This is a genomic window from Asticcacaulis sp. AC460, assembly GCF_000495795.1.
In the GTDB taxonomy this organism is placed as follows: Bacteria; Pseudomonadota; Alphaproteobacteria; order Caulobacterales; family Caulobacteraceae; genus Asticcacaulis.
In genome coordinates this window covers 1-57,671 of the sequence record NZ_AWGD01000006.1, presented here as the reverse complement: position 1 = coordinate 57,671, position 57,671 = coordinate 1, and the positions used below count along the sequence as shown (strand labels likewise).

General features: G+C 61.7%; 46 protein-coding genes (1 of these 46 running past the window's edge). 19 read left to right on the top strand and 27 right to left on the bottom strand.

Going from position 1 to position 57,671, the window contains the following annotated elements:
* Nucleotides 1-338: the start of an alpha/beta hydrolase family protein gene (locus tag ABAC460_RS28420; protein ID WP_023451992.1), read on the bottom strand. It extends 1,645 nt beyond the left edge of the window; only the first 338 of its 1,983 coding nucleotides appear in the window; its start codon is at nucleotides 336-338; its stop codon lies beyond the left edge, outside the window.
* A 217-nt stretch (nucleotides 339-555) separates the two neighbouring features.
* Between ABAC460_RS28420 and fabD the strand changes: the two genes are divergently transcribed.
* The 7 genes from fabD to gmk all read left to right on the top strand — a co-directional run bounded on the left by fabD (nucleotide 556) and on the right by gmk (nucleotide 6,839).
* Nucleotides 556-1,494, top strand: coding sequence for an ACP S-malonyltransferase (gene fabD / locus ABAC460_RS28415; protein ID WP_023451991.1), 939 nt, complete (start codon nucleotides 556-558; stop codon nucleotides 1,492-1,494).
* An 81-nt stretch (nucleotides 1,495-1,575) separates the two neighbouring features.
* The gene (gene fabG / locus ABAC460_RS28410; RefSeq protein ID WP_023451990.1) at nucleotides 1,576-2,316 is read left to right on the top strand and encodes a 3-oxoacyl-[acyl-carrier-protein] reductase; all 741 of its coding nucleotides are present in this window, start codon (nucleotides 1,576-1,578) and stop codon (nucleotides 2,314-2,316) included.
* 189 nt (nucleotides 2,317-2,505) lie between these two features.
* Nucleotides 2,506-2,745 carry an acyl carrier protein gene (locus ABAC460_RS28405; RefSeq protein WP_006274591.1) on the top strand — a complete coding sequence of 80 codons (240 nt, stop codon included), beginning with the start codon at nucleotides 2,506-2,508 and terminating at the stop codon, nucleotides 2,743-2,745.
* 148 nt (nucleotides 2,746-2,893) lie between these two features.
* On the top strand, nucleotides 2,894-4,180 hold the full coding sequence (fabF, locus tag ABAC460_RS28400) for a beta-ketoacyl-ACP synthase II (protein ID WP_023451989.1): 1,287 nt from the start codon (nucleotides 2,894-2,896) through the stop codon (nucleotides 4,178-4,180).
* Nucleotides 4,177-5,322 (top strand): endolytic transglycosylase MltG, encoded by a 1,146-nt coding sequence (gene mltG / locus ABAC460_RS28395; protein WP_023451988.1) that lies wholly within the window; start codon nucleotides 4,177-4,179, stop codon nucleotides 5,320-5,322. The genes fabF and mltG overlap by 4 nt, the downstream gene beginning before the upstream one ends.
* A complete protein-coding gene (locus ABAC460_RS28390; protein WP_023451987.1) occupies nucleotides 5,322-6,203 on the top strand; it encodes a YicC/YloC family endoribonuclease in 882 nt (293 codons plus the stop codon). Before mltG ends, ABAC460_RS28390 begins: the two co-directional genes overlap by 1 nt.
* A gap of 3 nt (nucleotides 6,204-6,206) precedes the next feature.
* Nucleotides 6,207-6,839 carry a guanylate kinase gene (gene gmk / locus ABAC460_RS28385; protein WP_031236365.1) on the top strand — a complete coding sequence of 211 codons (633 nt, stop codon included), beginning with the start codon at nucleotides 6,207-6,209 and terminating at the stop codon, nucleotides 6,837-6,839.
* 299 nt (nucleotides 6,840-7,138) lie between these two features.
* Here the strand turns inward: gmk and ABAC460_RS28380 are convergent, their stop codons facing one another.
* The 5 genes from ABAC460_RS28380 to ABAC460_RS49530 all read right to left on the bottom strand — a co-directional run bounded on the left by ABAC460_RS28380 (nucleotide 7,139) and on the right by ABAC460_RS49530 (nucleotide 16,230).
* Nucleotides 7,139-10,675 (bottom strand): S8 family serine peptidase, encoded by a 3,537-nt coding sequence (locus tag ABAC460_RS28380; RefSeq protein ID WP_023451985.1) that lies wholly within the window; start codon nucleotides 10,673-10,675, stop codon nucleotides 7,139-7,141.
* A gap of 20 nt (nucleotides 10,676-10,695) precedes the next feature.
* Nucleotides 10,696-13,986: a S8 family serine peptidase gene (locus ABAC460_RS28375; protein WP_023451984.1), complete on the bottom strand. Its 3,291-nt coding sequence runs from the start codon at nucleotides 13,984-13,986 to the stop codon at nucleotides 10,696-10,698.
* A 130-nt stretch (nucleotides 13,987-14,116) separates the two neighbouring features.
* Nucleotides 14,117-14,944: a 16S rRNA (adenine(1518)-N(6)/adenine(1519)-N(6))-dimethyltransferase RsmA gene (rsmA, locus tag ABAC460_RS28370; protein WP_023451983.1), complete on the bottom strand. Its 828-nt coding sequence runs from the start codon at nucleotides 14,942-14,944 to the stop codon at nucleotides 14,117-14,119.
* Nucleotides 14,941-15,942, bottom strand: coding sequence for a 4-hydroxythreonine-4-phosphate dehydrogenase PdxA (gene pdxA, locus ABAC460_RS28365; RefSeq protein ID WP_031236363.1), 1,002 nt, complete (start codon nucleotides 15,940-15,942; stop codon nucleotides 14,941-14,943). Before pdxA ends, rsmA begins: the two co-directional genes overlap by 4 nt.
* Nucleotides 15,943-16,080: 138 nt before the next feature.
* Nucleotides 16,081-16,230, bottom strand: coding sequence for a hypothetical protein (locus ABAC460_RS49530; protein ID WP_023451981.1), 150 nt, complete (start codon nucleotides 16,228-16,230; stop codon nucleotides 16,081-16,083).
* Between ABAC460_RS49530 and ABAC460_RS28360 the strand changes: the two genes are divergently transcribed.
* Nucleotides 16,229-17,029, top strand: a complete 801-nt coding sequence (locus ABAC460_RS28360; RefSeq protein ID WP_023451980.1) for an alpha/beta fold hydrolase — start codon at nucleotides 16,229-16,231, stop codon at nucleotides 17,027-17,029. The genes ABAC460_RS49530 and ABAC460_RS28360 overlap by 2 nt on opposite strands.
* Nucleotides 17,030-17,167: 138 nt before the next feature.
* Here ABAC460_RS28360 and ABAC460_RS28355 read toward each other — a convergent pair whose 3' ends face one another.
* The 5 genes from ABAC460_RS28355 to ABAC460_RS28335 form a co-directional block, all read right to left on the bottom strand.
* Complete coding sequence (locus ABAC460_RS28355) at nucleotides 17,168-20,239, bottom strand: hypothetical protein (RefSeq protein WP_162150291.1); 3,072 nt, start codon at nucleotides 20,237-20,239, stop codon at nucleotides 17,168-17,170.
* Between the two features lie 203 nt (nucleotides 20,240-20,442).
* Nucleotides 20,443-21,732, bottom strand: a complete 1,290-nt coding sequence (locus tag ABAC460_RS28350; protein ID WP_023451978.1) for a peptidylprolyl isomerase — start codon at nucleotides 21,730-21,732, stop codon at nucleotides 20,443-20,445.
* 85 nt (nucleotides 21,733-21,817) lie between these two features.
* Nucleotides 21,818-24,382 carry an LPS-assembly protein LptD gene (locus tag ABAC460_RS28345; RefSeq protein WP_235075755.1) on the bottom strand — a complete coding sequence of 855 codons (2,565 nt, stop codon included), beginning with the start codon at nucleotides 24,380-24,382 and terminating at the stop codon, nucleotides 21,818-21,820.
* Nucleotides 24,383-24,462: 80 nt separating this feature from the next.
* The gene (locus ABAC460_RS28340; RefSeq protein ID WP_023451976.1) at nucleotides 24,463-25,605 is read right to left on the bottom strand and encodes an LptF/LptG family permease; all 1,143 of its coding nucleotides are present in this window, start codon (nucleotides 25,603-25,605) and stop codon (nucleotides 24,463-24,465) included.
* Nucleotides 25,602-26,792 (bottom strand): LptF/LptG family permease, encoded by a 1,191-nt coding sequence (locus ABAC460_RS28335; RefSeq protein WP_023451975.1) that lies wholly within the window; start codon nucleotides 26,790-26,792, stop codon nucleotides 25,602-25,604. Before ABAC460_RS28335 ends, ABAC460_RS28340 begins: the two co-directional genes overlap by 4 nt.
* Nucleotides 26,793-26,950: 158 nt before the next feature.
* Between ABAC460_RS28335 and ABAC460_RS28330 the strand changes: the two genes are divergently transcribed.
* The 3 genes from ABAC460_RS28330 to ABAC460_RS28320 are packed head-to-tail and all read left to right on the top strand — an operon-like array spanning nucleotide 26,951 to nucleotide 31,116.
* Nucleotides 26,951-28,408, top strand: a complete 1,458-nt coding sequence (locus ABAC460_RS28330; protein ID WP_023451974.1) for a leucyl aminopeptidase — start codon at nucleotides 26,951-26,953, stop codon at nucleotides 28,406-28,408.
* Entirely contained in the window at nucleotides 28,405-28,995 is a 591-nt protein-coding gene (gene purN / locus ABAC460_RS28325; protein WP_023451973.1) for a phosphoribosylglycinamide formyltransferase, read from the top strand. Before ABAC460_RS28330 ends, purN begins: the two co-directional genes overlap by 4 nt.
* Nucleotides 28,996-29,049: 54 nt before the next feature.
* Nucleotides 29,050-31,116: a S46 family peptidase gene (locus ABAC460_RS28320; protein WP_235075754.1), complete on the top strand. Its 2,067-nt coding sequence runs from the start codon at nucleotides 29,050-29,052 to the stop codon at nucleotides 31,114-31,116.
* A gap of 122 nt (nucleotides 31,117-31,238) precedes the next feature.
* Here ABAC460_RS28320 and ndk read toward each other — a convergent pair whose 3' ends face one another.
* The gene (ndk, locus tag ABAC460_RS28315; RefSeq protein WP_023451971.1) at nucleotides 31,239-31,655 is read right to left on the bottom strand and encodes a nucleoside-diphosphate kinase; all 417 of its coding nucleotides are present in this window, start codon (nucleotides 31,653-31,655) and stop codon (nucleotides 31,239-31,241) included.
* A gap of 93 nt (nucleotides 31,656-31,748) precedes the next feature.
* Between ndk and ABAC460_RS28310 the strand changes: the two genes are divergently transcribed.
* Nucleotides 31,749-33,650: an ABC-F family ATP-binding cassette domain-containing protein gene (locus tag ABAC460_RS28310; RefSeq protein ID WP_023451970.1), complete on the top strand. Its 1,902-nt coding sequence runs from the start codon at nucleotides 31,749-31,751 to the stop codon at nucleotides 33,648-33,650.
* 148 nt (nucleotides 33,651-33,798) lie between these two features.
* Here ABAC460_RS28310 and ABAC460_RS28305 read toward each other — a convergent pair whose 3' ends face one another.
* The 6 genes from ABAC460_RS28305 to purM form a co-directional block, all read right to left on the bottom strand.
* Complete coding sequence (locus ABAC460_RS28305; RefSeq protein WP_235075753.1) at nucleotides 33,799-34,656, bottom strand: SMP-30/gluconolactonase/LRE family protein; 858 nt, start codon at nucleotides 34,654-34,656, stop codon at nucleotides 33,799-33,801.
* A 52-nt stretch (nucleotides 34,657-34,708) separates the two neighbouring features.
* The gene (locus ABAC460_RS28300; protein ID WP_031236359.1) at nucleotides 34,709-35,422 is read right to left on the bottom strand and encodes a sensor histidine kinase; all 714 of its coding nucleotides are present in this window, start codon (nucleotides 35,420-35,422) and stop codon (nucleotides 34,709-34,711) included.
* A 32-nt stretch (nucleotides 35,423-35,454) separates the two neighbouring features.
* Entirely contained in the window at nucleotides 35,455-35,913 is a 459-nt protein-coding gene (locus ABAC460_RS28295) for a response regulator (protein ID WP_023451967.1), read from the bottom strand.
* A gap of 93 nt (nucleotides 35,914-36,006) precedes the next feature.
* On the bottom strand, nucleotides 36,007-36,399 hold the full coding sequence (locus ABAC460_RS50705) for a hypothetical protein (RefSeq protein ID WP_023451966.1): 393 nt from the start codon (nucleotides 36,397-36,399) through the stop codon (nucleotides 36,007-36,009).
* The gene (locus tag ABAC460_RS28285) at nucleotides 36,396-36,845 is read right to left on the bottom strand and encodes a DNA polymerase III subunit chi (RefSeq protein WP_023451965.1); all 450 of its coding nucleotides are present in this window, start codon (nucleotides 36,843-36,845) and stop codon (nucleotides 36,396-36,398) included. The genes ABAC460_RS50705 and ABAC460_RS28285 overlap by 4 nt, the downstream gene beginning before the upstream one ends.
* 150 nt (nucleotides 36,846-36,995) lie before the next feature.
* Entirely contained in the window at nucleotides 36,996-38,030 is a 1,035-nt protein-coding gene (purM, locus tag ABAC460_RS28280; protein WP_023451964.1) for a phosphoribosylformylglycinamidine cyclo-ligase, read from the bottom strand.
* A 60-nt stretch (nucleotides 38,031-38,090) separates the two neighbouring features.
* On the opposite strand from purM, the gene rnd reads away from it, so the two are divergent.
* Nucleotides 38,091-39,239, top strand: a complete 1,149-nt coding sequence (gene rnd / locus ABAC460_RS28275; RefSeq protein ID WP_023451963.1) for a ribonuclease D — start codon at nucleotides 38,091-38,093, stop codon at nucleotides 39,237-39,239.
* On the opposite strand, the gene ABAC460_RS28270 is transcribed toward rnd, so the two are convergent.
* The 3 genes from ABAC460_RS28270 to ABAC460_RS28260 all read right to left on the bottom strand — a co-directional run bounded on the left by ABAC460_RS28270 (nucleotide 39,236) and on the right by ABAC460_RS28260 (nucleotide 43,779).
* On the bottom strand, nucleotides 39,236-40,717 hold the full coding sequence (locus ABAC460_RS28270) for a Ppx/GppA phosphatase family protein (protein WP_023451962.1): 1,482 nt from the start codon (nucleotides 40,715-40,717) through the stop codon (nucleotides 39,236-39,238). The genes rnd and ABAC460_RS28270 overlap by 4 nt on opposite strands.
* 81 nt (nucleotides 40,718-40,798) lie before the next feature.
* Nucleotides 40,799-43,039 carry an RNA degradosome polyphosphate kinase gene (locus tag ABAC460_RS28265; RefSeq protein WP_023451961.1) on the bottom strand — a complete coding sequence of 747 codons (2,241 nt, stop codon included), beginning with the start codon at nucleotides 43,037-43,039 and terminating at the stop codon, nucleotides 40,799-40,801.
* 68 nt (nucleotides 43,040-43,107) lie between these two features.
* Nucleotides 43,108-43,779: an AAA family ATPase gene (locus tag ABAC460_RS28260; protein WP_023451960.1), complete on the bottom strand. Its 672-nt coding sequence runs from the start codon at nucleotides 43,777-43,779 to the stop codon at nucleotides 43,108-43,110.
* 154 nt (nucleotides 43,780-43,933) lie between these two features.
* Between ABAC460_RS28260 and aspS the strand changes: the two genes are divergently transcribed.
* From aspS to ABAC460_RS0124135, 4 genes are all read left to right on the top strand, one after another.
* The gene (gene aspS, locus ABAC460_RS28255; RefSeq protein ID WP_162150290.1) at nucleotides 43,934-45,739 is read left to right on the top strand and encodes an aspartate--tRNA ligase; all 1,806 of its coding nucleotides are present in this window, start codon (nucleotides 43,934-43,936) and stop codon (nucleotides 45,737-45,739) included.
* A 198-nt stretch (nucleotides 45,740-45,937) separates the two neighbouring features.
* Nucleotides 45,938-47,017, top strand: a complete 1,080-nt coding sequence (locus tag ABAC460_RS28250; RefSeq protein ID WP_023451958.1) for a hypothetical protein — start codon at nucleotides 45,938-45,940, stop codon at nucleotides 47,015-47,017.
* A 76-nt stretch (nucleotides 47,018-47,093) separates the two neighbouring features.
* Entirely contained in the window at nucleotides 47,094-47,918 is an 825-nt protein-coding gene (locus ABAC460_RS28245) for a flagellin (protein WP_023451957.1), read from the top strand.
* 107 nt (nucleotides 47,919-48,025) lie between these two features.
* On the top strand, nucleotides 48,026-49,564 hold the full coding sequence (locus ABAC460_RS0124135) for a family 43 glycosylhydrolase (protein ID WP_081716427.1): 1,539 nt from the start codon (nucleotides 48,026-48,028) through the stop codon (nucleotides 49,562-49,564).
* A gap of 287 nt (nucleotides 49,565-49,851) precedes the next feature.
* On the opposite strand, the gene ABAC460_RS28240 is transcribed toward ABAC460_RS0124135, so the two are convergent.
* Together ABAC460_RS28240 and ABAC460_RS28235 are read right to left on the bottom strand one after the other, a co-directional pair.
* Nucleotides 49,852-50,343: a pentapeptide repeat-containing protein gene (locus tag ABAC460_RS28240; protein ID WP_023451955.1), complete on the bottom strand. Its 492-nt coding sequence runs from the start codon at nucleotides 50,341-50,343 to the stop codon at nucleotides 49,852-49,854.
* A 128-nt stretch (nucleotides 50,344-50,471) separates the two neighbouring features.
* On the bottom strand, nucleotides 50,472-53,204 hold the full coding sequence (locus ABAC460_RS28235; protein WP_023451954.1) for a TSCPD domain-containing protein: 2,733 nt from the start codon (nucleotides 53,202-53,204) through the stop codon (nucleotides 50,472-50,474).
* Nucleotides 53,205-53,413: 209 nt separating this feature from the next.
* On the opposite strand from ABAC460_RS28235, the gene ABAC460_RS28230 reads away from it, so the two are divergent.
* Both ABAC460_RS28230 and ABAC460_RS28225 read left to right on the top strand, forming a co-directional pair.
* Nucleotides 53,414-53,812 (top strand): NADH:ubiquinone oxidoreductase subunit NDUFA12, encoded by a 399-nt coding sequence (locus ABAC460_RS28230; protein ID WP_023451953.1) that lies wholly within the window; start codon nucleotides 53,414-53,416, stop codon nucleotides 53,810-53,812.
* Between the two features lie 8 nt (nucleotides 53,813-53,820).
* Complete coding sequence (locus ABAC460_RS28225) at nucleotides 53,821-54,579, top strand: DUF2155 domain-containing protein (RefSeq protein WP_023451952.1); 759 nt, start codon at nucleotides 53,821-53,823, stop codon at nucleotides 54,577-54,579.
* Nucleotides 54,580-54,582: 3 nt separating this feature from the next.
* Here ABAC460_RS28225 and aat read toward each other — a convergent pair whose 3' ends face one another.
* From aat to ABAC460_RS28205, 4 genes are all read right to left on the bottom strand, one after another.
* Nucleotides 54,583-55,230 carry a leucyl/phenylalanyl-tRNA--protein transferase gene (gene aat / locus ABAC460_RS28220; protein ID WP_023451951.1) on the bottom strand — a complete coding sequence of 216 codons (648 nt, stop codon included), beginning with the start codon at nucleotides 55,228-55,230 and terminating at the stop codon, nucleotides 54,583-54,585.
* Nucleotides 55,231-55,419: 189 nt separating this feature from the next.
* Nucleotides 55,420-55,848 carry a pyridoxamine 5'-phosphate oxidase family protein gene (locus ABAC460_RS28215; RefSeq protein WP_031236355.1) on the bottom strand — a complete coding sequence of 143 codons (429 nt, stop codon included), beginning with the start codon at nucleotides 55,846-55,848 and terminating at the stop codon, nucleotides 55,420-55,422.
* 154 nt (nucleotides 55,849-56,002) lie between these two features.
* Entirely contained in the window at nucleotides 56,003-57,358 is a 1,356-nt protein-coding gene (accC, locus tag ABAC460_RS28210; RefSeq protein WP_023451949.1) for an acetyl-CoA carboxylase biotin carboxylase subunit, read from the bottom strand.
* Between the two features lie 6 nt (nucleotides 57,359-57,364).
* On the bottom strand, nucleotides 57,365-57,671 hold a 307-nt coding region (locus ABAC460_RS28205; protein WP_023451948.1), incomplete at its 5' end, for an acetyl-CoA carboxylase biotin carboxyl carrier protein.

The window sequence follows — 57,671 nt, the reverse complement described above, 5'->3', positions numbered from 1 at the left end:
ATTTCGGTCGACGAGGTCGCCACCATAATCGTGTCGTTATCGGCCCACATCACCTGGCGGATCTTGTCCCCCTCGATCGCGCCCGCCGCAGTGGCGCCGGTGGCCAGGTCGTAATCGATAATGATGCGTTCACCGTTGCGCGTCATGACCATGGCCACACGCTTGCCGTTGGGCGACAGTGCGACGTTTTCGACCGCCGGCAGTTTGCCCAGTACGCTGAGCGGCGGCGGTGCGGCGGCCTGGGCGTGGGCGGCGGTGGTGACCAACGCGCCGGCGAACGGCATGGCGGCAGCGCCGGCCAGGAGGTGGCGGCGGGAAAAAGAGGTAAAATCGGTCATGGGAAGCCCCCCGGCTTGAGATTACGCGCGACTCTGGACAGGCCGCAGGTTGGACGTATCCTATGCGTGCCAAGGGGGCAGCGCAAGGAAAATAGCTTTCGCTTGCCCTGATCGGCGGTTCGGCCTATCCAGTCGCCCGCCCAAAGCCTCATGCCTAAAAGTGGTTGCCGCTTTTGCGATAAACATGGGGCGTCTGAAACGTGCCAGGAGACCTGCCATGACCACCGCTTTCGTATTCCCCGGACAAGGCTCGCAGAGTGTCGGCATGGGGGCGGAACTGTACGATGCCTTTCCGCGCGCCCGCGCCGTTTTCGACGAGGTCGACGAAGCCCTGGGCCAGAAGCTGTTCCAATTGATGCGCGAAGGCCCCGAATCGGAGCTGACCCTGACCGAGAACGCCCAGCCAGCCATCATGGCGGTATCTCTGGCCGTCGCCCGGGTGCTGGAAGGCGATTTCGGCATCGCCTGCTCGACCGCAAAGTACGTCGCCGGTCACTCCCTGGGCGAATATTCCGCCCATGCCGCCGCCGGCACCTTCAGCCTGTCGGACACGGCGCGCCTGCTGAAAATCCGCGGCCAGGCCATGCAGGCCGCCGTTCCCGTCGGTATCGGCGCCATGGCCGCTCTGATCGGCAAGGCCGACCTGGCTCTCGCCGAAGCCGCCTGCCAGGCCGGGTCGGCGGCTGGAGTCGTGGTGGTGGCCAATGACAACAATGCCGGCCAGATCGTGATTTCCGGCGAAAAGGCGGCCATCGAGATCGCCATGGAAAAGGCCAAGGAGCTGGGCGCCAAGGCCATGTTGCTGAACGTGTCGGCGCCGTTCCACTGCCCGCTGATGCAGCCGGCCGCCGACGCGATGGCGGAAGCCCTCGCAAAAGTGAATATCAACGCCCCGGTCTCGACCCTGGTGGCCAATGTCACGGCCCGTCCGGTAGGCGACAAGTCCGAGATCGCCGGTCTGCTGGTCCAGCAGGTCACCGGCCGCGTGCGCTGGCGCGAGACTATGGAATGGCTGGGCGGAGAAGGTGGCGTGACCCGTATTGCCGAACTGGGCGCCGGCAAGGTGCTGACGGGCATGATCAAGCGCAGCCTGCCGGATGTCACGGCCGTCGCCCTGAATGGCGCCGCCGACTTTGAAGCCTTCGCCAAGGCCTAGGCCGGAACCTACATACACCTTGATCCCACCGTCGCCGTGTCGTAAGCCGCGCCGGTTACAGACAGGAATCGGAGAGCCTCCATGTTCGAACTGACCGGTAAGACCGCCCTTGTGACCGGGGCCACCGGCGGCCTGGGCGCCGAAATCGCCCGCGCCCTTCACAAACAAGGCGCCAAGGTCGTCCTCTCCGGCACCCGCGAAAACGTCCTGGCCGACCTGGCCTCGGAACTGGGTGACAACGCCTTCATCGCCGCCGCCAACCTGTCGGACGCCACCTCGGTCGACGGTCTGGTCGCGAAGGCCGAGGAGGCCGCAGGCAGCGGCCTCGATATCCTGATCGCCAATGCCGGCATCACCCGCGACGGCCTGCTGATGCGCATGAAGGACGAAGACTGGGACACGGTCATCAAGGTCAATCTGGAAGCCTATTTCCGCCTGGCCCGCGCCGCCACCAAGGGCATGATGAAGCGCCGCTCCGGCCGCATCATCGGCATCACCTCGGTCGTCGGTGTCACCGGCAACCCCGGCCAGACCAACTATGCCGCCTCCAAGGCCGGTATGATCGGCTTCTCCAAGGCCCTGGCCCAGGAAGTTGGCTCGCGCGGCATCACCGTCAACTGTATCGCGCCGGGATTTATCGCTTCGCCGATGACCGACGAGTTGAATGATGCCCAGCGCACCACCATCTTGCAACGTATCCCTGCCGGAGCCCTGGGCAACGGCGCGGACATTGCTGCGGCTGCGGTCTATCTGGCCAGCAACGAAGCCGGTTACGTGACGGGACAGACCCTGCACGTCAACGGCGGTATGGCGATGATCTGATTGCCGCAATGCAACAGGCGCCGTTGCAATTGCGCTTTTGTGTTGGTTAAGAGTGTGGTACGCAACGGCTGAATCGGCTTGAAACCTTATAAGTGTCTGGTTACAAGCCGAAACCCGAAATTCTCGTTGCCCCGCGTGGCCGAAAGGTTTACGGGGGCCTGAATGTCTAAACCTCTGAAGGGACAATAAATGTCTGAAGTTCTTGAACGTGTTCGCAAGATCGTGATCGACCACCTGGACGCCGATCCGGACAAGGTGACGGAAAAGGCGAGCTTTATCGACGATCTGGAAGCCGACAGCCTCGACATCGTCGAGCTGGTCATGGCTTTCGAAGAGGAATTCGACATCGAAATCCCGGACGACTCTGCTGAGCATATCCTGACCGTCGGCGACGCCGTCAACTACATCCAGGACAAGCTGGCGGCCTAAGCTTGCGCTTGACCCCATTATAAGCGCGGCTGCAGACCTGAATTTCGGGTTTGGCCGCGCTTAATTTTTTGAGTATGCCTATAAACATCGACGTCGGGGTTTTCAGATGGGGGCATCTGGCCCGGCGGTCCAGGGAAACGATACGCCTATGGTACGTCGCGTTGTCATCACCGGCCTCGGCCTGATCTCGCCGCTGGGCGCCGGGGTCGAGATTTCGTGGAAACGCCTGCTGGACGGTCAGTCCGGCGCAGGCCCGATTACCGCCTTCGATACAACCGACTATGCCTGTACGGTCGCCTGCGAAGTGCCGACCGTCGATGGCCGCGGCGGCGGCGGCCCCGACATCGAAGGCTCCTTCGATCCGTCCAAGGTCCTGTCCAACAAGGAACGCCGCAAGGTCGACGACTTCATCCTGTACGGCATCGCCGCCGCCGATGAGGCCCTCAACGACGCCAACTGGCACCCCGAAACCGAAGAAGACAAGATTCGCACCGGCGTCATGATCGGCTCCGGCATCGGTGGCCTCGGCATCATCGCTGAAACCGCCCTGGAACTGCGCGACAAAGGGCCTAAGCGGATTTCGCCCTTCTTCATCCCGTCGTCCCTGATCAACCTGGCCTCGGGCCAGGTCTCGATTCGTCACGGTCTCAAAGGTCCTAACCACGCCGTGGTCACGGCCTGCGCCACCGGCGCCCATGCCATTGGCGACGCATCGCGCCTTATCGCTCACGGCGACGCCGACGTCATGGTCGCCGGCGGCGCGGAATCGGCCATCGTGCCGATCGGCATTGCCGGCTTCATCGCCTGCCGCGCCCTGTGCACCGCCTTCAACGACAACCCGACCCAGGCCTCTCGCCCCTACGACAAGGACCGTGACGGCTTCGTCATGGGCGAAGGCGCCGGCGTCGTTGTCCTGGAAGAATACGAACACGCCAAGGCCCGCGGCGCCAAGATCTACGCCGAGGTCCTGGGCTATGCTCTGTCGGGTGACGCCTACCATATCACCGCCCCGTCGGAAGACGGCGAAGGTGGCTACCGCGCCATGGTCGCGGCGGCCAAGGACGCCGGCATCGATCCGGCGACCATCGATTATGTCAACTCGCACGGCACCTCGACCATGGCCGACTTCATCGAGCTGCGCGCCATCGAACGCTTCCTCGGTGAACGCGCTTCGAACGCGACCGTGTCCTCGACCAAGTCGGCCATCGGCCACCTGCTGGGCGGCGCCGGCGCCGTCGAAGCCATCTTCTGCGCCCTGGCCATCCGCGACCAGGTAGCGCCGCCGACCATCAACCTGGCCAACCCGGCCGAAGAAACCCAGATCGACCTGGTCCCCAACAAGGCCAAGCCGATGAAGATCGACCGCGTCATGTCGAACAGCTTCGGCTTCGGTGGCACCAATGCCGCCCTCATCCTGGGTAAGGTCGAGGCATGATCCGCTGGCTGCGCCGTGACGGGAAGACTGACGCCGCCAAGAGCGGAAAAGGGGCGCTGCTGGCGCCTCTGGCCGGCCTCGTGGCCGGCATCGTCCTTCTCATCATGGCCGGCGGCATGTTCGCCTATGCCCAGTTCTACGGTCCCGGCCCCAAGCTGGCCGATAATGCTGCCGTGAAGGAAGTGACCTTCCAGCGCGGCACCAGCGTCACCGCCATGAGCGAGGCCCTGGAAAAGCAAGGTGTGATCCGTTCCGCCTCGCTGTTCCGTGTCGCCGCCAAGATGCGCGGTCATGCCAACAAGCTGCGCGCAGGCACCTATGCCTTCCCGGCGGGCGCCTCCCTGGCCGATGTCCTGGTCCGCATGGAAACCGGCAAGGTGGTGCGCAACTTCGTCACCGTCCCCGAAGGCAAGACCTCGGCCCAGGTGGTCCGTATCCTGATGGCCGAGGAACACCTGACCGGCGAGGTCGAAACCCCGCCGGAAGGGGCGATCCTGCCGGAAACCTACGAGTTCCAGCGCGGTGAAACGCGCGAAGCTGTCCTGGACCGCATGCTGGATGCCGGCCGCAAGACCCTGGACGAGCTGTGGGCCAAACGCGCCTCCGATCTGCCGTTCCGCAACAAGGAAGAGGCCCTGATCATGGCGTCGATCGTCGAGCGCGAAACCGGCCTCGCGGCCGAACGTCCCCGCGTCGCCGCCGTGTTCGTCAACCGCCTGAAACAGGGCGTCCGCCTGGGTTCCGACCCGACCGTCATCTATGGGGTGTCGCGTGGTGAGCCCCTGGGGCGTGGCCTGACCCGGACGGAGCTGGACACCTGGTCGCCGTGGAACACCTACCAGATCGACAAGCTGCCGGTGACCCCGATCGCCAATCCCGGTCGCGCCGCCATCGCCGCCACCCTGAATCCAGCCAAGACAACGGACCTCTATTTCGTTGCCGACGGCACCGGCGGCCACGTCTTCGCCGCCACCTACGAAGAGCACCTGGCCAATGTCGCCAAATGGCGCCAGATGGAATCCGAGGTGTCGCACTATTCGACTCCGGCGGTGGACTCGGCCTCGGCCATGGCCTCGTCGCCGACCTCCGGTGAAGGCGCCAAGACCCAGGCGGCCATCCGCCTCAAAAGCAAGTCGCACTGATGGCCATTGCTTCCATGACCGGTTTCGCCCGTATCGAGGGCGGGGCAGGGGACTGCGCCTGGACGATAGAGGTGCGCAGCGTCAACGGCCGCAGCCTGGACGTCAAATACCGTTTTCCCGCCGGTTTCGAAGCCGTCGAGCGCCTGGGCCGCGAACTGGTCAAGGGCCGGTTGACGCGCGGCCAGGTCACCCTGAATGTCTCGGTCAACTCCGCCACGGCCAAGGGCGGTGTCTCCATCAATACCGATGTGCTGACGGCCTATCTCGACGCCGGCCATGAGTTGATCAAGTCCGGCAAGGTCAAGAAACCGCGCCTGGATGGTCTGCTGTCGCTGCGTGGCGTGATCGACAATGGCGGCGACGACCGCGAGGGGCTCGATGAAGCCGGTGAAGCCGCCCTGGGCGCCGACCTGGCCCGGGCCTTCGACGGCCTGAAGGCGGCGCGTGAGGCCGAAGGTCGGGCGCTGGACACCATTCTGAAATCGCAGCTGGTTGCCATGGCGGCGGCGCTGGAACGCGCCAAGACCCTGGCGGCGCAGCAGGTCGAGGTCATCCGCGACCGCTTTACCCGTCGCATGAACGAGCTTCTGGCCGATCAGGCGGGCTTCGAGGACCGCGTGCTGCAGGAGGCCGCCGTCCTGGCCGCCAAGGCCGATGTCCGTGAGGAACTGGACCGTCTGACCGCACATATCGACCAGGCTCACGCCTTGCTCGACAACGAACCGGCGCCGGGGCGCAAGCTGGACTTCCTGTCGCAAGAATTCATGCGCGAGGCCAACACCCTGTGTTCCAAGTCGGCCTTTACAGAATTGACCCAAACCGGGCTGGAGCTTAAGTCGGTCATCGACCAGTTCCGCGAACAGACTCAGAATGTGGAGTAAATGATGGATAGGTTACGCCGCGGCCTGATGCTGATCGTGGCCGCGCCGTCGGGCGCCGGCAAGACGTCTCTGTGCCGCCGCCTGGTGTCCGATCACGCCGACCTGGATTTGTCGGTCTCGGTAACGACGCGGGGCGTGCGTCCGGGGGAAAAGGACGGCCGCGACTATCACTTCATCCAGCAGGAAGAGATGGACCGGCTGATCGCCGACAAGGCGCTGCTGGAATATGCCGCGGTCCACGACGCCATGTACGGATCACCGCGCGACCCGGTCGAAAAGGCGCTGAGCCATGGCCGCAACGTCTTGTTCGACATCGACTGGCAGGGGGCACAACGCATCTCGGCCAAGGCGCCGGGCGACGTGGTGCGCGTGTTTATCCTGCCGCCGTCGATGGCGGAGCTGAACCGGCGGCTGGTGGCGCGGGCCCAGGACGACGACGATGTGATCCAGCGCCGGATTTCGCGCGCCAAGAACGAGATTTCGCACTGGGCGGAGTACGACTACATCATCCTGAACGACGACTTCGACCGGTCCTATGCCGAGTTGGTGCACATCTACCACGCCGAAGCCTCGCGTCGGGCGCGCGGTCTGTGGATCTCGCCCTTCGTCGACGAACTGATGGCCGAGAAGATCTAAACCGCCTGGGTTCCGAGCGGCCTTTCTGTCGCAAAAGGGTTGTCCACAGATAAGCCAGATAAGCCAGATGGACGGCGCGTGCGTCCGAAAGCGGCGCCATGTCCGCATGATGAAGGACGCGCAAAGCGCGTCGAAAAATCAATTCCGCCGCACGGCGTGAGCCGGTTGCCCTGACCTTTGCGTCTTCGCGTGAAGACGCAAAGGGATGACGGCCGGATGTGGTGCGTTGAGACCATCCATCTGGCTTATCTGGCTTATCTGTGGACAACCCCTTACAGCCGAAACCGGAAGTGCAAAGGCTACAAAAAGAAGTCCAATACGCCGATCGTCGTCGACAGATTCCCTGCCAGCAACACTTCGAACTCGACCACGCCTTCGGCATCGGCGACTGTATTGCCCTGGACCCGGGTATTGACCCCGTCGAACCACACCCGCAACTGACCTGCCGCGCTAAACGCCGCATCGCCGATGAAGCTGAACGCATCGTCGAGCCCGCCCGCGACAGCGTCGATGCCGCGCAGGTCCAGCCGGTCATAGGCGTCCGAGGGATCTGCCCGAACCAGGAAGTCCATGATCATATCGGACGCACCCAGGTCCGCCGCGCCGAAAACGAAGACATCATTCCCGCCGTAGCCATAGATCCGGTCGGCCCCGCCGCCACCCGAGAGACGGTCTTCGCCATCGCCGCCCGACAGGGTATCCGCACCCACGCCACCGTCCAGGGTATCGTTGCCGTTTTCACCAACCAGGTAGTCATTGCCGTCGCGGCCATAGGTCCGGTCGTCGCCGTCGCCGCCAAAGCCGGTATCGTTACCTGCACCACAATCCAGAATATCATTGTCCTCGCGGCCGCCGATCACGTCGTTGCCGTCGCCGCCGCTGACCTGGTCGTTGCCATACCCGCCGGAAGCGGTGTCATTGCCGGCCCCGCCGTCGACCGTGTCATTGCCCCATCCGCCGGCCAGGTTGTCGTCACCATCGCGGCCATACAGCTTGTCGTCGCCTTCGCCGCCGGACAACACATCATTGCCGGCATAGCCGTCGAGAACATCCTGGCCGTAGTCGCCGATCAGGACATCGTCACCGCCGGCGCCGCCCAGCCGGTTGTCGAGATAGTCCCCGGTCACCGTGTCGTTGCCGTTGCCGCCCAGGACGTTTTCGAACCCGTCGATGACATCGCCCTGGGCCTCGCCGGCCGAAGCCGACTGCTTGAACGTGCTGAGATCGACATTGAGGTTGATCCGGACACCCGCGACCGCCCCGACATAGCTGAGCAGGTCGATGCCGTACCCGCCCGACATCCGGTCGCCGCCCGCGCCACCCATGACGGTGTCGTCGCCATCCATGGCCACGATCGTATCGTTGCCCGCGGCGCCGATCAGCAGATTGACATATTCATTGCCGGTCAGGCTGTCATGGCCCCAGCCGCCCGTCACGTGCTCGAAGCCACGCAACAGGTCGCCCTCGGCGTCGCCACCGGACGCCGTCTGGTTCTGGTAGACAATATCCCAGGCGGGGTATTGCAGGTCGACCGTCACCCCGGCCGTAGCGTCGGCATAGGACAGGGTGTCATTGCCATCACCGGCCCAGAGAACATCGCCCCCCGCGCCGCCGGTGATCAGATCGTCGCCCTGGTCGCCGGTGACCGTGTCGTTGCCATTGCCGCCATACAGCTTGTCATTGCCGGCCAGCCCGTGGATATCGTCATGGCCACCGCGGCCCGAGATGATGTTGCTGCCGCTGGTACCTGTCAGGCGGTCGCCGAAGTCCGAGCCTTCCAGGTTCTCGAAGCCGGAAATCTTGTCCAGTCCCGAGCCCAGGGTGTTCTGGGTCACAGTCAGCCGCAGGTCGACCGCGACTCCTCCGGTGGCGTCGCCATAGGACAGCTTATCGATGCCGGCGCCGCCATGCATCTCATCGCTGCCGTTGCCGCCATTGATATAGTCGTCGCCGCTATTGCCGGTGATCGTATCGTTGCCCGATCCGCCGGTGATGGTGTCGTTGCCGCGCATGCCGTTCAGGCTGTTGGCGACACCATTGCCGTAGATGGCGTCACCGCCGTCACCGCCCCAGGCGTTTTCGATCACCGTCCCTGGCGCGATGGTCACCGTCTTGCCGTTGATCGAACTGGGTGCGGCCCCGCGCAGGTCCAGCACCGAGGCCGCCGTCACCGCCGCCGCGTTCAGCGTGTCGATGCCGGACATATCGCTGATGGTGTAGCCGTAGTTCATCCCGGCCAGGACGCCGAATTCGTTGGTATAGATGTAGTCGCTGTCGGGCGAAGTCTGGTCGCCATAGACGGTCAGGGTCGCCGAATGGAAGGTCGACTCCATTTGAAGCCCGCCGGTATCCAGGATGGTCATCCGCCACGTGCCGGTGGCATCCTCGCCGACGAAATTGTTGCTGGTAAAGGTCCACGGCGTCCATTCGGTGCCCCCGGTGCCGTAAATGCTCAACGGCGAACCCTGGCGGTCGATGATCAGGCTCTCGGTCCCCGACGGAGAGATCAGCTTGATCTGGATTTCCCGCGACAGCCGGGCGGTCAGGTCGACATACAGCCGGATCGTCTGGGCGGTCATTCCGGCGGCGATCTCAAAGCTGAATTCCAGCGTCGTAGCGTCCTGCGGGATCGCCACCTCCTGGGTTATCGTGGCCGCGCGCGACACCTCGTCGGAAGAGGTCCGGCTCTTCGTCCAGCTTTCGGCCAGCCGTACGGCCGCCAACGCATCGACCAGGCCGAAACCGTAGTTCTGGTTGAAGTGCAGCCCCGTGCCGTTGACCGTGTCCGAGGCATTGACCTTCCAGGCATAGCGCTCGAAATAGGTCGCGACCTCGCCGACCTGGCTGCCGGTCTGGCGGGCGGTGAAGGTCAGGATATCGCGAACATCGCGCCAGCCCAGGTCCGGATTGGCCTCCAGCATCAGGGCGACAATGGCGCTGATCATGGGTGTCGAGGCCGAGGTCCCGCCGAACCGCGTGGTGTAGTCCAGCGATACCGGATCCCAACTGGTATTGTAGCCGTCGTTATAGCCGTAGATGCCGACCTTGTCGGTGGTGGTGACCCAGTGGCCATAGTAGGAACTCTTCGACGGCGCTACCACCAGCACATTGGCGCCTTCGGAGGTATATTCCGCCGCGAACCCGTCCTGGCCGACCGCGCCGACGGTGATGTTGTAGCGCTGGTTCTGGAAGTTGCTGAGATTGGCGTCCAGCCAATAGTAGTCGCGGTTATTGCCAGCGCCATTGACCAAAACGGTGCCCAGCCCGCCGCGGCCATTGTCCGCGGCGTCCTTGTAGAGGGCACTGTAGGCCGTAAACCAGCTGCGTGTTTCGTAGGTGTCGAACGGCGATGTCCCGCCCAGGCTCATATTGACGACGTCGAAGTCGCGCGCATGCGTCAGCGCGATGCCGAAAGCCTCCTGGATGACCGAGTTGGAGAAGATGACCGGCGCCGAGGTGATGGTGGCGCCATAGGCGATGCCGGTGACGCCGATGCCGTTCTTGCCGGCGGCGATGATGCCGGCCACAGCTGTGCCGTGACCGCTGACGGTATAGGTGTAGTTCAACCCCTCAAGCTGCTTCGAGGCGTCGTAATTGGCGGCCAGGTCGGGGTGATCGCTTTCGACCAGGCTGTCGAAGATGCCGATATGGACACCGGCGCCGGTATAGGCCTGGCCGCCGCCGCCGTCCCACACCGGGCGGACATTGAGGTCGACCGCGACATTGGGCAGACCGGACTTGTCAATATACCATTGCCGGTACAGCAGCGGATCATCGCCCGGTTGGGCCGCGTTAGGTTTGGCGCCCACCGCCTGTCCTTCTGTCGGTTTCAGCATGACCGCCTCCCTCTAAAAAATTACAGCAGAAAATCCGTCGCGCCCAGGAGCGCCGTCAGGTTTCCGGCCAGGATAATCTCGAACTCGACATGGCCGTCGCCGTCTTCGATGGTATTGCCTTCGACCCGGGTGTTGATCCCGTCGAACCACACCCGAAGCTGCCCCGCCGCCGTGAAGGCGGCATCGCCGATCAGGGCGAAGGCGTCGTCCGTGCCACCGTCTATGGCGTCGATGGCGCGCAGATCGATGCGGTCATACTGCTGGAAATGATGGGCGCGCGGATAGAAATCCATCAGCATGTCGGCGACGGCGTGGGCATCGCCTGTGGTGACCACATCAGCCTGACGGTGGATGAAGACATCATTGCCATTGCCGCCGCGCAGCTGGTCGGCGCCCAGGCCGCCGGAAAGCCGGTCATCGCCGTCGCCACCGTTCAGCGTGTCGTTGCCGGCGCCGCCGTCCAGCGTATCCCTGCCCAGTTCGCCCGAGAGATTGTCGTTGCCGTCGCGGCCATACAGGCCGTCATCGCCATCGCCGCCGAAGCCGGTATCGTTGCCCAGCCCGCCGTCGACATAGTCGTTGCCGGTCCGGCCGCCCAGCATGTCGTTGCCGTCACCGCCCGACACCCGGTCATCGCCATCCCCGCCCGACAGCACATCATGACCCGCGCCGCCTTCCAGCGTGTCGTTTCCGGCTTCACCGATCAGCGCGTCACCACCATTGCCACCGATCAGCCGGTTGCCACCGCCATCACCCACCAGGGTGTCGTTACCGGCGCCACCGGCGACGTCTTCGAACCCGTCGATGACGTCGCCCTGGGCATTGCCGCCACTTGCCTGATTGGCCGCGAGCAGAACCTGCACCGCCGCCGCGCTGTCGCCATAACTCAGGCGATCGATCCCGGCGCCGCCGGATAGCCGGTCGCCGCCCGCGCCGCCGCTGAGCGTATCGTTACCGGCGCCGCCATCGACCGTATCATGGCCGCCGGCGGCCGAAATCACATCGTCTCCGCCCGAACCGATAAGCCGATCCGCCCACGCCGAGCCCTGCAGGGTCTCGAATCCGGACAGCCTATCCAGCCCGGCGCCGGTATCCTGGACCCCGCTCAGCGACAGGTCGACCGTGACCCCCGCCGTGGCACCCTCATAGGACAGCCGGTCCTGGCCGTCGCCGCCGGACAGCTCGTCATTGCCGGCCCCGCCATGGACATAGTCGTCGCCGGCTCCGCCATCGATCGTATCGTCGCCCAAACCACCGTTGATCGTGTCGTTGCCGCGCATACCGTTCAGCCGGTTGGCCGCGCCATTGCCGTGCAGAACGTCGCTACCGTCGCCGCCCCAGGCGTTCTCGATCACCGTACCGGCCGCGATCGTCACCGCCTTGCCGTTGATCACAGCCGGCGCCACCCCGCGCAGGTCCAGCACCGAAGCCGCGGTCACCGCCGCCGCGTTCAGCGTGTCGATCCCGGCCGTGTCGGTGATCGTGTAGCCATAGTCCATACCGGCGAGTGCGCCAAACTCGTTGGTGTAGATATAGTCGCTGTCATCCGTCGTCGGATCGCCATAGACCGTCAGGGTGGCGGTCTTGAACACGCCATTGACCGGCCAGAAGCCGCGATCGTCGAGGATTTCCAGCCGCCATGTTCCCGCGGGATCTTCACCGACGAAGTTGTTGCTGGTAAAGGTCCATGGTGCCCAGGCCGTCCCGCCGGTGCCGTAAATGCTTGGGCCGAAGCCCTTGTGATCGAAGATCAGGCTTTCCGTCCCCGACGGCGAGATGAGCTTGACCTGAAGTTCGTTCGACATCTTGTGGATCATGTTCATGTACAGCGTCACGATCTGGGCCGTGACCCCGGCCGCGATCTCGAACTCGACCACCAGAGGCGTCGTATTGTACTGCGCTTCGGGAATGACCAGGTCCTGGGTGACGCTGTCGGACCGGCTGACTTCGTTGGCCGAGGTCCGCTGCCGCGTCCAGCTCTCGGCCAGCCGCACCGCTGCCAGGGCATCGACCAGGCCAAAGCCGTAATTCTGGTTGTAGTGCAGGCCTGTGCCGTTGACGTTGCTGGAATGGTTGACCTTCCACGTATAGCCCTCATGCCAGGCCGGCGTCCCGCCGAACGCCACCCCGGCATGGCGGGCGGAAAACGCCAGAATGTCGCGGACATCGCGCCAGCCCAGCTCCGGATTGGCTTCCAGGACCAGCGCGACGATTCCGCTGATCACCGGCGTGGCCGCCGAGGTGCCGCCGAAGCGCGTGGTATAGTCGCCCGACACCGGATCCCAGTCGGGGCTGTCACCCTTGTTGTAGCCGGCGTCCCCCATCTGGTCGGTGGTGGCGATATGCGGGCCGTAATAGGCGCCGCTGGAGGCAGCGGTGACCAGGACATTGGCGCCTTCGGACGAATAGTCGGCCACCAGGCCATTGGAGTCCGTGGCCGATACCGTGATGCTGTAGCGCTGGTTCTGGAAGTTGCTGAGATTGGCGTCCAGCGGATTGATGCCGCGGTTGTTGCCGGCGCCCTGGATCAGCAGGGTGCCCAGCCCGTCGCGGCCCAGCTCGGCGGCGTCCTTGTAGTAATGCCCGTGCAGTTGGAACCACAGCCGCGTGTCGCCGGTGTCGAACGGGCTCAACCCGCCCAGGCTGAAATTGGTGACGTCGAAATCCTTGGCGTGCGCCATGGCGATCTCGAAATCGTGCATCGACACCGACGTGGTATAGATCACCGGCAGGGAAGTCACCTTGGCGCCGTAGGCGATCCCCGTCATGCCGATGCCGTTCTTGACGGCAGCGATGATCCCGGCCACTGCCGTGCCGTGGGCGCTGTCGGTGTGCTCATAGAAGAGGTCGTCGACGTCGAGGCCTGCGTTGTAATTGGCTTCCAGGTCGGGATGGTTGCGCTCGATCAGGCTGTCGAAGACCCCGACCGTCACCCCGGCGCCGGTATAGCCTGGGCCACCACCGCCGTCCCAGACGGGCCGGACATTCATGTCGATGCCGATATTGTCGAGCCCGGTGCGGTCGATATACCATTGCCGGTACAGCAGCGGATCGTCGCCCAGCCGCGGCCCGGTGCCGGCCGTCGGCGTCGCGCTGCTGATCGTTCCGAAGATCGCGGTGGTCGCTACCGACTCCGCCTGGGCTTCGTGACCTGTGCTCCACATCTGGACGGGCAGGGGCGCCGGCCCATAGGGGCGCTGCATGACCGGACTGGGATCGTCGGCGGGGGCAGGGGGCAGTGTGTAGGTGGTGGCGGTCAGCGCAACGCTGGACCGTTCGTCCAGCCAAATTTTACCGCTCTTGCTCAGCATCTCAGCCTCCCGCGACGAAAGTCTTGAATTATCTCGCTAAAACGCTACGCCTACCCTGTATAATGTTGTTATTTTGACGTAATTTCTACCGGCTGGAAGTAAATGTCTACCCCAAAAACGGGGTCCGGTGTTATGTCAGTGCGGTAGCCAGACGCAGGAAACCGTCCGGGTGCACCTGTTCGGCGCGCAGGGTGGCATCGATTTCAGCCTTATCCAGCAAGGCCTCGCCGCCCAAAGATTTGAGAGACGATCGCAACATTTTTCGCCTCTGGCCGAACGCGGCAGCGGTCACTTTTTCGAGATTTTTAATTACCGCGGCCGCCGGGCGCTCGGCCCTGGGCACCAGCCGCACCACGGCGCTGTCGACCTTGGGCGGCGGCGTAAAGGCGCGCGCCGGCAGGTCCATCACCTTGACGCCGTCACACAGCACCTGGGAAATGACGCTCAACCGGCCGTAATCGTCGTCGCCCACGGGCGCCACGACGCGCAAGGCGACTTCCAACTGGAACATGAGGGTCAGCGACTTCGGTTGCCACGGCCCTGTCAGCCACTTAATCAGCAGCGGCGTGCCGACATTGTAGGGCAGGTTGGAGACGATGTGCGCGCCGACGGGTAGCTTGCGATCCGCCAGCAACTGCGCTTCGTCGACCTTCAGCGCATCGCCATCGATGACCTCGAACCGGTCGCCATAGGCGCTGTTCAACTCACTCAACAGTTCCAGAAAGCGGGAATCTTTTTCGACGGCAATGACGTGCGACGCTTCGGACTCGAGCAGGGCCCGCGTCAGCCCGCCGGGGCCCGGTCCGACCTCGATGACGGGATCACCATCGAACGGCCCGCCCAACCGCACGATCTTGCGCGTGATGTTGAGATCCAGCAGGAAGTGCTGACCGAAGGCCTTCTTGGCCATCAGCCCGTGCTGTTCCAGGCTTTCGCGTAAGGTCGGCAAGTCACTCATAAGGCACGGTTCCGGCTAATGGTATCGGCGGTGCGGATGGCGGCGATCAGGCTGTCGGCGCGCGCCACCCCGCTGCCGGCGATGGCAAACCCGGTGCCGTGGTCGGGCGAGGTCCGCACGATCGGCAGGCCCAGGGTGATATTGACCCCGCTCCAGAAGTCGAGCGTCTTCAGCGGCACCAGACCCTGGTCGTGATACATGCACAACGCCGCGTCATAGCCGGCGCGGGCGTCATCGTGAAACATGCTGTCGGCGGGCAGGGGGCCGCGGATGTCGATCCCCTCGGCCCGCAACAGCTCCGCCGCCGGGATCAGCATCTCGATCTCTTCACGGCCGATCGTGCCGTCCTCGCCGGCGTGGGGATTGAGCCCGGCCATGGCGATACGCGGCTCCGCGACGGCAAAATCCCGCTTCAGCGCCGCCTGGGTGATGCGCGCGATCTCGGCGACACCTGCCACCGACAAGGCCGGCGGCACATCCTTTAACGGCAGATGGATGGTGGCCAGAACGACCCGCAGGTCCCTGGCCGTCAGCATCATCACCGGCGTCGGCGCCGGGCCGTCGCCCTCGCGGCACAGCTCGGCCAGGTACTCAGTGTGGCCCGGAAACTTGAAGCCGGCTCCGTATAAAACCGACTTGGCGATGGGGGCGGTGACCAGGCCACGCGCCTGGCCCGACCGGCACAGCTCGACCCCGGTCCGGATCCATCCGATGATGTGACGGGCATGGACGGCGTCGGGGTGTCCGGCCACGGCGTGCACATCCAGAGGTCGATCCAGAACCGGTATCGCCTCTTCGAACACATCGGCGGTCTGGTCGACATCGTCCACCACGACGACAGGCGCTTCGAGATCGCGCAGGGTGCGGGCATCGCCGATGACGCAAAAGGCCAGCCCGGTGTCATCCTTCAAGGCCCGCCACGCCTTGACGGTCAGTTCCGGGCCGATGCCGCACGGATCGCCGAGCGAAAGCACAAGGGGAGACGAAGCAGGTGTCATGGCTGTCAGATACGCGCTTCCGCGGCGCAATGCAGCAAGAAAAGTAGCCTTAAAATCACCTCTCCCCGCGTTTGCGCGGACTTCGAACCCGCGCTTACCCCCTTCTTACGAAACGTACCGTCTCATCGCCTCGAAACGTTAGCCCTCAACATCTAATTGCAATTGCCTGAGGGCTTGTGAGGCGCGCAGGAGTATCCAAATGCCGGCAGCCACGTTGAACAAACGCCAGCTCATCGCCATGACTGTGGCGACGGCAGTTCTTTCCACATCATCCCAGGCGGTCGTCATGACATCCAATACCGTAACCTCGAAAGACGGCACCCGGATCGCCTTTGACCGGGCGGGCGAAGGAACAGCCCTCATCCTGGTCGGTGGTGCCTTAAGCGACCGGTCGGGGAGCGCACCCCTGGCCAAGGTGCTGTCACCACACTTCACCGTCTTAAGCTATGACCGCCGGGGCAGGGGCGGCAGCGGTGACACAGCCCGCTATGCCGTCGAACGCGAGATCGAGGACATCGAAGCCCTCATCGACGCAGCCGGTGGAACGGCCTTCGTCCATGGTCAGTCGTCCGGTGCCGTCCTGGCCCTGGAGGCCACGGCGAAACGCCCTGGCAAGGTGCAAAAGCTCTCCCTGTATGAGCCCCCGTTTATCGTCGACGCCAGTCGCCCGCTCCCACCCAAAAACTACGTCACCCGCATCAACGACCTGATTGCCGCCGGCCGTCGTGATGACGCCGTAGCCTTCTTCCTGACCGACGTGGTAGGCACGCCTGCCGAGGCCGTTACCAAGATGCGCGGCATACCGGCTTGGCCGGCGCTGGTGGGCTTGGCCCATACCCTGCCTTACGACATCGCTGTCTTGGGTGACGGTATGTCGGGCGCGCCGCTGCCGGCGAATAAATGGGCCTCCGTTACCGTTCCAGCCCTGATAATGGACGGCGGCGCGAGCCCGACATGGATACGAACGTCAGCGCAGGCGCTGGCCGAAGTACTGCCCCATGCTAAACGCCATACCCTGGAAGGTCAGGCGCACAACGTCGCGCCGGAGGTCCTCGGTCCCGAACTGGAGCGCTTTTTCCTAGATTGAAGGAGCGTCGTCGAATGAGGCCTTCGGAGGGGCCAACGAAAAAAGCGCGCCTATGGGGACACGCTTTTCTAACTCCGAAACAGGCCAATCACTCGCTGATTTTGCGTCCTCCCGTGTTTCGGTGGCCTTGGATATCTGTCAATTCTCGACTTGGCGACGGAGTATACCCGAGATTGTCAAGATTGTGAGCGAGGTGATAATCCATCCCAATATCGAATATATCGCCTTCGCCCATCGCCAAGCGGCGGCCTTGGGCTCAGAAGAAATTTCGCATTGGCTTTCCTGGCGTAAGTCAATTGCCGGAATGAAGACGTCGATCGCATAAAGAGACGGTTGGATGGATGTTCCGCAGTCTAGTTGCTGAGGGAGTTTGGCATTTTCTCGCGACGCCACCATTCCCGCAGCAAATTTTTCACTGGTTTCATTGCGCGTTGACACGATGGCCGTATTCACGGTCGACGTGGCAATGACCATGACAGGTTTTCGCTTCGTCCCTTTGAGAACATTGTAGACGGGAACAAGGTTGGCAGATTTCGGCCTTTCAATTTCAGCAATATATCCACGGTCAGCGATAAGGAAGCCGAGCCAACCGATAAACAGGAAGACCAGAAATGTCCAGATAGCCCTTTGAGGGCTAAGTCCATAATCGAATCCCCACCGGTATAGTAACAATACCGGCCTCAGAAGCACAAATGTCTTCAAGCGGTGTTCCAATTTTAGTTTGGAAATTAGAATTTTCCGTGATTCCGTATCATATCCGCGGGCGCGCAAATATTTTGCTAATTGTTCGTAAGGAAATGGACGAATTTCATCTTTAGTAGGCTGAGACTTGATTACATATTGCTTGTCGAGCCAGTTCTTCCTCATCGCGTGAATAGATCGCTTTAGGGAGGTATTCAGAAAAATTGCCAGAAGGACAAGCGGGACCAGAATGCCGAGTGCAATTGGTAGGTGCGGGAATGCGCCGTGCAGGAGATCGTGCGATTTTCTGAATTCCCAAGGCAGAAGGCGTCTGACAGGTTCGAAGAAAAGAAGGAAAGCGAAACCACCCAGGAGTAGTCCGTCCACCAGGACATCCAGCCGCGTGGCACGCAGCTTTTGCTGCGCGGACGCGAGTGCGTTCCTCAACTTGTGAGCCGCGAGTTGCCGTAGAAGGACGCGGCTGGGCACCTTAAAGGTGCCGTCAGTCGGGGACGTAGCGTGGATACTGCCGTCAAAACTAGGGTCTCGAATGAAATCATATTTGAATTCGTCGAGGAAAAGCCGTCCGTTTCCATAGCCTTCGCCACTCTCGTCAGCGAGTTCACGAACCTGGGTTCCGTTGATGAGCCAATTCCATTCATCTCGATTGGCCGAAGCTTCCAGTGATGTCCAGTCGGGCAGGTGGTTCCACTGATCGAATTTCAGATGAGTTCGAATCATCCAGATGTAAAAATCGATAAAGACCTTCCCATAAGCCTCACCGAACGTTTCGGAAAATCGCTTTCGCGTGTATTTCAGAGACCTTCCGGGCTGCAAGAAGTCAGATGCGGCTTGGAATGTCGACTTATCAATTTGCTCGGTATTCTGAAGGCAGTATCTTGCAAATCGAACGGCTTCGAAATGGCTGATATTCTCAACGCACGTCTTGGAAAAGACAGGCAAAAATTCTGGGTTATCAATCAGAGAGTCGTCGTAGTCGTTGGAATCATGGTTGAATGTCAAAGAACATATTTTATAACCAAATTCATTACGCGAAATTCCGATTGTGTCTGCGTTCAATTTTTCCGCAACGCTTTTTGATATGTCATTGAAAATACCATATACTTCTTTTCCGAAGTCGTAATAATATTGACCGCTGTAGGCGTATTTTTTTAATGGATTGACGAATATATTTTCATTAAAAAAGTATATTGATTTTAAGTCTAGAGATAATTCATAGTTTCCTGATGTCGGACTTAGAATTGAACTGCGACGGAGAGGGCGGTTTTTCTCTACTTCAAAAGTGCCGAAGACGACAGCGCCGCCAAAATCAAATTGCTTGAATACGGAATTGGCAATTATCAAATTACCATTGACGTTTATGGATTGAAAATTACCGTACAATATAGACGTAATTGATGTATAAATTTGCCCAATTCGTAAATCTCCAGTAATGTTGGATAGGTAAAAATTCGCAGATATATTTATACAAGTTTGAGTTATTTTTAAATTGCCGCCGATCTGAGAGTTCGGGGCGAACACATATCCATAAATTGTTGTAGAGACTAATGATAAATTTCCACCGATCTCTATTCCCGAAGCTCGGATGCTGCATCTCAATGTGGTGTTGTCAATTGAGAAGAACCCGCCGATTTTTGCATTATTGAAGCAAATTCGGAGCGGTATGTCGGCTGAGGGGTCTCCTGTCGCGCCGAAGTCAGCGTCCAAAATAGAGTGATCGAGACCTATGTTGCCGCTGACAACGGCGTTATCAGCGAGTATCAGGCTTACGGGGTGGCTGGTCCACTCTCCACAATGCAGGAAGTGGCATCCGTCCAGTTGAAGGTCACCGTCTATTTTGGCATCCGGTATGACAAGGGCTCGGTGCGCCGGGCGCTGTTTCTCATCCCCTGAGCCGTAAACTTCGAAGGAAGAATTCGAAAAGCTGGCGTGCCCGCTAACTCTCAGATTCCTAGCGTAAAAGGCGTCTGTATCGTGGCCGGAAAAATAACTGTCTTCTGCATAGAGGGCGCCGTTTATGCGTCCACCATCCAAACTAACCTGCGTCCCTTCTCGAGAATTTTGATCGCCACGGACATGTGAGAGCTGCAGTGGCCCATCGACAAACACATCCCTCGCGAGAAGAGCCGGAAATGCCGATTGCTCCAAGCTCAGATATCGAAAATGCGCTCGCGAAACGTCGATGACCCCGTCGAAGCGGCATTCCTTCAACACCAAGGGGACGGCGGGGCCTCCGTCCGAGGCGCGAACGCCGACAAGGTCCAGTGAACCGGTTATGGTGGCATCGACGATCGTCACGCCGGATGAGGTCAGACCGACACTCCGGGCCGTCGAGGCCTTGTCTAGCAGAACGGGAAGCCCCAGGAAAATAGCCCGCAGAGCTGCCGCGGAAAGCGCAACATCCTTGCCTGGCGTGTAGGGCGCAGCCTTTTCAATTGCCAGCACCAATTCGGTTTCGTGGTAACTCAACGAAATTGCCGCGGTTTTTCCGCCGTCGCGATCGAACATCATCCGTCTCCCCAATTGCGCAGAGAATGCGAACAACATCCGAAATCCGCAACAGAGCTCTTGGGAAAGCGCGGACTTTTCTCGAGGTTGTATCGGGAATGCCACTCTATCTCTGGAATGGCGCAGTAGTTTTCATGGCGCGCGCAAGCCAAAAGCGCGCCCTTTCAGACGCGCTTTTTCAAAAATTCAACTCGCCTGAGACCTCAGTGGTTCTCGATCGTCGCCGAGCCGCGCAATTCGCGCAGGTAGCGCTTGCCCAGCATCGAAAGACGCGTATTGACCAGCTGGCTTTCGACCTGTTCGCGTGTCATGGCGTTTTCACCCGCCAGTCGCCGGTCGCAGACATAGACCACGTTCATAAACTGGCTGTTGCGCAGCGGCTGTGACACCGAGTTGCCCTTCAGCGGCTTCAAAGCCGCGGCATAGTCCGGCAGCAGGGTCGACAGCTGGGCTTCGCCCAGGTCGACGACCCGGATATTACCCGGCGCCTTGGCTTCATCCAGAGCATCGCAGCTCGACACCTTCGAGCGGAAGCTGACCAGAGCGCTCTGGGCGCTGGCGACCTCCGATGCCGATGCATTGGGCGCCAGCGGAATTGCGGCCTGCTTCAGGTGCATGACCATGTCGCCATCGCCCGACGTCTTCTGGCGCACCAGATAGATATAGACCCCGTCCTTGGTGGTGATCGGCGGCGTCATCTCGCCCGGCTGGGCGGCCGCAAGCGCGGCTTCGATCGCCGGATCGACACTGTCGGCGACCAGCCAGCCGGCGTCACCGCCCTGGGCGGCCGACGGCGCGTTGGAGAACTGCCGCGCCACCGCCTGGAAGGGTGCCGCGCGGGCCTGGAGCTGATTATAGAGCTGCTGAGCGCCCTTCTGGGCGTTTTCCATCCCGCCCGCCTGGGCTGGGTCGAGGAAGATTTCGGCGACCAGGTACTGCTGCTTCTGACCATCGGCCACGATGCGGTCCATCGTGGCGTCGACCTGGGCCGTACCGACCTTGGCGTTGGACTGGTAGCGCCCGCCGACCAGCCGGCTCCAGCCGGCTTCGGCGCGGATCTGGGCCTTCAGCGTGGCCGGCTCGATGCCGACCTTCTTCAGTTCGGCCAGGAGCTGCTCGCCCGTCAGGCCCGACTGGGACGCCATGCGCTCCAGCTCTTCATTGATGTCGTCGTCACCGACCTTGACCTTCCAGTGCTCCAGCTCCTGCATCTGCAGGCGTTCGTCGACCAGGCCGTTGATCGCCTGCTGCTGGAAGGCGCCGTAGTTTTCCTGGGTGACCTGGACACCCGAGGTAACGATCAGCAGCAGCATGCGCTGCTTCAGGTCGTACGAGGTGATCATGTCGTCATTGACCGAGATCAGCATGCCTTCGGACAACTGCGGCAGTTTCGGCGCAGGCGCGTTCTGGTCATAGCCGGGAGCCGAGGCTGCGGCGGCCGAACCGGTGTCCGGGGTGGCTTCCTGAGCCAGGGCGGGAGCGGTCAGGGCCAAGGCGGCGGCCGTCGTGAGAAGGGCGGAGCGAAGGAGGTGCCGAGATACGTGCATGTACATTCTTTTTGGGTGTTCGCAGGTGGAGTTAGCGGACATCGTTAAATTCCGCACCAGATGATCCCAATGTGGATAAATTAAGGCGGAACAATATCGCCGATGACGGCTTGCCGCGCAACCGGTAGGCTTCGGAATCATTTCTCTGGTAGATCAGCTCGTACCAGATGCAATCGTTGCGATAGATCACGCTGACCGTCGACCGGCGCCAGGTGTTCTCGACCATGTCGCGGTCCAGCCGCGCCGACACACCCCAGTTGGGCGTGATGAAGTGGCGGGCATACAGTTGCATGTTGCGGTAATTGTCGCCGAACCGCTGCAATTTCCCGTTCTGCACAACGCTTGGATTGGTCAGGAGGTCATTGAAGACATAGCGCAACGTCGCCCGGGTATTGGGCCGCACCACGCTCAAACCAACTTCGCCCTGGCTCAGCTTCGTCTCCTGGCTGTCGACGCGCAGACGGCTGTAGCCATACAACCCGTTGGAGGTATCGAAGCTGGCATTGACGATCCAGTCGGAGTTCTTGTTGCCCAGGCCGTACAGGTCGTAGGTGTAATCAACACCCTGGACTCGGCGCGTTTTGAGGAATTGTGTCTCCGGATTATCACGCAGGGTCCGCCCGATCAGACCCTCGACCTTCAGGCCGGAGTCGAAGACCAGCCGCGTCTTGAAGCCCAGGTTCAGGCGTGCGCCGGACTCATAGACATCGAAGCCCGGCGAGCGGTTGGCGATGAACAGGTTGGTGGCGTCGAATTCGAACGACTGGCTGTCCTCGGTCGGCAGCAGCGCGTCGTCCTCGAATTCCGGCGATATGGCCAGTTGTGCCACCGGCTCGATAATGGCGGTCACCTTGTCGTAGCGCTTGATCAGCGGATAGCTGACATTGACGCCGGCCGTGGTCAGGCCGCGCGACAGGTCGCCTTCCAGACCGCTGGAATCGAGGTTGCTCAGCTTGTAGCTGTCGTGACGCGCTTCCAGGAAGGGGGCCCACTTGATGCCGCTCTTCGTGGTCATGTCGCCGTAATATTTGGCCCCGACGCTGACCCGCGCCGTATCGAAGCCTGACGACCCGTCGGCTGCCGCCGGGGCGACGTCGTCACCGGGATATTCCTTGTGCTTCAGTCCGATGGCGTTCAGCGACAGGGTCAGTTGCCCGCCCAGGACGCGATGATGCGGCGACCACGACGCCTCGATCATCGGGGCGATGGTCGGGTAGATCTGCGAATCCACGGCGATCGGCTGGTCGGCCGGCGACAGGCCCGAGAACTGCATGTTCTGGAAGCTGAGGACATTGAAGGCCAGGTAGGCGTTCGAGGTCTGGCGCGTGACATTAACCTGGTTGATCAACTGGCGCGAATCCACCGTCAGCTCGCCGTAACGCTCATTACGGTTGAAGGCGTCCTCGATGTCGTAACGCTCGAAGAAGTTGGCGAAGGACCGGCCCTTGCCGATCGGATGGCCGGCGCGATCGAGGATCGTCTCCTCGGCATCGTCCTTGACGTGCTCGGCGGTGAAGCTCCAGCGCCAGTCCTCGTTGATTTTGAAGCGGCCGTCGGCCAGGATGTATTCGCGCACATCCTCGGAACCGATCTTGGTGCCTTCGTTGTCGAAGAAGGATTCATTGGTGAAGCCGAAGCGGGCATGCAGCACGCCCGAATAGAAGTGGCGCTGATAGTCGAGGTTCAGCAGCGGCGCCACGCCGGCGTTCAGTTGCGGGCTGATGATCAGGTGCTGGTACGGTGAGATCGACCAAAGATAGGGCAGTTCCACCGAGAAGCCGCGCTTGCGCGAGAAGGCGATCTTGGGCGGCAGCAGGCCCGAGGCGCGCTCGAGTTCCGGGTCGGGCGTCCACATATAGGGCGCATAGAAGACCGGCACGCCCGACAGCTTGAACATGGCGTTCTTGTAGTAGACCATCTTCTTGTCGCGGCGCTGGGTAATCTCGCTGGCCTGGATCGACCACGACGGTTCCTGGGTCTCGCCTTTTTCGACGCAGAGCTGGCACGGCGTATAGACCACATCGCTCAGCCGGCGGGTATCGGGATTGACCGCCTCGACCTTGCGGGCGAACACCTTCTGCTCGTCGGCGCCCAGCGAAGCGAAGTTCTCCGACACGCCCGACTGCATCTCGTCGTCGTACGAAATGTAGTCGGCGAACTGGACGCTGCCGTCGGCATTGATGGTCTGGGTGTGACCGCTGGCGATGGTGACGCCGGTATTGGGATTGTAGCTGACCGTGTCGGCGCGGATGATCTTGCCCTTGTGGCGCATCTCGACGCGGCCATAGGCAATGATCAGTTCGTCCTCGGTCTGGGCGATCTGATCGGCTTCGATATAGGCCGCGCCCTCGACCAGGCCGTCCGGGCCGACCTCGCCGTTGCCCAGGGTGGTGCTGGGGCGCACAGCCGGTTGGGTATCGGGGAGTTCCTTGACCTGGGCGGCCTGGGCCATCGCCATTTCAAACGACAGCTGGGTCAGGGTCGAGGTGCCGGCAGCCGCCGTCGACTCGGACGCGGCGCGCGCCTGGGACGCACCGCCGCCGATGGCCATGAGGGACATCAGTCCCACACCCAGCTTGAGAGAATTACGCTTCATCATGGCCCGCAATAGAATCCCGACTCTTGTGTAACACAAAACGGCGGTTGGAAACGACAAACTCAGTCCGGTCTGACACGTCAGCCGTCCTCGGTATAAACCAGCAGCGTCATGGCCCCCAGCATGGCCAGCACGGCCGGCGACCATCCCGCCAGAGCAGCGGGGATGACGTCAGCCTTGCCCATCGAAGCAAACAACTGATTAACGAAGAAAATGACAAAACCAAGGCTGACCCCCGATGTGACCAGCACGGTCAGTCCGCCCAGGCGCATCAGACGCAACGAGAACACAGCCCCCAGCGCCGTCATGGCGGCAAACATCAGCGGCGTCGACAACAGTTGATGCAGCTTCAGCTCGTAGCTGGTGGTCGAGAAGCCCGACACCTGGTTCTGACGGATCAGGCCCGGCAGGCGCCAGAACGGCACCGACTGAGTCGAGGCGTAACGCTTGAACGCCTTCTGCGGGTCCAGGTTCGAGGACAGGGTCAGGACATTGTAGAACTGCGCCGGCTTGTCCAGCGTGTATTCGTAGGCGTCCTTGAGCTGCCAGGCGCCGGGGCGCAGCGTGGCCTCGCGGGCGTCGACCCGTTCGATAAAAGACGGCGCGCCGCGGCGGTCGGTGGTGTAGATCCAGAAGGTAACGCCGCGCAGGTGGCCGAGTTGCGGCGAGGCCTGGCCATCGGCACGGATGACGACCTGCTGGTTACCGTCGCCCTGGCGCAGATAGATGGATTGGGTCGGATCGGTCGGCGTGAAGGCTTCGGCGGTCTGGACCTTGCGTTCGTAGACGTCCTGAAGGTGCGAGGCGACCGGGTTCAGCACGCCGATGGTCAGGATGCCGAAAGCGAAGGCCGACAGGGTCGCCGGCAACACGAAACGCCAGGCCGAGACTCCGGCGGCGCGCATGGCGATCAGTTCGCTGCGGCGGTTGAGGTTGACGAAGGCGAACAGCGCGCCGAACAGGAAGGCGAAGGGCAGCAGGATCAGGATGGCGCTGGGCGAACGCTGGAACAGCATGAGCAGCACTTCCAGCCCGCCCAGATCGGCGCGCGCCGCCACCGAGCGCGAGATTTCGACATAGTTGATCAGCAGGATCAGCGCCGACACCACCAGCAGGGCCGACGAGAACATGGCGATGCAGGTTTGCAGGATATAGGTTTCCAGCCGGCTGCCGCGCCAGGGATTGAAATAGCTCAGCCAGGACAGGATGGCGGCGCGGTTCATATCCGGGTCCTCCGCGGGGCGCCGAAATCGGCGCTGGAGGTGCGCAGACCCGCATGGGGCGCCGTCGTGCCGCCGATTATGGTGACCCCGGTATGGTCACGCTTGTGGATGACGCGCAGGCACAGGATGATCGGAATGATCGGCACCAGGTACTGCAGGAAATTCAGGATGCCCGCCTCGGCGCCGATGGTCTGCATCACCACCCCCAGCAAACGGGCAGTCACTGCCACGCCGGCGGCCACGGCGATGCGCCGGGTGTAACCGCCACGGTTGAAGCCCCCGCCCAGGACGGCGGCAATGGCCAGCAACACGAAGGTCAGATTGTAGAGCGGGGACGCGATGCGGGAATGGCCTTCGGCCACCAGCTTGCCGACATTCTTGCGCTCGTAATTGCCGCCGCCGCCCGGCAGCTTCAGATTGGGGAAGAACAGTTCGTGCAGGTAGCGCTCCGATTCCTTGAAGGTCAGGGAATCGTCGCTGGCGAAATAGGGGGAAATGTCGATGCTGTATTCGTCGAAGGTGATGTGATCCAGTTCGCCGTTGGAAATCCACTGGGTCGAACCGTGGCGCAGGATCAGCAGGGACGCGCCGTCGACCTCGGTGATCTTGCCTTCGCGAGCGACATAGGTGCGGTCGCTGCCACCTTCGGGAGCGGGGGTACGGATGTAGATCTGGCGCAGCAGGCTGTTCTGGTCGATGCGCTGGACATAGATGGTCAGGCCCGACGGCGAGGTCGAAAACTCCCCCTCCCTGACCATGGTCGAGACCAGGTCGTTCTTGGCCCGGAAAAGTTCCTCGCGCATCAGGCGCGCCGACCACGGTTGCATGAACAGGTTGGAAGCCAGGCTGAACAGCAGGAAATAGACGCCGATACGGATAATCGGTGACGACGCCTCGCGCAACGACATGCCACTGGCGAAGGCTGCGGTAAATTCATGCTCGCCCTGCAGTCGGGTCAGGGCGACCAGGGTGCCGACGAACAGCGCGATCGGAAGGATCAGGCCCGACAGCAGCGGCATGGACAGCAGGGTGACCTTGATGAAAGTCCAGGCGTCCTGGCCGTATTCGACCACCAGGTCGAACTGCGTAAGCGACTGGCTGATCAGCGCGATGGCCGTCAGCGCGGCGACCGCGCCGGCAACCGGCACGATCATCTGACGGAATATATAGCGATCCAGCGTCCGCATACGGTCTGAAGTCTTCTCTCTCAGTCGGGTGTTCCTTTTGACCGTTTGAGAGGTTAATTACAAGTCTCCGTTGGCGGCGCACAAAATTTTCGCAAAAAGACTTATCTCTTTACATCGAAAGGGATATGAGGCGGGAAACGCAAAATTCGGAGTCCGATATGACCATGCAGTTCGGCAACGCGCCCGCCTCAGGCTCAGCCAAGGCCTATATTCTGGGCGAAGACGGCGCCGCCAGCCCGGCCTTTGCCGCCATCGACGGCGAAGCGATTCGCTCTGCCCTGGCCGCTGTCGGCTTCAAGGCCGCCAAGGGCAAGACGCAAGTCCTGGCAACGGTTGACGGCCCCGTCGCGGTGGTCGGCGCCGGCGACCTGTCAAAGTTCGACGCCGCTGCCATGGAGCACGCCGCCGCCAGCCTGTACCACGGCACCAAGGCTGCCGGCTTCGAAGCTTTGAGTCTCGACGTCCGCGGCTACGATGCCGAAACCTCGGCGCGGGCCCTGTTCGCCCTGAACCTGGCGGCCTACCGCTTCGACAAGTATTTTGGCCCGGCCAAGCTCGAAAAAGCCCCGACCCTGAAATCGGTCACTGTTGTCGTCGACGATGTTGCCGCCGCCGAAGCCGCCTTCGCACCGCTGGCCGCCATCCGCGACGGCGTCCTGTTTGCCCGCGACCTGGTCTCCGAACCGGCCAATGTCCTCTATCCGCAATCCTACGCCGACCGCGTCAAGGCGCTCGAAGGCACGGGCCTAAAGATCGAGGTTCTCGGAATCGCGGAAATGGAGAAGTTGGGCATGCATTCCCTGCTCGGCGTCGGCCAGGGCTCGGAGCGCGAATCGAAGCTGGTGGTCATGCAATGGGCCGGCGCCGCGGACAAAAATGCCACCCCCGTCGCCTTCGTCGGCAAGGGCGTGACCTTCGATACCGGCGGCATCTCGATCAAGCCGGCCGACGGCATGGAGGACATGAAGTGGGACATGGGCGGCTCGGCGACCGTCGTCGGCACCATGATTTCCCTGGCTTCGCGTAAGGCCAAGGTCAATGCGGTCGGTATCATAGGCCTGGTCGAGAACATGCCGGACGGCAATGCCCAGCGGCCGGGCGACGTGGTCAAGGCCATGTCCGGCACCACCATCGAAGTCATCAATACCGACGCCGAAGGCCGGCTCGTCCTGGCCGACGCCCTGTGGTACTGCCAGGACCGCTTCAAGCCGCAGTTCATGATTGATCTGGCCACCCTGACCGGCGCCATGATCATTGCGCTGGGCACCGATTATGCCGGTGTTTTCAGTAACAACGATGAACTGGCTCAGCGTCTGGATGAAGCCTCCAAGACGGTCTCCGAGAACTTCTGGCGCATGCCCTTGCCGGCGCAGTACGAGAAGCAGATCGACTCCAAGATCGCCGATATCCGCAATATCGGCGGCCGTCCGGCCGGCTCGATCACCGCGGCCCTGTTCCTGCAGCGCTTCGTCAACAACGTGCCGTGGATCCACCTCGACATCGCCCCGACCGCCTGGACCAACGAGCAGCGCATCCCGACCGTGCCGGAAGGCGCCACTGGTTTCGGCGTCCGCACCCTGGATGCTCTGGTCGCCAAGTTCTATGAGGACGCATGACCGGTAAGACGCGTTGCGCCGCCTTCATTTCGGGGCGCGGTTCGAATATGATGGCCCTGGTCGAGGCGGCGAAAGTGCCTGATTTTCCAGCGCAATTCGTCTTGGTCGTGTCCAACGACCCGGCGGCCGGCGGGCTGGAATGGGCGGCGGGGCAGGGGATTGCCGCCGTCGCCATAGACCATAAGCTCTACGGCAAGGATCGCGAGGCGCATGAGCGCGCCATCGACGCCGTGCTGGAACAACATGGCGTCGAGTTCATCTGTCTGGCCGGTTACATGCGCGTCCTGACGCCTTGGCTTGTCGAAAAATGGCAGGGCCGGATGATCAACATCCATCCCGCTTTGTTGCCGGAATTCAAAGGCTTGCATACCCATCAACGTTGCCTGGACGCTGGTCACGACCGTCATGGCGCGACCGTACACTGGGTTTCGCCGGGAGTGGACGAGGGCGACATCATCGCCCAGGCCGAGGTTCCGGTCCTGCCGGGCGACACGGCGGACATGCTGGCGGCGCGCGTCCTGGTCGAGGAGCACAAGCTTTATCCGGCTGCCCTGAAGGCCGTCACGTCCAACCTTACGAAAATATAACTCTCGTTCGGTTACAGTTCATGCGAAACTAAGCCCGTGATCATGAGTTTTCGTTTGAACCGTCCTGTCCTGTCGTGCGCCGTTGCGGTGGCGGCCTTGGCATGCGCATCTGTCGGGCGGGCCGAGGAGGGCATGTGGACCTTCGATAATTTCCCCCTCGACAAGGTCAATGCCGAGTACGGCCTGGAACTGGACCAGACCTGGCTGGGCCACATCCAGGCGTCGTCGGCGCGGCTAAGCTCCGGCTGTTCCGCCGGTGTCGTCTCGGCGGACGGTCTGATGCTGACCAACCACCATTGCGTCATCGAATGCGCCCAGGAACTGTCGTCTGCTGAAAAAGACTATGTAGCGCAAGGCTTTCTGACGGCGCGGCGCGAAGAGGAAGCGGTCTGTCCCGGCATGGCGGCGGCCATCTTGACCGGCATTTCCGACGTAACGGCGCAGGTCCAGGAAGCCACCCAGGGCTTGGCCGGCGACGACTTCGTCCAGGCTCAGAACGCCGAGGCTACCGGCATCGAACAGGCCGCGTGCGGCGATGACCCCAAGCGCCACTGCCAGGTCGTCACCCTTTACCAGGGCGGCCAATACAAGCTGTACCAATATCGCAAATATTCCGACGTGCGCCTTGTTTTTGCTCCGGAATTTTCCATGGCTTTCTTCGGCGGCGATCCGGACAATTTCAACTTTCCGCGCTACGCCCTCGATATCGGCTTCCTGCGTCTGTATGACGACGGCAAGCCGGCGGCAACCCCGGATTATCTGCAATGGACCACCCGCGCTCCGGTCGAGGGCGAACCGATCTTCGCCGCCGGCAGCCCGGGCAAGACCGACCGTCTATTGACGATCTCGCAACTGGAAACCCAGCGCGACGTTTACCTGCCGCTTCAGATGGCCATGAAGGCGGAACTGCGCGGCCGGTTGCTGAGTTTCTCCGACCGCGGGCCGGAATACAAGCGCATCGCCACCGACTGGTTGTTCGGCGTCGAGAACGGCTTCAAGGCCGGCTACGGTCAGGAATTGGCCCTGCGCCGACCCGAATTGTTCGCCGCCAAATGGGCTGAGGAAAAGCAGCTGCGCAAGAGCGTGAAAGGGTCGTTCAAGCGTGAGATCGGTGATCCCTGGGCTGAAATCGACGCGGCGCAGGGGGAATACCGTCGGCTGTTCCTGCCGTGGTACTTCCTGGAGCAGGCGCCGCACCATTCCAGCCTGTTCTTCTATGCCCGCTACCTGGTACGGGCCGCTGAGGAGCGTGAAAAACCATCGGCCGAGCGGTTGCCGGAATTTGCCGATTCCCGCCTGCCGTGGCTGCGCGACAAGATACTGGCACCGTACAAGGTCGAAAAGCCGCTCGACGAACTGCTGCTGGGCTTCACCCTGTCCAAGTCGCGTGAATATCTCGGCGTCGACGCGCCGGAGACCAAATTGTTGCTGGGCAAGGCGTCGCCGGAGATACTGGCCCATTATTTAGTCGACAACAGCGAACTGGGCGATGTCGCCGTGCGCCAGCGTCTGTGGGACGGCGGCTTGGCCGCGATCGAGGCGTCGGACGATCCGATGATCCAGTACGCCCTGCATCTGGATGCCGAGGCGCGCGCCCGTCGCGCCGAATGGGAAGACAAGGTGGTGGCCCCCACCCGCATTGCCCACGAAAAGATTGCCCGCGTTCGCTTCCGTGTTTTGGGGGACAGTGTCGCGCCGGATGCCACCTTCACGCCGCGTCTGTCCTACGGCCGGGTCGAAGGCTGGAGCTACAACGGCCAGGATATTCGGTCCTTTACGGTGATGAAAGGCTTATATGAGCGCGCCACCGGTCAGGCGCCGTTCCAACTGTCGCCGCGGTTCGTTGCAGCCCAGGCCAAGGTCGATGGCGGCTTGATTTATAACTTCACGACCACCAACGACATCGCCGGCGGCAGTTCCGGCTCACCGGCCATCGATGCGGACGGCAAGTTGATCGGCACGGTGTTCGACAGCAATATCCATGGTTTGGGCGGTGCCTACAGCTATGATGCCGAACTAAACCGGACCGTGGTGGTGTCGACCGCCGCGATTACGGAGGTGCTGGGGAAGGTTTATGGAATGACGGCTCTGACCGAGGAATTGATCGCGCCGGCGAACTAACGGGGTTTGGGGCCTGCGGCCCCAAGTCTTTCCCTTCAAGAAAAAAGCCTCGCCCCCAAAAGGGCGAGGCTTTTTTCTTGAAATGAAGGCTTCGCGGGGGCGCGGCCCCCACACCCCGTTCGTTAGCCGACGATTTCTTCTTCGGTAAAGAACTGCGTGATCTCAATCGCCGCGTTCTCGTCCGAGTCCGAACCGTGCACCGAGTTCTCACCGACGTTCAGCGCGAACAGCTTGCGGATGGTGCCTTCGGCGGCGTTTTCCGGGTTGGTGGCGCCCATGACTTCACGATACTTCGGCACGGCGTTGTCGGCTTCCAGAACCTGAACAACGACCGGTTCCGAAGTCATCTGAGAAACCAACTCACCAAAGAACGAACGCTCCTTGTGGACGCCGTAGAACTGCTCGGCCTGAGCCTGGGTCAGCTTCACGCGACGCTGGGCGACGATACGCAGGCCAGCGGCTTCGATGACGGCGTTGATGGCGCCCGTCAGGTTGCGGCGAGTGGCGTCGGGCTTGATGATCGAGAAGGTACGGGACATTTAAAGTTCCATTTTGTTTTGCATTTGCGTTGGGCGGGCTTATAGCGATGCCCAATCCGTTCGCCAACCCTTAATTCTCAAGTTCTTTAAGTTATGTTGCAGATCACCAATCTGACCTATGACGCCTACGGGCGCCGTTTTTTTGACGACGCCAATCTGACCCTTACCCCGGGTACCAAGGCGGGTCTGGTCGGTCTCAACGGCGTCGGTAAGTCGACCCTGTTCAAACTGATCCTGGGCCACGCCCAACCGGGCGGCGGTGAAATCACCACGCCCAAGGCCTGGCGCGTCGCTTCGGTCGACCAGGAAATCGCCGCGTCGCCCCAGCATCTGATCGACGCCGTCCTGGCCATCGACACCCGCCGCGCCCGCCTGCTGGCCGAACTGGAGACCGCCGATCCGCTGCATCAGGCCGAGATCCACCACGACCTCTATGCCATCGGCGCCGATCGGGCGCCGTCGCGCGCGGCGGAAATCCTGAGTGGTCTTGGCTTTTCGACGGCGGACCTGACCCGGCCGATCTCGGCCTTTTCCGGTGGCTGGCGGATGCGTGCGGCCCTGGCCGGCGCGTTGCTGGCCGAGCCGGACCTGCTGCTGCTCGACGAACCGACCAACTATCTCGACCTAGAAGGCGCCCTGTGGCTGGAAGGTCGCCTGAAGCGTTACCCCAATGCCGCCCTGATGATTTCGCACGACCGCGACCTGTTGAACGAGTCGGTCGACGCCATCGTGCATGTCGCCGGCCAGAAGCTGGACCTGTATACCGGCGGCTACGACGACTTCGAGCGCATGAGGGCGGAGAAGGCGCGGTTGAATGCCGCTAACAAGGTCAAGCAGGAGGCCGAACGCGCCCACCTGCAAGCCTTCGTTGACCGTTTCCGCGCCAAGGCCTCCAAGGCCGCCCAGGCGCAGTCGCGTATGAAAAAGCTGGAAAAGCTGCCGCCCATTGCCGCGACCCTCGAGGACCGGGTGGCGCGGTTTATCCTGCCGTCACCGGAAAAGCAGCTGGCACCGCCGATCCTGCGACTGGATGACGCCAGTGTCGGTTATGGCGATACGGTCATCCTGCGTCACATCAACATTCGTCTGGATCCCGAAGATCGTATTGGGGTTTTGGGCGTGAACGGGGCGGGTAAGTCGACCTTCGCCAAGCTGCTGGCCGGGGCCTTGACGGAGCGGCATGGTGAGCAGTGGCGTGACCGGCGGATGCAGGTGGCGTGGTTCCATCAGCATCAGATCGAGGCCATGGATCCGGAGGACACGCCTCTGGAGATGATGCGGCGGGCGCGGCCGGACGATACCGAGTCGAAGCGCCGGTCGCGTCTGGGCTCATTTGGTATGACCGTGGAAAAGGTCGAGACCAAGGTCAAGGACCTGTCGGGTGGCGAGCGGGCACGGTTGCTGCTGAATATGGTGGCCATGGACGGGCCGCACCTGCTTATCCTGGACGAACCGACCAACCACCTGGATATCGACTCGCGGCGGGCTTTGCTGGATGCGCTGAACGACTACGAAGGGGCGGTGCTGATCATCACCCACGACCGGTCACTGATCGAGCTGGTGGCGGACAAGCTGTGGCTGGTCAATGATGGAACGGTTAAGCCGTATTCCGGTTCGTTGGAAGACTATGCCAAGCTGGTGATCGAACGTGCCAAGACGGCGACCCGTGAGGAAGCGGCGGCTACGGCGAAAGAGAAGGGCGTTACCGTCAATTCCAAGGACGCACGCAAGGCGGCCGCGGCGGCACGCCAGGCGCTGGCGCCTCTGAAGAAGAAAGCCGATGACCTGGAACGCAAGATCGAGAGCGTTGGCAACCAGATCAAGTTGCTGGACCTGAAACTGGGCGACGCCGAGCTTTATGTGAAAAATCCGGGATTGGCGGTAAGCTACGGGAAAGACAAGGCAAAGCTGGAGGAATCGCTGATGGCGATGGAAGCCGAGTGGATGGACGCGGCGGAAGTGTATGAGGCGGCGAAACTGGAAGCTGGCGTTTAACGCTGTCGAGTCATGGGGTTTGGGGCCTGCGGCCCCAAGTCTTCCTACTTCCTTCCCTTGACCTCGCCCTCAAGGGGGCGAAGGTCAAGGGAAGGAAAAAGAAAGATTTTGTGGGGCCGCAGGCCCCAAACCCCATCACTTGCCGGCGCTAAAACGTCCGCGCTCCGTTTACCGCCAACATCACCGCATACACACTTGTCGTCGCGGTAATGAACAACCGGTTCCGCTTGGCGCCGCCGAAGCAGACATTCGACACCGGCTCTCCAATGAAAATCTCACCCAGCAACGTCCCGTCCGGCTCGTAGCAATGCACGGCTTCGGTCGCGCTCGTCCATACCCGGCCGTCACTATCTATCCGCAGGCCATCGTAGTTCCCGTTGTCGGCAAACACATCCCCGCCCGACAACGACCAGTCTTCAGCGACATCGAAGACCCGGATATGCCGCGGCCCATCCGGAACATGCGTCCGCCCGCTGTCGACCACATACAACCGCTTTTCATCCGGCGAGAACGCCAGCCCGTTCGGCTTGATAAAATCCGTCAGAACCCGCGTCACATGCCCCAGCGGGTCAACCCGGTACACATGGCTGCCATCCTGCTCCGACACGGCCTTATGACCCTCATAGTCCGTGTCTATCCCATAGGTCGGATCGGTAAACCACACCGAGCCATCCGAGCTCACGACAACATCATTAGGACTGTTCAATCGGCCGCCATCAAACCGGTCCACGATCACCGTAACCGACCCGTCATGCTCGGTTCGCGTTACCCGCCGTCCGCCATGCTCGCACGTCACCAGCCGGCCTTGCCGATCCACCGTATTGCCATTGCTATAACCCGTCGGTGACCGGAACACACCGACCCCGCCGGTGGTCTCATCCCACCGCAGCATCCGGTCATTGGGGATGTCGCTCCACACCAGCGATCGCATCATCGGGAACCACACCGGCCCCTCGGCCCAGCGGCATCCCGCGTACAGCACATCCAGATGCGCAGAACTCCGCACACAGTCGCGGAACCGCGGCAGATGAACCCTGTAGTCCGCCCCCATGCCGCGCCTATCGCGCCACGCTGAAACAGACCGCCGTTCCGCCCAGGGGCGACGGCTCGATCCAGATATTGCCGCCGTGCTGCAACACGATCTTGCGCGCCAGCGTCAATCCCATTCCGACACCGGGATAGGCGTCATCCGTATGCAGTTTGCGCAAAGGCCGGAAAACATCATCGTAGAACATCGGATCGATGCCGATACCGTTGTCCTCAACCGAGAAATCCCACCGGTTGGGGCATTCCGTCACCGACACCCGCACATCCGGGGCAATGCCATGCTTGCGGAAGCGGATAGCATTGTCGATCAACGCGTGAAACAGCGTGAACATCCGTGACGGATCGGCGCTTACCGTCGGCATGGGCGGATAGATCAACTGACCGCCGGTCGCATCCAGCTTGGCCTGAAGTTCCATATGACAACGCGCCAGGATGATCTCCAGGTCGACCGGTTCGGGCGTCCGCACCACGGTGTTCAACCGTGAGAACGCAAGCAGCCCCTGGATCATATCATTGAGTTTCTGACCACTCTCGATGATCAGCTCCAGATGCAGCCGGTCTTCTTCGGTCGGCCCGATCTTGACCTTTTCCATCAACAATTGCGAGAACCCGACCATCGATCGGACCGGACCCGCCAGATCGTGCGAGACGATATAGGCGAAATCCTTGAATTCCTCGGCGGCATCCATCTGGACCGGGGCCGATACTTCGCGGCATGCCTGCATGGGCTTTTCTCCGTCTTCCATAGCGCGCCCCGTCAGCTTTCGGCTTCGGCCAGGGTGGCCAACACAAAAAAGAACTGTTCCATCAAGGCGATCGCCTCTCTGTACTTGGTAATATCCAGCGGCTTCACCACGTAAGCATTGGCGTGTAGCCGGTAGCTGGTAATCACATTACGCCCGGCGCCGGAGTTCGACATCACAATCACCGGAATGTGTTTCGTACGTTCACCGGCCTTGATGGCCGTCAGCACGTCGAGTCCGCTCATCTGGGGCAGTTGCAGATCCAGGAGGATCAGGTCCGGCAACCGCTTGCCGGAATGATCGCCATCGCCGCGTAAAATTGCCATAGCGATCTCACCCGTTTGGGCGACCGTCAGATTTGTGGCGAAACTGGCTTCCCGCAAGGCATGCTGCGCCAGAAGCGCATCACCCCGATTGTCATCGACAAGAAGGATCTCGGCGGGCCGGTTATCCTCTATAAGCCGTTTACTCATTCCCTGTACCTCATCCCGGCCCAAACTTCGCCTTATAACGAATCGCTGCGACCTGGCGTTGTAGAGACTAATCCTCGAAGCGCATCAGGTAAACTAGCCGCATTTCACCGACTGGATCAAACCGGTGTCGGTATCGAACACAATGGTCTGACGATCAGCGGAATAGTCCATGGTCACGGCACAGGTCGAACAGACCACCCGGCGCTTGCCGGGATGCAGAGGCACCGGAATCTCGGTGCGGGGCTTGCCGATCAGGTATTGCAAATCGCCGGCGCCGCACTGGTCGTTGGCCACCGGCTTGAACTGGGGCGCCGACGGGGCACTCGGGGCTGGGGTGGACGGCTCAACCCGGGTGGGCGGCGTATAGCCGGGATTGGATGCCGGCGCCGTCTTCGGCGGCGGAATTTCCGAGCCGGAACCACAGGCAGCCAGGATAATGGCGCTCAGGCTTAAGGTCAGGAGGGGAATTGTAAGTCTTGGATTCATTGCACCTTCTCCCATCGTCCCCGGTCGTTCTGCTTCCAGTAGGCCAGGTCGCTCCCGGCCGCCTTCAGCGTTTTCCACTGTCCCCGCGCCCAGTTCAAATGCTCGGAGTCATTGCCATCGAACACAATCAGACAGCGCTCCAAACCGCTAACATCCGGTAAATCCACCGGTGCAACCGACAGATAGACCTGGGGTTTGTTGGCCATCCGCCCCGAGGTGCCGAGCAGGACGGGCTGGTGTCCTTCCAGGTCGTCGCCTTCGCGGCCATGGGCCAGGAACGAGTCCGGCCGGTAGGTCCACAGACGGTCATTCAGCGCCGTAATCTTGTCATCCTCATGGCCATGGACGTAGGCGCGCCAACCCTTCTGGGCGACCTTCTCCAGCAGGTCCGGCAGGGCCTGGTCCAAAGGTGTCGTTTCGAGGTGGTAGAACCAGATATCGGGCATGTGAGTCAGGTCGAAGTCTAACCACGAACGGCACGAACTGGCACGAACTTTGTTTGAATTTTCAACCGATTGTGAAGTGGAAATGACAGTAAGGGTTTAACCACGGAAGGCTGCCGCACAGCGGCATTTCAGTGCCATCCGTGGTAAATCCTACTTGCCTTCAACCGCCGCCAACTGGCCGCAGATGAACGCGTCCTCGCCGGCGTCCAGCAAGGCCGACAGCACCGCATCGGCGTTCTTCGGGCTGACATACAGCACGAACCCGACGCCGCAGTTGAAGGTCCGCAGCATCTCGTGCTTGTCGATTCCGCCTGCCTGCATCAGCCATTCGAACACCGGCGGAAAATTCCAGCCGTCGAAATCGAACTGCGCCGTCAGGAAGTCGCGCACGGCCCGGTCGGGGTTTTCGATCAAACCGCCGCCGGTGATATGGGCGCCGCCCTTGATCAAACCGGCCTTCATCAAAGGCAAGACCGACTTGATATAGATCCGCGTCGGCTCCAGCAGGGCCTGGGCCAGGGACAGGTCCTTGGCGAACGGCGCCGGCGACGACCAGGTCAAACCGGCGACCTCGACGACCTTGCGGATCAACGAATAGCCGTTGGAGTGGGGGCCCGACGAAGCCAGGCCGATGATCAGGTCGCCCTCGCGCTGGTCATCCAGTTTCGGCAACACGCCGTCACGATTGACCGCGCCGACCGAGAAACCGGCCAGGTCGTAATCGCTGTCGCCGTACATGCCGGGCATTTCGGCAGTCTCACCGCCGACCAGGGCGCAGCCGGCGCGCTTGCAACCTTCGGCGATTCCGGCGACGACCCGGCGGGCGACATCGACCTCAAGCTTCGAGGTGGCGTAGTAGTCGAGGAACATCAGCGGTTCCGCGCCCTGGGCCAGCAGGTCGTTGACACACATGGCGACCAGGTCGATGCCGACCGTGTCGTGGCGATGGGTTTCGATGGCGATCTTGAGCTTGGTACCGACGCCGTCGGTGGTGGTGACGATCAGCGGATCGTCATAACCGGCAGCCTTCAGGTCGAACAGAGCGCCGAACCCGCCCAGGCTGGCCTCGGCGCCGGGACGGCGCGTCGACTTGGCCAAAGGCTTGATGGCATCGACCAGCGCCTCGCCGGCATCGATATCGACGCCCGACGCGGCATAGGTCAGGCCGTTTTTCAGTTCGGACATTCGTGAAAAATCCTGTAAAATGGGGTTTGGGAGGCGTTTGCGCTCTGCTATAGCGACAAAATGACTCCAATTACAAATACCAATGACCTGATCGCTTTTTGTGATGCGATAAAATCCGCACCCTTCATCACGGTCGACACCGAATTCATGCGCGAGACGACCTACTGGCCCAAGCTGTGCCTGATTCAGGCCGCCAGTGAAGATCACGCCGCGATCATCGATCCGCTGGCCAAGTCGCTGGATTTAAAGCCATTTCTGGACATCCTGGCGGATGAAAAGATCCTGAAGGTCTTTCATGCCTGCCGTCAGGACATGGAAATCTTCTTCAACCTGGGCACCATGCCCAAGCCGATCTTCGACACCCAGGTGGCCGCCATGGCCGCCGGTTACGGCGATCAGGTGGCCTATGATTCGCTGGTTCGCCAGAAATTGAAGATCGATATCGACAAGGGTTCGCGATTCACCGACTGGTCGCGCCGCCCGCTGTCCGAGCAGCAACTTCAATACGCCCTGGGTGATGTGACCCATCTGGCCAAGGTCTATCCGAAGCTGCGCGACCGCCTGGCCCGCGAAGGCCGTTTGGAATGGGTCTCGGCCGAAATGATCGACCTGTGCGACCCGGCCCTGTATTCGACCAACCCGGATGATGCCTGGCGCCGCCTGCGGCCGCGCAAAAACTCGGTCAAATATATGGCTGTTTTTGCTCAGGTTGCGGCCTGGCGCGAACGCATGGCGCAGGAACGCGACATGCCGCGCGGTCGTATCCTGAAGGACGAGGGCGTCGACGAGATCGCCACCCAACTGCCGACTGATCCGGCGGCCTTCGACCACCTGCGTTCAACCTCGAAGGGCTTTGGCGCCTCCAAGTTTGGCGTCGACTTGACCGAAATCATCCGCAATGTCCTGAAGAACCCTGAGCAATATGCTCCGAAGGTCGAAAAGTCGGCTCCCCCGGTTCAGGTGCCGGCTTCAGTGGTCGAATTGCTGAAGGTGCTGCTGCGGATTCGCTGCGAAGAGGAGGGCGTCGCGCCCAAGCTTCTGGCGACGGTGGCCGATCTGGAAAAGATCGCGCTCGACGACAAGGCCGACGTGCCGGCGCTGACCGGCTGGCGCCGTAAGGTGTTCGGCGAGGACGCCCTGCGCTTGAAGCGCGGCGAACTGGCCCTGGTGCTTAACGGCAGCAAGGTCGAGGTCGTCGAACTCGACTAGTAGCTGCCCATCTTCAGGTTCAGCCGCAACGCATTGGCCAGCGCCTTGGCGCGTTTGCGCGTTTGTTCGCCAAGCAGCAGGTCTTCCCAGCCGGCCTTGGCTTCCAGCACCAGGTTACGGTCCTGCTGCAGCAGGTGGGCGTTATTCAGCAAACTCGCCGACTTGGCCGACAGGTCGCAGCCCAGGCGAAGGGTCAGGCCCAGTTGCGTCGCCCGGGCCAGACCGTCTTGCCCCAGGATGCGGTCGATCAGCACCGGTTCTTTCAGATAGGCTTCGCCGGCATAACGGGTGAACAGGGTGCAGGCCAGGAAAACGCGCTCGGCATGGTTTTGGCCTGGGATGGGCGCGCGCAGCACTTGATCACAGACCAGGTCGGCACGGTGATCCGGATGCAGGGTCGCGCCGATATCGGCCAGCTTGGCGGCGGCGCGGATTAGCCGCGGATCCGGACGTTCGATCAGGACGTCGTCGGTCGACTGATAGAAGTCCTTAGTCCATTGCGACAGGGCAGGGCCGATGTCGTTGGAAATCCCGAGTCGCGCCCCAAGCGCCGCACAACCTTCGAGCAGGGGGTCGCGGGCCTTCAGTTCGGGCGCCAGATTATCGAACAGCAGGCCTTCGCGCAGGCCGTTGGCCGAGAAACAGACGGTCTGGAACTCGAAGGTCTCGATCAGGCACTGTAACACCAGAGCAGCATAGGACAGGTTTTCCATCCGGCGCTTGGTGACGCCCTTGATCTTTTCCAATGATCCCGGCGACTGCGAAGCGATCAGCCGGGCGATATTCAGAGCCTCACGCGCCGGAAGTTCAAATTGTTGAACGATTTGCAGCGGGTAGTTCGCCTTCTGCATCCAGATCACGGCGAGGTTGCGCCAGGCGCCGCCGACAGCGTGGAAGGTCTTCTGGTGGAAGCGCTCGCGATGCGGCGCCAGCACCTCGACAATGCGCTTGCGGGTATGCTCGATCAGGATCGGCGCGGGTGCGCCCAGGGCGAACGGGCCCAGTGGCAGGGTGATGCCCTTGAACGCATCTTCGCCGTTGAGGTCGATCAGTTCCAGCGAAGATCCGCCCAGGTCGCCGACCACACCTAGGGCTTCGGCCTGGCCGCACAGAACGCCCAGGGCGGAGTAGTGGGCCTCTTCGGCGCCAGTAAGGACGCGGACTTCGAAGCCACTTTCGCTGCGGATCGCGTCGGCAAAGGCGGCGCCATCGCTGGCTTCGCGGATGGCGGCTGTGGCGACGGTGTGAACCTGTTCGAGATGGTAGGAATCGATGATGGCGCGGAAACGGCGCAGGGCGATCAGGGTTTCGCGGCAACCATCGGGATTCAACGCACCCGTAGTGCCCAGGTTGCGACCCAGGCCGGCCAGGACTTTTTCGTTATAGACCGGCCAGATGGAGCGGCCTTCGATGCGATAGGTGACGAGGCGGACGGAGTTGGACCCGATGTCGATGACGGCCGTATTGTAGTTCGCCAAGACGCGGTCTCCCGTGCTGTACTCACCGGCCGCGTATGGCCGTTTTGGACGAAAGGCGCAATAGGGAAATAGGGTGTACGCCTATTTACGAACACCCACGTGGTCAAAGGCCTGGGGCAGGTCCTTCACGCTTCGGCCGCGGCCCGACAGCGATGGATGGGTCATGAAATAGTCATGCATGGAAAATGGCTTGTCGAGGTGGCTGGTATCGACGCGGCTGTAGACGCCATCGACACCCAGCGTCCAGCTCTGGGCTTCGTCATTCAGGTTGGCGACCATGATCTGGTCTAGAACTTGGCGATGGACGGTCGGGTTTTCGACCGGGATCAGGGTCTCGACCCGGCGGTCGAGGTTGCGACTCATCCAGTCGGCAGACGAGATAAAGACCCGTGCCTGGTCCGATGGCATCGGTTTGCCATTGGCGAAGCAGACGATACGCGAATGCTCAAGGAAGCGGCCGACGATCGACTTGACGCGGATGTTGTCCGACAGGCCCGGTACGCCCGGACGCAGGCAGCAGATGCCGCGTATGACGAGGTCGATCTGCACGCCGGCCTGGCTGGCGATATACAGCTTCTTGATGATGACCGGATCGACGATGGCGTTGAGCTTGGCCCATATCTGCGCAGGCTTGCCTGCCTTGGCATTGGCAATTTCCTGATCGATCAGGTGGATCAGGCCGGGTTTTAAGGTAACAGGTGAGAAGTAGAGCTTCTCCATGACATCCGGGCGGGCATAGCCGGTGATGAAGTTGAACACCCGCATGGCGTCGCGGCCCAGGTCGGCATTGTCGGTGAACAGGGAAAGATCGGTATACACCTTGGCCGTGATCGGGTGGTAGTTGCCGGTGCCGAAGTGGACATAGGTCCGCAAGGCATCGCCTTCACGGCGGACCACGACGGACAGCTTGGCGTGGGTCTTGTACTCGACGAAGCCGTAGACGACGTGGACGCCGGCGCGTTCCATGGCGCGAGCCCAGCGCAGATTCGCTTCCTCGTCGAAGCGCGCCTTGATCTCGACCAGGGCGGTAACATTCTTGCCCTGCTCGGCAGCCTCGATCAGCGCGGCGACGATCGGGCTGTCCTTGGAGGTGCGGTACAGGGTTTGCTTGATGGCAATGACGTTCGGGTCGTGTGCGGCCTGGCGCAGGAACTGGACCACGGCGTCGAAGCTTTCGAACGGGTGGTGGACCAGGAAGTCCTTTTCGCGGATGGTGGTGAACATGTCACCGCCGTTATCGCGAATACGCTCGGGGAAGCGTGGCTCGAAAGGCGTGAACTTCAGGTCGTTGCGGTCGCGCGGGATCAGTTGCGACAACTGGGCTTGCCCCAGAATGCCCTCGATCAGCACGACGTCCTCGGGCTTGGCGCGGAGCTGGCCGATGATGAAGGCGCGCAGGTCTTCGGGCATGGTCGCATCGATTTCGACGCGCACCACGGAACCCAGGCGACGCTGCTTAATCAGGGCCTCGAACTCACGGACCAGATCTTCGGCCTCTTCTTCCAGTTCGATATCGGAGTCGCGCAGGATGCGGAACAGGCCGCGTGACACGATGTCGAAGCCAGGGAAAATCTGCGGCAGGCTGACCGAAACGAAGTCTTCCAGGCTGATGAACTTGCGCTTACCGTTGCGGTTCGCCGTTTCGATTTCCCAAAACCGCTTTACGCCGGTGGGGATCGGCACCAGGGCGTACATGGTGCGGTTATCCTTGCGCCGGGTCAGCTTGAGGACGATCGAGAAGCCCAGGTTCGGAATGAACGGGAAGGGGTGCGCGGGGTCGATGGCCAGAGGAGTCAGGATAGGAAAGAGCTGGCTTTCGAACTCCTTCTCCAGCCAGGCGGTATCGGTCTTGCTGAGGTCTTTCGGCGACATCAGATGCAGACCGGCGGCGGTCAATTCGGTGCGCAGCTTGAGCCACACAGCCTGCTGTTTGATCATCAACTGGGCGGCGACGCGGTTGACGGCTTCCAGCTGTTCCGCCGGCGTATGGCCGTCGGGGCTGACGACGCGCACAGCTTCGCGGACCTGGCCCTGCAGACCGGCGACGCGCACCATGTAGAATTCGTCGAGGTTGTTGGCCGAGATCGACAGGAAGCGCAGCCGCTCCAGCAGTGGATGGCGGGCGTTTTCGGCTTCTTCGATAACCCGTTGGTTGAAGGCCAGCCACGACAGTTCGCGGTTGATATAGTAGGCGCCGCCCAAAGGCGCATCGCTATCGAGGTCGATGACCGGTTTCGCGGCGACCGGCACCGTGACGGGCAGCGCATCGGCGATGGCGGTCGGGCTGTCGGTTAGGTCATGGGAAGGCGAATCGTCGGACATGTCTGAACTTTGGCGTTTCTGGGCTGTTTCCGCCATCTTACGGCGAAAAACTAAATAACGGATGTTTTTTAAAGGTCGTCGTCGTCAAACAAGGTTTCGCTCTGTTCCAGGAAATCGCGGATCAGAGTCTTGTTGAACGCCCGGCCGTTGGCATGGTGCTCCAGCTCTGTGACAATTTTTTGTGCCGAGGGTACGGAGCGTTCGATGCGCGCCGACAGGTAGGCCAGGGTGTCGTCGCTGGGCTGGATGAAACGCTGGGCGAACAGTCTCTTCAAAACGGCGGCCAGGAGTTCCTCGTCGGGTTCGGGCAAAACGATCAGCCGCATGGCGCGCAGGCGCGACGTCAGGTCGGGCAGGGCGGTCTGCCAAACGATCGGCTGTTTTTTCGTTGTCAGTACAAGTTGCTGTCCCGTTTTTTGAACGTGATTGCTGAGGTGAAAGAGGGCTTCTTCGGAGGCGATTTCGGCGTCGTCGACGACATAGCTGCCGCCCAGGGTGGCGAGGTCGAGTTGGCGGGTGTCATCAGGCGCTAAAAGGCGCGCGCCGGTTTCGGCGGCGAAGACATGGGCCAGGTGGGTCTTGCCCGTGCCGGCCGGGCCGTGCAGGATCAGGTGCGGGCTGATCCAGTCCTGCGGATTGAGCAGGACATCAAGCACGTCTTGCAGGGCCGCATTCGTCGCGAAGCTGTCGCGGGAGAATCGGTCGGGGCGTTCAAGGTCGAGCGGGAGTTGCCGGATCATGGCGCGAATCTAAGGGTTACAATCGGCAATGACAATGTGCAGGGTTATGCGACTTGTGGATGACCGGTCAGGTGTTTGTTTATAGTCTTTCGACTTGACATTATGGGCGCATCATGTGCCCTACGCGGCCTGATTTACAAGCTTATTCCGGGCTTTGCGACCTATGCACATCTATCGTTCCCATACTTGTGGCGCCCTGCGCCTGACCGATGCCGGTTCCCAGGCGCGCCTGTCCGGCTGGGTCCACCGCAAGCGCGACTTCGGCGGCCTGCTGTTCATCGACCTGCGCGACCATTACGGCATCACGCAACTGGTGTTCAATCCGTCGTCGCCGGGCTTTGCCAAGGTCGAACGCCTGCGCGCCGAGAGCGTGATCCGTGTCGACGGCAATGTCGTGGCACGTGATCCCGAGACCTTCAATGCCAATCTGGATACGGGCGAGGTCGAGGTCCGCGTGGTCGAGGTCGAGATCCTGTCGGAAGCCGCTGAGCTGCCGCTGCCGGTGTTCGGTGAGCCGGACTATCCGGAAGAGGTCCGTTTGAAGAACCGCTTCCTGGACCTGCGCCGCGAGACCCTGCACAGGAACATCGTGCTGCGGTCCAAGGTGATCCAGTCGATCCGCAACCGCATGGTCGACCAGGGCTTCCTGGAATACCAGACACCGATCCTGACGGCATCGTCGCCGGAAGGCGCGCGCGACTTCCTGGTGCCGTCGCGGATGCATCCAGGCAAGTTCTATGCGCTGCCCCAGGCGCCGCAGCAGTTCAAGCAGTTGCTGATGGTGTCGGGCTTCGATCGCTATTTCCAGATCGCGCCGTGTTTCCGCGACGAGGACCTGCGCGCCGACCGTTCGCTGGAGTTCTACCAGCTCGACGTCGAGATGAGCTTCGTGACGCAAGAGGATGTTTTTGCTGCGATTGAGCCGGTCATGCATGGCCTGTTCACCGAGTTCGGCGATGGCAAGCGCGTGTCGTCCTACCCGTTCCAGCGTATTCCGTACAAGGAAGCGATTTCTAAGTACGGTTCGGATAAACCGGATTTGCGCAACCCGATTGAGATGCAGGACGTGTCGGTGCATTTCGCCGGCTCGGGCTTCAAGGTGTTCGCCTCAATCCTGGAGCAGGACGGTACGGCTGTGTGGGCTATTCCGGCCAAGACCGGTGGTTCGCGCGCCTTCTGCGACAAGATGAATTCGTGGGCGCAGGGCGAGGGTCAAAAGGGCCTGGGCTATATCTTCTGGCGGACGCCGGAAGGCGCTTCGGAAGGTCTGGAAGCCGCCGGTCCGATCGCCAAGAACATCGGCGAGGAACGTACCGAGGCGTTGCGTCAGCAACTGGGCCTGGGCAATGGCGATGCCGCTTTCTTCGTGGCCGGCAAGGTCGAGGAGTTCGTCAAGTTCGCCGGGCTGGCGCGCACCAAGGTTGGTACGGACTTGGGCCTGGTGGATGAGGATCAATTCCGCTTCTGCTGGATTGTCGACTTCCCGATGTTCGAATGGAACGACGAAGAGAGGAAGATCGACTTCTCGCACAACCCGTTCTCGATGCCGCAGGGCGAGATGGATGCGCTGCTCAACAAGGATCCGCGCGAGATCCTGGCCTATCAGTACGACATCGTCTGCAATGGCTATGAGCTGTGTTCGGGCGCAATCCGGAACCACAAGCAGGAGATCATGCTGAAGGCGTTCGAGATCGCCGGCTATGGTCATGACGTGGTCGAGTCGCAGTTCGGCGGCATGCTGAACGCGTTCAAGTACGGCGCCCCGCCGCACGGTGGTCTGGCGCCGGGTATCGACCGGATCGTGATGCTGCTGGCCGGTCAGACGGCCATTCGCGAAGTCATCGCCTTCCCGCTGAACCAGCAGGGCCAGGACGTGATGATGAGCGCGCCGTCGGATGCGCTGGATAAGCAGTTGAAGGAACTGCATATCCGGACGGCGCTGCCGATCAAGGTTGGCTAACTTATGGGGTTTGGGGCCTGCGGCCCCAAGTCTTCCCCTTTCTTCCTTAGACCTCGCCCCCTTTGAGGGCGAAGGTCTAAGGAAGGAAAATAAAGATTTTGTGGGGTCGCGGACCCCACACCCCATTTGTTAACCAAGCTTCCCTCCGTTCGCAAAATGGACTAACGTCGCCCCATAATGGCCACCGGGGAGGGGCAGATGAATTACGTCCGTACTGTGCTTGCATCGATACTGGCCCTGGGCCTCACCACTACCGCCTATGCCCAGGACAAGGCGCCGGTTAAATCGGCCGCAAAGGCTAAGGCGACCCAAAGCGCCGCCGAGCGCAACGACACCCGGCCGTCCAACGCTCCGCAAGGTGCGCCCGAGCCCGGTCAGACGCCCAATCTCCAGCCGCGGATTTACGACAATGTCGAGCTGAAGCCGAAGATCGAGGACGACAAGGATCGCGCCCGAGGCACCACTGATCCGTCCGCCGGCGCGGAACCTGAGGACGACGGAAGCACCGACCTCTATGCCGGTTCCGGTGCAACCCCGCCGCCGCGCGATGGTTTTGTCCAGTCGCCCCCTGTTGGCTTCGGCCAAGCCGGGGAGGGCAAGAAGGGCACACCGGAACGCGATAAACAGCCCTATGTCGGTTTCGGCACCGGGCCTGGCGATCAGGGCACCCAAGGTCCCGCCCTCGACCAGGACGGCGCGGTCAAGAAGACCACGCCTGAGCGCGACAAACAGCCCTATGTTGGTTTTGGCACGGGGCCGGCCACCCAGACGAACACCGCGCCACCTGCCGGCGACAAACCCGAAGACGATGGCAAGCCCGCCAAGGGCAAGGGCGCGGTCGGCGGCGGTGACAACACCGACGATTCCGGCGGTACAGATGATAGCGATGATACCGACGACTCCGGTGGCACTCCGGACGACGGCGGCAGCGGGGACTCGTCGCGCGATTCCGAAGCCACGGGCGGCGGCCGCGGTGGCAATGACGGCGGGCCGAAAATACCAGGCCAGAGCACCGGCGCCCAAGCCCCCAGCCTCGGTAACACCCAAGGCATCAATACCGGCGGAACGACCGGCAAGACCCCGCCACGTGGCGGCGGCCGGCCCACGGACAGGACCGACACCACGCCGTCAGATACCGGGACCGAAGGCAACACGGCCACGGCGCCGACCAATCTGCCGGAGATCGAAGCGGCCAAGATGAAGCTGCAGACCCTGTTCGACAAGGTCAGCCGGCCAGCCACCAACCGCGAAATCGATCAGTCTGCGGTAAAACCGTAATTCTTTAAAATGCGTTAGCGTTTCCCTGCCATACTATCGGTACCCGCGACAGAAGGTCGGGGGATGGTTCGGGAAGATGAACTCCATCAACACCAATTTGGGCGCCATGGTGGCCCTTCAGAACCTGAATAAGATCACGGCCGATCTGCGCGTGACGCAGACCCGTATCTCAACGGGGTTGAAGGTGGGCAGTGCCAAGGACGACGGCGCCATCTACGCGATCGCCCAGTCGCAGCGCGCCGAAATCAAGGCGCTCGATTCCGTCAAAATGTCTCTGTCGCGAACCTCGTCCACGGTCGATGTCGCCATGATGGCCGGCGAGTCGATCCAGGACATGCTGAGCGATTTGAAAGAGAAGGCGCTGGCGGCGTCGGACACCTCGCTCGACACCACGTCCCGCGATGCCCTGAAGGCCGATTTCACTGCCATCCGCAACCAGATTACCAAAACGATCGCCAACGCCACCTTCAACGGCATCAACCTGCTAAATGGTTCGCGCGCCAATGTCGGCGCCATAGCCAATGCCCAGGGCACCAGCCATCTGACAGTCGACGCCGAAGACATGTCCCTGGGCGGCGGCATCATCACCCTAGGCGCCAGCACAGATTTTTCCACGGCGACTTCGGCCCAGGCGCTGCTCAGTACGCTGGACGACTCGATCGGCAACATGTCGTCAGCTCTCGCCAGGCTGGGGACGTCGTCGAAGTCGCTGGACCGTCATGCCACCTTTATCGGTAAGCTCCAGGACACCATGGACGGCGCTGTCGGCAAGCTGGTCGATGCCGACATGGCCAAGGAAGCGACCAAACTGCAGGCTCTGCAGATCAAGCAGCAACTGGCCATTCAGGCCCTGTCGATTGCAAACCAGTCACAGTCCTACATGCTGTCGCTATTCAGATAGTATTTGTCCGACAAAAATCTTGACGCTCCCCTGACGTCGAGATAGGTTCGACTTAATTGTCGGACATTATAAGGGCGTAAACGCCCCGCAGGAGCCAGGGAATCGCTATGTCAAATTTAAAAACGCCCGTTGCGGCGGCGCTTTGTCTCGTCCTGATGACAGGGGCGATCACAGCCTGCGGCGGCGGAGGTGGTGGCTCCGGCGGCGGGGGCGGTGGAAGCTCATCGTCGAGCGCCACGGGCGTCGATATGGGCACCCTGTCGGTGGTAGACGACACCGTCTCGATGAAGATCCGCAACGTCTCGTCGGGCCAGTACCTGGCCATTGCCGGCGCCAGCCAGACCGCCGGCGCCAAGCTGGGCCAGGCCGCGGACAGCGGTAACAAGGAATTACTGTGGCACGCCATCACCATGGACAGCACTCAGTACAATATCGAGAACATGCTGACCCACCAGGTGGCGGGGATCGAGAACGCCTCGACCACGGCCGGGGCTGAAGCTTTGCAGTGGGCCGACAATGGCATCAATGACCATTTGTGGACCTTCCTCAAGCTGGGTAACGGCAACTACCTGATCCGCAATGTCCGTAGCGGCCTGTATCTTCAGACCAATGCCGGCGGGCCGGTGACCCAGGAGACGCGGCCTTCGACCGGTACGGCCTGTACCTGCCAGGAGTGGACATTAAGTCTGACAAGTACGCGGGTTTATGCGTTGCCAAAGACGGTGTCGGGCGCCGGCGTGGACGTGCATGATCCGAACCTGATCGTTGATACGGCGGGGACCTATTGGCTTTACGGGACGCACAATACCCTGGCCAGTTCGACCGATCTGACGACCTTTACGAAGGTGGCGACCGGATCGTTTGCGACCGATTATTCGTGGTGGGCCAGCAAGAATACGACGGGCGGCGGCGGCCGGACGGACCTGTGGGCGCCCAGCGTGATGTACGCCAACGGCAAGTATTATCACTACTATTCGATCCCGGTGTATGGCACGCCGAGTGTGGCCGGCACCAATATGGGTGCTGAGGCGGTGATTGCCCTGGCGACCGGGCCGACGCCGACGGGGCCATGGACGGATGCCGGCGAGATTATCGCCAGTTGCGGGACGCGGCCGGGCTGCACGACCAAATACAACGCCATCGATCCAGCGCCTTATAAGGATGACGCCGGCAACTGGTACATGGTGTTTGGCTCGTGGGAAGACGGCATGCACGTAATTGAGCTGGATCCGGTGACGGGCCTGCGCAAGGGCTCGGTGATGTATGACATCGCCAAGCGTCCAGGCGGGGTCGAGGGGCCATTCATCTTCCCGTGGGTGGTGAACGGGACCAAGTACTACTACTATTTTGGCTCGGCCAATCCCTGCTGTAACGCCGACAGCCGGTACCGGATTCTGGTGGGTCGTTCGACCTCACCGACGGGGCCGTTCTTCGACCGTGGCGGGCTGAACTTGGTCGATGGCGGCGGAACGATCCTGCTGAGTGCCCACGGCAATATCAAGGGACCGGGCGGAAACAGCGTGGTCAATGCCGGCGGCGTGCCGACCCTGGTGTATCACTACTATGACGGAGCGTCCGGCGGCGCGCCGAAGCTGGGGTTGAATGCGCTGGGGTTTGATGCGGAGGGGTGGCCATTCGTGCAATAACTAATGGGGCGCGGGGGTGAGAAGCGAAGGTTTGCCGCATGGCAAACCTTATGAAATCGACCCAGTGGGTCGATTTCCGCGCCGAACGCCCAGAGCCATGCGGCGGGCGACCCCGCATCTTTCGTCTTTCTTCCTTGACCTCGCCCCCTTCGGGCGGAGGTCAAAGGATGGAAGAGGAAGACTTGGGGCCGCAGGCCCCAAACCCCGTTACTCAGGTACGGAAAACCCCGGCGTCTCCACCGGGGTTCCAACTGTCTCAGAATGTGTGCTCGGGTCTTTGACAGGGACTACTGATTACACACCGGGACGCGGATGCCCGCCGGCGCCTGGGTCGCTTCATCACCGCAGGCACGGTCGAACTGGGCTTGCGTCAGACCCGTAGCCGTCGACATTTCGGCGCCGGAGAAGTTCGCGCCGGTCAGGTTGGCGCCGCGGAAGTTGGCGTGCTCCAAATAAGCACCGACGAAGTTCGAATTGGTCATGTCCGCACCGGCGAAGCTGGCCCGGCCGAACAAGGCTGCCGAACCGTTGACGTCACGCAGGTCGGCACCGGAGAAGTTCGTTCCGTTGAAGATACCGATGCCCATGTCTGCCTGACGCAGACGCGCACCGGCGAAATTCTTGTTCTTCAGCTCCAGGCCGACGAAGTCCGCCTGGAACAGGTTGCACTTGGGGCAGCTGGCGCCATTCCGGGCGGCGTCGATCTGGGACGCGTTCTGAGCCAGGGCGGGGCTGGACAGCAGGCCAAGGGCCAGGATTGCCAGGGTGATGCGTTTCATAAGGGAACACCTTCGCTGATTGTGGCGGACACTCAGCAAGCGCGATGCCAACATTTTTTAGCTCAAATGCCGCATGGCTCGCTCGCGCGGCGGGCAGTCGCCCTTGCCAACGGCTATAAGCCGTTGGATCACTCGTCGTCGTTCACGGCTTCACGCTTGCGGGCGAACGGCACGACTACCAGATTATCCGTTGCCGTACCGCGTGCAAAGCCCTTCGAGATGAACTGCGATGCCGGCAAGGCCTCCTCCGTCTCGCGCACCGCGTCTCCTTGCCCCAGACCATCGGCATTCAAGGCCTCCGGATCGGCATTGCTGAGGTCGTTGCGGTCGAGATAGGAAATCGCCAGCTCGCGGAAAATATAGTCCAGAATTGAGGTCGCCGATCGCACCCGGTCATTGCCCGTCACTGGTCCGGCCGGCTCGAAACGCGTGAACACGAAGGCGTCCACGAACTCGTCCAAAGGGACGCCGTACTGCAGCCCGATCGAAATCGCGATGGCGAAATTGTTCATCAGCGACCGGAAGGCGGCGCCCTCCTTGTGCATATCGATGAAAATCTCGCCCAGCGAGCCATCCTCATACTCGCCGGTATGGATATAGACCTTGTGCCCGCCAACCCCGGCCTTCTGGATATAACCCTTGCGCCGGTCCGGCAGCTTGGTCCGCGACCGCTCGCGCTCAATGATCTTCTCGATGACCCGCGACGACGACACCGGGGCAGGGGCCGCCGCAGCGGCCGGTTCGCGCCTGGGCGCGTCCTCATAGACCGGAATCTCCAGTCGGAAATCCGCCGGCGGTTCGGCGCGGCAGACTGTGACAGCGCGCAGTTCCAGACCGGCCGCCAGGGCATACAGCTTCATCACCTCGGTTGGGGTCTGGTCCCAGGCGACCACCATGGCCGCCGTCGACGGCGAATCGACAAAGGCCTCGCACGCCTGGCGCAGGGCCAGTTGCGCCTTCAAACCCGGCGGCGCGATCAAACGCCATGCCGTTTCGTTCAGCGCCTTCAAGGAATCCAGTTCGCGATGACCAAAGATATAACCTTCCGCAGCATCTTGCTCGATGGCGGAAAAACCCATCACATCCAACAGGTTTAAAGCCGGATCTGCCAGATCGCTTTCGCTCAGGCCCCAGATGTCGCGTATGAAGTTGATATCGAGGTGGCGCGTCGAAAACACCTCGCCCAAGGTCGAGGCGGTCGCCAGGGCGTCCTGCAGTTGGGTGATCTCGAACTCGCTCAGCCCCTTGGACTTCAGGGCGGCGGCATTGATGTGCGGGGCATCGTACAGACTGCGGTGGCCCAGCAGATGGCCGCGGATCTCATCCCAATCGGCGGAAAGCGCCTGCAACCCTTTGATCACAGGCGCTTTCAGCACGGAAACGAAAGTGCCGTCATCACCTTCGATGACACCACGAACCTCGCGGATGGCCTGGTCGCCCAACATAACGCCCAGACGCAAAGACAGCTCGTCGTCGCCGAACAGGGCGGTCGACTGGATATTGCGCAGCCCGGTCAGCTTGGCCAGCTTCAAGGCAGACTGGATCAGTTCCAGGCTGCGGCCTTTCAGGTCGCCATGCCCCTTCAGGGCCGTGATCTGATACAGCTTGCCGCTCAGCCGGTCTATGGCGGCCGGCTTGTCGGCCTTGAAGCCGTCATGCGGCGACAGACGCTGCGCCAGGATCGCCGAGGTATGGACCGACGCCGCCTCCAGCAGGGCGAACAGATGTGAGGCATAGTCGCCGGCCGCGCTGTCGCTGAGCGAAAGGCCCAATCCCATCAAGGCGTCGGTCAAACCGGCGAGGGTAAGAGCGACCGGACGTTCCGCAGGAAGCTTAAGAGAGTCGGCATAGGTCGCGGAAAAGGCAACGGAAACTTCGATATCCAGTGCCCAGGTCCAAAGCGTAACGGCATCGACGAAGGCCTCGGCCTGGAAGCCGCCGTCGTCGAAGAAGCGCTCAACATTGATGGCGGCTTTCGGCGCCAGGTTCTGAGTCTCCAATGCTTCGGCGTCGCGTGGATCGAACACCAGGTGCAGGCCTGGCGTCTCCAAGGCGGTTTCGGCCAGCAGCACAGCCGATGGATCACCGGCGCCGACTGTGTCGCGTGCCCCGACCACGGCACGGTGGCGAACCGCGACCACATCCGGCCCGGCCGGCGACCAGCCGGCGGCCGAGGTCTGGCTCAACTGGATCTGGCGTGCGATCAGGGCGTCACTGGCCCCAAGGCTGCGGGCACGGCCGGCGGCGCGGGCCAGGGCCGGATTATGTCGCAACGATGCCGCATGTTCGCCTTCACTGCGGGCAATGGCGCTGGAAATGTCTTCCAAGGCCGCGGCTAGCCGGCTTTGGGCGGCATCGCGCAGCTTGGCGGCGCGGGCGTCGACCAGAGTCCGCATCAGGGCCTGGCGGCCGGAATGATCATCTAGATAGAGCGGGGCCGCCTCAGCGACCTGGGGCAGGATATCACCGGCGGTCGGATGAACGCGATGGCCTGACGCCAGGCTGACAGCCGGTGCGGCGAGCCCGGCGAGCAGGGTCGCTTCCAGCGCTTCGGCGAATTCGCCGGCTTCGGCGGGTGAGGACAGGTGACCCAGGCGCAAGCCCCACTGCGACAGGCGGTGGGCATAGTCGCCGAAAGCACCGCCAAAGGCATCGCTGTCGGCGTCGCCCGATCGCGTCCAGGTGCCGGACGGCAGGTCGGCGGCCAGCGAATCGGCCCAGTCGAGCCAGGCTTCGGCCTGGGCCGACGGCATGTCACGCGGGCAAATAACCTCGGTAAAAGTGCCCGCACGCTCGATAACGCGCGATTCCAGGTCGCCGGGAGTGATCAGGCGGCGCAGCGCCGGGGACAAAAAGGCCATGTCAGGGTCCGCAGAAAACGCAGGTCATTGGTTAACTGTATCGCGCAACAGGCGAGGTATCAATAAATGTGGTGGTGAATTCGGCAATCGTCCACAATATGTTGATGTAGGCGTCCTGCCGTTGAGGCGAGAATTTTTCCCGCCGTGCCTTTACCTGTCCGAGCCAGATCACTATAGTTCGACCTGATTTGTGACTGAGGACAAGTACCTTGCTGGACAAGATTTTCCTGTGGTGGAGCGGCGCGACGCTGGGCACCCTGTTTACGGTAGGCCGGCGCGGGCGTCAGGTCGGCACCGATGAGTTCGGCAACCGCTATTTCGAAGACCGTACGGCGTCCAACGCCTATGATGTCGGCCGCAAGCGTCGTTATGTGCTCTATAAGGGCTATGCCGATGCGTCGAAGATTCCGCCCGACTGGCACGGTTGGATGCACTATCTCTACGACACGCCGCCGTCGAAGGAACCGCTGCCGCGCAAGGCGTGGGAAAAGCCGCACCTGCCGAATATGAGCGGCACGCCGTTGGCGCAGTTCCCAAAGGGCTCGATGAACAATGAGACGCCGGAGCGGCAGAAGTCGGCCGGCGACTATGAGGCGTGGAAACCGTAGGAGTTCACATGGTCCGGCGCTCGCATATCAAGGTTTCCTGGGCTGTACTCGGCGCCGTTGCCCTGTGTGCGGTGGTGTCGGCCTCGGCCCAGACCGCACCGCCGACGCGCGGTGACGGCGGGCGTCAGGTGCCGCGCTATGTCGACGACGCGGACTATGATCCGCAGCCCTATTATGTCGATGGCGTCGAATACAAGCCCTACGCCCCCGACAAGAAGAAGGCCAAGCCCGCCGCGACGACGGCTGCGCCTGCCCCGCAGCCGGCAACGCCATCGGCGCCAACTCCGGAACTGAAGCCCTATGTGCCGCCGTCGGCGGTCCAGGCCCAGGCCGAACCGGAAGAAAAACCCAAAACCGTCGCGGCTGCGTCATCGTCTTCATCGTCGTCAACCAGCGTCTCGAGTTATGTGCCGAAGAAGCGTCCGCGCTATGGCACGGCCATCATCGAAGCCCTGGACAAGGTCAATGCTGAGAGTGTGCGCTTCGAGGCGCCGATCGGCCAGCCTGTGCGCTATAAGGGGCTGATCTACCTGGTCAAGGCGTGTGAAACCACGGCGGATGACGAGGCCCATGGCGACGTCATGGCCTATATGACGGTGCGCACCAATCCGGTGGCGGCGACCAACACCATGGCGTCCATCAAGTCCAAGCAGATTTTCCAGGGCTGGAGTTTCTCATCCAGCCCCAGCCTGAATCCGATGCAGCACCCCACCTACGATGCCTGGGTGATTGGCTGCCGCAAGCCGCTGGGCGGCGCGACGAGTTAAGATCTACAAGGTTTTCAACAGTCGCATGACATCCTTGCCTGTCGCCGTGGAAGGCAGGTCGTAAAAGTCGGCCTTTAGATCGACAGCATTGGCCAGCAACTTCAGATAATCCGCCTTTTCGATCTCGACCACGCCGAACTGGTTGAGGTGTTCGGTCTGGAACTGACAGTCCAGGAGCTTGAATCCGCCGGCCTTCAGCCGCGCCACCAGATGCACCAGGGCAATCTTGGAGGCGTCTGTCGCCCGCGAGACCATGCTTTCACCGAAGAAGGCGCCGCCGATCGCCACGCCGTAAAGTCCGCCGATCAGGTCGCCGTCGCGCCAGACCTCGACACTGTGGGCCAGGCCGCGGGCAAAAAGCGCCTGATATAGTGCCTGGATCGAATGGGATATCCACGTCGAGGTGCGGTTGAGGGCTTCTTCGGCACACAGTTCGATGACCTGCTGATAGGCGGTATCGATCCGGACGGCATAGTCGTCCTTGCGCACAGTCCGCGCCAATCGCGACGGGATATGAAAAGCGTCCAGTGGCAACACTCCGCGCATCGGCGGGTCGACCAGGAACAGGTAGTCGTCGTCGCGCGCGTCGGACATCGGGAAGACGCCGGTGCGGTAGCAGTCGATCAGGTCATCGAGGGTAAAGTCAGGCATGGGCCCGGCTGTTTAGCCCGATTTGGTGCAAGTTTTCCAAGGGGAAATGCAAAGCCGGCACCATAACCAGGAGGTTATGGTGCCGGCTCTAATTTTTCCAAAAATTGCGAAATGCAATTGAGGTGAATTGTGACTCGCAATGGACTGATTGGCTTGCGTTGTGAAAGCTTGTAGCTTTTGATTGACAAGTTACAAGCGCAGTTCACCTTCCTCCATGCCGTCCCAGTATTTCAGGCGATCGGCCTTGACGTGGATCATGACGAGGCCCGGGGTGTCGAGGCCGTCCTTGAACCAGAGCTCGATATCCTTGTTCCAGTGCTTTTCCATTTCGGCGCGATCATTGACCAGTTCGGCATGGCCGGTGACGGACAGGAAGAAGGGCTTGGTCAGAAGGCCGGGCTCGCGCGAATAGGCGAGATTGACTTCGGGGTTGGCGGCGATTTCCTGGGCGGCTGAGGAACCACCATCGGCGAAGAACCAGGTATCGCCGTCCCAGTCGACCTTACGGTTATTGCTCATGGGGCGGGCTTCGAGTTCGCCGGTGACGGTCTTGGACGTCAGCATGCACAGATCGATATCGCGCATCGTCTTGGAAATGTCGTGCAGGGAAAGGGTCATGATTACCTCCATAGGGTAGGAGGCATTCTTCTGGCGCGACGATAAAGTTTCGAGATGGTTGGTCCTGATCCATCATCATGCGAGGATAGGTACCGCGCTGTTCAGCGCTGTCGCGATTCCGGCCCAGGGTGCTTCGCACCCTGGCCGGAGGCTCTTACTGCGGGCTTTGCGCCTTGATCCAGTTTTCCAGCCAGTGGATATTGTAATCCCCGGTCTGGATGTCTTTCTCGTTCAGCAGATCGAGAAACAGCGGGATCGTCGTATCAATACCCGACACGACCGTCTCCTGCAGGGCGCGCTTGAGACGCGACAAGGCTTCCGGACGGTCGCGGCCGTGAACGATCAGTTTGCCGACCAGAGAGTCATAGTAGGGCGGAATGGCATAGCCATTATAGATCGCCGAATCCATGCGCACGCCCAGGCCGCCCGGAGCGTGGAAATCGGTCACCGTGCCGGGCGAGGGCACGAAGGTACGGGCGTTTTCGGCATTGATGCGGACTTCGATGGCGTGGGTGGTCAGGTCGATATCGTCCTGGGTGAACGACAACGGATAGCCCTCGGCGATACGAATCTGCTCGCGCACCAGGTCCAGGTCGGTGACGTATTCGGTCACCGGATGTTCGACCTGCAGGCGGGTGTTCATCTCGATGAAGAAGAACTCGCCATCTTCGTACAGGAACTCGATGGTGCCGACGCCGAGATAGCCGATCTTCTTGATGGCATCGACGCAGACCATGCCGATCTTGTCGCGGGCGGCCTTGTCGATGACGGGCGAGGGGGCTTCTTCCAGCACCTTCTGGTGGCGGCGCTGCAGTGAGCAGTCGCGTTCGCCCAGATGGCAGACATTGCCATGGCTGTCGGCGATGATCTGGATTTCGATGTGGCGCGGCTTCTGGAGATAGCGCTCCATATAGACCGTACCGTCACCAAACGCGGCAGCCGCTTCGGACTGAGCCGACATGACGGCCTCGGCCAGCGAGTCGCGGTCCTTGGCGACCTTCATGCCGCGGCCACCGCCACCGGAGGCGGCCTTGATCAGGACGGGGAAACCGATGTCTTCGGCGGCCGCCATGGCCTCTTCGACGGTCGCAACGCCGCCGTCGGAACCCGGAACGACGGGAATGCCCGAATCCCTGGCGGCCTGCTTGGCGGTGATCTTGTCGCCCATCATGCGGATATGCTCCGCCTTCGGGCCGATGAAGGTCAGGCCGTGGGCGCTGACGATGTCGGCGAACTTGGCGTTCTCCGACAGGAAGCCGTAGCCCGGGTGGATCGCCTGGGCGCCGGTGATTTCGGCGGCGGCAATGATCGACGGGATGTTGAGATAGGACTTGGACGCCGGCGCCGGCCCGATGCAGACGGATTCGTCGGCCAGGTGGACGTGCATGGCGTTGCGGTCGGCTTCGGAATGGACGGCTACGGTGGCGATGCCCATTTCCTTGGCGGCGCGGATGACGCGCAGCGCGATCTCGCCGCGGTTGGCGATCAGGATCTTGTCGAAGGTTTTCATGGCCGCTTACTCGAAGACGACGAGCGGCGCGCCGTACTCGACCGGCTGGGCGTCGTTGACCAGAATCTGGGCGACCACGCCTTCGCGCGGCGACGGGATCGGGTTCATGGTCTTCATGGCTTCGATGATCAGCAGGGTCTGGCCTTGTTTGACCTTGTCGCCGACCTTGATGAAGGCCGCGGCGCCCGGCTGGGCCGATAAATAGACAGTGCCGACCATGGGAGAGGTGATGGCGTCCTTGGGCGGGCTGGCCGCAGCCGGGGCAGCGGCGGGCGCTTCCGCGGCCGGGGCGGCAACCGGGGCTGCCGGAGCC

What these genes read in the sequence shown, in the direction of transcription:
- ABAC460_RS28310 (WP_023451970.1), top strand. Translation starts at nt 31,749, where the DNA reads ATGTTGCAGATCACCAATCTGACCTATGACGCCTACGGGCGCCGTTTT.
- fabG (WP_023451990.1), top strand. Translation starts at nt 1,576, where the DNA reads ATGTTCGAACTGACCGGTAAGACCGCCCTTGTGACCGGGGCCACCGGC.
- ndk (WP_023451971.1), bottom strand. Translation starts at nt 31,655, where the DNA reads ATGTCCCGTACCTTCTCGATCATCAAGCCCGACGCCACTCGCCGCAAC.
- pdxA (WP_031236363.1), bottom strand. Translation starts at nt 15,942, where the DNA reads ATGACACCTGCTTCGTCTCCCCTTGTGCTTTCGCTCGGCGATCCGTGC.
- ABAC460_RS28380 (WP_023451985.1), bottom strand. Translation starts at nt 10,675, where the DNA reads ATGCTGAAACCGACAGAAGGACAGGCGGTGGGCGCCAAACCTAACGCG.
- ABAC460_RS49530 (WP_023451981.1), bottom strand. Translation starts at nt 16,230, where the DNA reads ATGACGACCGCCTGGGATGATGTGGAAAGAACTGCCGTCGCCACAGTC.
- ABAC460_RS28260 (WP_023451960.1), bottom strand. Translation starts at nt 43,779, where the DNA reads ATGATCCGGCAACTCCCGCTCGACCTTGAACGCCCCGACCGATTCTCC.
- ABAC460_RS28390 (WP_023451987.1), top strand. Translation starts at nt 5,322, where the DNA reads ATGGCCATTGCTTCCATGACCGGTTTCGCCCGTATCGAGGGCGGGGCA.
- ABAC460_RS28285 (WP_023451965.1), bottom strand. Translation starts at nt 36,845, where the DNA reads ATGCCCGATATCTGGTTCTACCACCTCGAAACGACACCTTTGGACCAG.
- ABAC460_RS28335 (WP_023451975.1), bottom strand. Translation starts at nt 26,792, where the DNA reads ATGCGGACGCTGGATCGCTATATATTCCGTCAGATGATCGTGCCGGTT.
- mltG (WP_023451988.1), top strand. Translation starts at nt 4,177, where the DNA reads ATGATCCGCTGGCTGCGCCGTGACGGGAAGACTGACGCCGCCAAGAGC.
- ABAC460_RS28215 (WP_031236355.1), bottom strand. Translation starts at nt 55,848, where the DNA reads ATGACCCTTTCCCTGCACGACATTTCCAAGACGATGCGCGATATCGAT.
- rnd (WP_023451963.1), top strand. Translation starts at nt 38,091, where the DNA reads ATGACTCCAATTACAAATACCAATGACCTGATCGCTTTTTGTGATGCG.
- accC (WP_023451949.1), bottom strand. Translation starts at nt 57,358, where the DNA reads ATGAAAACCTTCGACAAGATCCTGATCGCCAACCGCGGCGAGATCGCG.
- ABAC460_RS28330 (WP_023451974.1), top strand. Translation starts at nt 26,951, where the DNA reads ATGACCATGCAGTTCGGCAACGCGCCCGCCTCAGGCTCAGCCAAGGCC.
- ABAC460_RS28265 (WP_023451961.1), bottom strand. Translation starts at nt 43,039, where the DNA reads ATGTCCGACGATTCGCCTTCCCATGACCTAACCGACAGCCCGACCGCC.
- ABAC460_RS28360 (WP_023451980.1), top strand. Translation starts at nt 16,229, where the DNA reads ATGACATCCAATACCGTAACCTCGAAAGACGGCACCCGGATCGCCTTT.
- gmk (WP_031236365.1), top strand. Translation starts at nt 6,207, where the DNA reads ATGGATAGGTTACGCCGCGGCCTGATGCTGATCGTGGCCGCGCCGTCG.
- ABAC460_RS28235 (WP_023451954.1), bottom strand. Translation starts at nt 53,204, where the DNA reads ATGGCCTTTTTGTCCCCGGCGCTGCGCCGCCTGATCACTCCCGGCGAC.
- ABAC460_RS28225 (WP_023451952.1), top strand. Translation starts at nt 53,821, where the DNA reads ATGGTCCGGCGCTCGCATATCAAGGTTTCCTGGGCTGTACTCGGCGCC.
- purN (WP_023451973.1), top strand. Translation starts at nt 28,405, where the DNA reads ATGACCGGTAAGACGCGTTGCGCCGCCTTCATTTCGGGGCGCGGTTCG.
- ABAC460_RS28245 (WP_023451957.1), top strand. Translation starts at nt 47,094, where the DNA reads ATGAACTCCATCAACACCAATTTGGGCGCCATGGTGGCCCTTCAGAAC.
- ABAC460_RS28345 (WP_235075755.1), bottom strand. Translation starts at nt 24,382, where the DNA reads ATGAAGCGTAATTCTCTCAAGCTGGGTGTGGGACTGATGTCCCTCATG.
- ABAC460_RS28295 (WP_023451967.1), bottom strand. Translation starts at nt 35,913, where the DNA reads ATGAGTAAACGGCTTATAGAGGATAACCGGCCCGCCGAGATCCTTCTT.
- fabF (WP_023451989.1), top strand. Translation starts at nt 2,894, where the DNA reads ATGGTACGTCGCGTTGTCATCACCGGCCTCGGCCTGATCTCGCCGCTG.
- ABAC460_RS28375 (WP_023451984.1), bottom strand. Translation starts at nt 13,986, where the DNA reads ATGCTGAGCAAGAGCGGTAAAATTTGGCTGGACGAACGGTCCAGCGTT.
- ABAC460_RS28340 (WP_023451976.1), bottom strand. Translation starts at nt 25,605, where the DNA reads ATGAACCGCGCCGCCATCCTGTCCTGGCTGAGCTATTTCAATCCCTGG.
- aat (WP_023451951.1), bottom strand. Translation starts at nt 55,230, where the DNA reads ATGCCTGACTTTACCCTCGATGACCTGATCGACTGCTACCGCACCGGC.
- fabD (WP_023451991.1), top strand. Translation starts at nt 556, where the DNA reads ATGACCACCGCTTTCGTATTCCCCGGACAAGGCTCGCAGAGTGTCGGC.
- purM (WP_023451964.1), bottom strand. Translation starts at nt 38,030, where the DNA reads ATGTCCGAACTGAAAAACGGCCTGACCTATGCCGCGTCGGGCGTCGAT.
- ABAC460_RS50705 (WP_023451966.1), bottom strand. Translation starts at nt 36,399, where the DNA reads ATGAATCCAAGACTTACAATTCCCCTCCTGACCTTAAGCCTGAGCGCC.
- ABAC460_RS28240 (WP_023451955.1), bottom strand. Translation starts at nt 50,343, where the DNA reads ATGAAACGCATCACCCTGGCAATCCTGGCCCTTGGCCTGCTGTCCAGC.
- ABAC460_RS28355 (WP_162150291.1), bottom strand. Translation starts at nt 20,239, where the DNA reads ATGTTCGATCGCGACGGCGGAAAAACCGCGGCAATTTCGTTGAGTTAC.
- ABAC460_RS28250 (WP_023451958.1), top strand. Translation starts at nt 45,938, where the DNA reads ATGAATTACGTCCGTACTGTGCTTGCATCGATACTGGCCCTGGGCCTC.
- ABAC460_RS0124135 (WP_081716427.1), top strand. Translation starts at nt 48,026, where the DNA reads ATGTCAAATTTAAAAACGCCCGTTGCGGCGGCGCTTTGTCTCGTCCTG.
- ABAC460_RS28300 (WP_031236359.1), bottom strand. Translation starts at nt 35,422, where the DNA reads ATGCAGGCATGCCGCGAAGTATCGGCCCCGGTCCAGATGGATGCCGCC.
- rsmA (WP_023451983.1), bottom strand. Translation starts at nt 14,944, where the DNA reads ATGAGTGACTTGCCGACCTTACGCGAAAGCCTGGAACAGCACGGGCTG.
- ABAC460_RS28405 (WP_006274591.1), top strand. Translation starts at nt 2,506, where the DNA reads ATGTCTGAAGTTCTTGAACGTGTTCGCAAGATCGTGATCGACCACCTG.